Genomic DNA, 57,671 nt, shown 5'->3' with positions numbered 1-57,671 from the left:
AAGATTTCGGCCTGAGTCTCGAGGAACTTTCGCCACTTCGGGTTGACGGTAACGGCGGGCGTGCGTTCCTGACGCTCCTCGCGGCGGATGAGCTGCCCGAGGAGTTCGCGCACGCTGTGGGCGGACGCCCGCACTACTGTTTTCAGGAATTCACGGGCTTCCGTGTCGCCGAATGCGCACCAGGAGCGGCGGGCAATGAGCGGCGAGAGGCCGGTGGACGGGAGCGCATCAATGAGCTCTGTTCCAATATCCGGGAGCGGCTGCGGCATCCAGAAGCGAAGGCGCTGAAGGCGCTCCTCGTCCTCCATCGCGGGAACCTCAAGTTCCGGAATCTGAGCGGCGGCAAAACGGATGATTTCGCCGATGCTCGCGTAAGTGAAGGGCGTCGACGGGGAGAGCGCTTCCTGCTGAAGGGCGTCGCCGCGGCTCACGGAGGCTCCGGACTTATGTTCGCCATCCGCCGGAGCGCTCTCGTCGCCGCCTTCGGGAGCGAGCTGGCCTGCGGGCTTCTCGAGCTTTTCGGCTTCCTCAGCAAAATTGAGATTAATGAAGCGGAACCAGCGTCCGGGCTCCTGCTCGAGCTCTTCGAGGAAGGCGGCAATCAGAAGCGCGCATTCGCTCGACATCATGCCCGGATCAAATTCGATGCTTCCCGGGTTCTTCAGGAAGACGTCTTCGCCCGAAGTCTTGATCGCGTCATTGAGAGCAGGCGGCAGGTCGCCGCTCGCGAGGCACGGAATCAGTCCCGTGATCTTTGCGGCTTCCCCGAGAATCTTTGAGACGGACGGGGTTGAGCCCGGGTAAAAATGCATCGCAAGCGTATAGAGCTGCCCGCGCGAATTCGTGAGCGAAAGCTTCACCGTTCGCGAAGTCCGGTCCCAGGTGAGTTTCCGGGATTTGAGTCCGTGAAGGCGTTCCTGCGCCGCAATCCAGATGCCTGGTGACGTGTAGTTGGGGAACTGCGAGGAGAAGGTCTCAAACCACTCCTTGCACTCCCAGCTGCTTCCGCTCGTAAAGCCCTGCATTTCTCTGAAGCCGATTCTGAAATTTGCTGTTGAAGGGAAAATCTTCAGGCCCGCCTGCCGTCATGCGGTTTTCGCGGGCCAAACGGGGATTTTACCTCTATCGATGTGCTGTAAGAGTTTTGCGGCTCCTTGATGCAATAGAGCGCGGGAAGTCAAGGGGAAGTGACGGCGATATCGGGGCGCTGATCTCAGATCCACGACCGACGAATGGATTTTGATCCTGAACTCCGGACGCCGTGCAGGAGATCGGGTTCAGGGAGCATCAGGATCCGGTCGCTTGCGAGGATGAATTTGTCCGCAGTGCCAAGTGAGATCCTCGGCGCTCGATTGCTCGAAAAGCTGAAAAAGGGAATGGCGCGGGCAGGGCGCAGAGCCTCCCACAGCCTGCCGGGAAGTGACAGACGTCCGTTTTTGGCGGGCAGGCCACCGGCTTAAGGTTTCCCCTATTTATTTCGGCATGCCGGACGAAAATGACTATCGTCATTCGCCTCACGATTCCCGCTGCCGCGCCAGGCGGCGCGCTGCGGCCGAGGCTTTGCAAAATGCATGCCTTTCCTTCGCAAGCCGCGGGTATTCCGAATCTCCGGTGAAATCCCGAAACTTCAGGCACATTCAGGCGGCAAAACAGGCGAAAATAGTCTTATCTTGAAATCGCAATGCCGTCCCTCGGGTATGCAGCGAGGAGGTGTGATCATGAATGCCGTCTTTAAGGTCGTCTACAACGAAGTTCTGAAAGTTTTCCAGGCCGTCAACGAGATGACGCGAAGCCGCGGCAAGCGCGCTTCCTCAAATTTCGGGGGGGCAACCTGTTGATTTTTCAGTAAATAAATTTAGAGTTCGTTTTTCCGGCGTTGCGGCTGCTCTTCTGGTCGCCGGATTTCTGGGGGGCATGCCTGCTTCAGCACTGGCTGAAGATCTGGTGATGAGCGACAACTACACAGTTGATTCGGATAAGACATTGGATTCGATTACTGCATCGAACACCGATAAAACGCTCACGATCAACTCTTCCCATACTTTGACTATAAGTCAACCTGAAAACGGCAAGGGCTCATCAATCGCTTCGGCAATTCAGGGAGCCGGGACTCTGAGTCTTGAGAATGTCACGCTGACAGCCAAGGACAATGCCAAGAGCAGTTTTGACGGCTCAATCATCCTGTCAGGCAATACAACCGTCTATGCTGAACACCTGACGGCATTTTCGGGTGTGAATAACGAGAGCTCTTCAGCAGGGCGGATTGAAGTAGGAGAACACTCAAAGTTTATTGGCAGCAACAACAATGTTAAACAGGTCAATGAGCAAGTTTATGCCCAACTTTCAGGAAGCGGCCGCATAGAGCTCATTGATAAAGCTGGATCTGGATCAACAATCAGGCTGATGAATGCTGGAAACGACTTCCACGGCTTTTTTAGTCTTAAGAACGCCACCCTGGACTGGGTTAAGGGCGCTGCAAACTTCTTCAGCCAAACAGATACAGAATTCGAGAATGCGTACGTATACGCAGCCAGCGATGTGACGTTTAAATCTCTGGTATTGACCGGCTGGAACGATATTGTCTTACGCAACGACAGCACGCTTGCTATTGCCGGTGATAAGAATCTGAAACTCTCCGACCAAACCTATATCCTCGGCATCGGCTCTGTGGATGCGCTTTTGACAGGAGACGGACCTCTGGAGATCGGCGACGGCAAAAACGGTACTGCAGTGACGCTGAGCGCTACAGGCACACATTCCTATGACGGGACAATAACTGTTGATTCCAATTCTTCCCTTGATGTTGTTGGCGGCATTTGCGGCAAAAGAGGCGGTATTGAGATTGCAGGCACCCTCACCATGCAGGGGGCTTACGAAAACCTAAGCGGCACCATCAGCATCAAGGACGGCGGAAAGGCGATGTTTAATGGTTCGCTTGATGTCGGGACGCTTAATGTTGAGCAGGGCGCCGCGCTTGATCTGCAAGGTCAAGGTACAGCTTCAATTATGAGCGTGGGCGGCTCAGGTGCAATCACCATTGGATCCGATAGGGTTCTCACTATCTATCACACGGATCCCGGAGTTCTGGAGATCGGCAACGTATTTACAGGAGCAGGCAATCTTCATATCAACAGAACAGAAGTCGGCAATGTCGTTTTTGATGCGAATAGCAGCACCAGCAGCATAAGTACTTTGAGCTTAACAAAATCGCGCCTTTTGTCTTCGAACGCACGCGCGATTTTGCAGAATGCAGACAACACAATCATCAATGCCGGCAGCGTTCTGACGGTAGATAACAATCAGACCGTCAATAACCTTACGCTCAATGGCGGCCAGCTTTCGTTCACTGGTGGAACGCTTTCGGCCGATACGGTTAATCTCCAATCAGGCAAGCTTACTATTGCATACGACCGCGCCAACTTCAATATCTTCGATTTTCAGGGGCCTCAGGAAAAGCCGCTCATCGTCGCGCAGAAATCCATCACCGGGTTAAATAACGCAACCCTCGAACTATCCGGTTTGGTCGAAGATACCCCGGACGGAGGTGCGCTGCTTGTATGGTCAAAGCCAAAATTCGTCGTCTCAGAGAACGGCAAAATAATCTCCGGTTCGTTCGATCTCCAACACATTGAACTTATCGATCAAAGCGGCATCGGGTATGTGATCAAGTCGGCGCCGAACCATAACAACACATTGAGCGCCAAGATTATCGGGAGCGGGAACATCACGTTCTCCGCCGACTCCAGGAACGGTGCGCACTACATCATCAAGACGTCCAATGCCTCCGATGAGGCCAATATCTACACCGGCGCTACCTACGTCAATTCTGATATCGGCCAGGTTGTTCTGGAGGCGCAGGTCGACAAAGCCTTCGGTAATACAAGGCTTCTCTCCATCGGAATGTACGGCAGCGTTCTCATCGCGGATGGCACAACTCAGACGGTCAGGGGGCTAGAGGTTTCTGGCGGCGGCACGCTGAGCATCAACGGCACGCTCAGCCTCAGCGACGAGCAGGCCGGAGCAGGGGGATCAAACAATCACATTACAGGGGCAGGTGCGCTCACCGGAAGCGGTGTCCTCAATATCATCGACTCCATTCTCGCAGTATCGGGTCAACAGACGACCTTTAAAGGCACTATCAGCCTTGAAGATGCGAACTCGAATCTCGTTCTTCACATCCCGGATGGCAAAATTTGGGATACGGAAATATTTTCTGAGAAGGCCTCCATCATCGCAAAAGAAGGCAGCACGATAACGGTAAACTCGGCCTATCAAGGCCCGTGGACCTTTGATGCTCCTGTGGACGACGATAATTCAGAAAATTGGAATCTTGTGGCGGCAGACAACACGGAGCTGAAACTCGATAGACCTTACGCCAGCCTCGCGAAGATTGGGTTCATAAAGACTGGGAATGCGACGCCGCGGATCACGCTCGACGATCCCGAATTCCTGGGATCGGCTGCTGTCGACACAACGGACGGCGAGCTTTCGATTCATGTCAAGGATGGCGACGAGAAGATTAAGATTGCCAACCCGATCATCGGGAAAGGCACGCTGGAGATCCGAGGCTATGGACACCTCATTTCTTTTGAGGATGCTGAGGATGAACAGTTCGACGGCAAAGTCATCGGCATCCAGACGCGTTTTGAAAGTTCCGGTACCGCTGCGAAATTCCGAAATGCCGATGTCGTGCTTGAGGATAATTCCGTCTACACCGTAGATTCACCGAACATCGGGATCGGCAGCCTCCTTGTCACGAAGAATTCGAAGCTGCAATTCAAGAGCGCAGCGCTCCCCGCATCTAATGATGCCGGCAAGGTGCTTCAGGCTTCAGGCGACATCACCCTGAAGGACGCTTCCGTCACCATTGAGGGCGCCGTCGTGAAGGATCACATCAAGGGAAGCAATCTTCTAGAGCAGGATGAGGGCGGAGAGCGGCTTATTCTCGCTCAGGCTTCAAATGTTGTACTTGAGGGTACGAACAACACTGTCTCCATCGCAGATGGCAAAGGGAACGAACTTAAGAAGCTTCAAATTGAACATAAAGGCGGCGAAATCTACGGCACGTATGGATATTTTTTGGGCGCCGATCAAGGCTCGCTCTATGCTTCCTATGCCCTTCAGGAGATTGAAGTCCGCAACGGCATGCTGACGCTCGGCACTTCTGCTGATGCAACTGATTCCACACTTACTGCAAAGATCAGCGGCCCGGGCGGCGTGACGATCAATACGATCAGGGATGTTGCTCTCACCAATTCGCATAACGCCTATACGGGCGCAACGAACGTTGAGGCGGGCAATCTCCTGGTCGCCGAGGGCGCTCTCGGACAAACCGCTAGCCTCAATGTCAAAGAGAAGAGCGTGGTCACGATTCAGGGCACTCAGACCGGCGTGAAGTCGCTTAATGTACAGGGCGAACTAATAATCAACGATGGGACATTTACCGTAAACGAAAAGGAAGGCATAGCAAATACCGTTTCGAAGCTTAAAACGTCAGTAGCCGACGCCCTTTCGGGCAGCGGCAACCTTACCCTTACTGGAACGGGCTCGGATATCAATGGAACGAACAAAGGGTTTACGGGCGCAGTTACTCTGGGAACGGATTCGTTAACGACCATTTATGATGCGCTCGGGCTCGGCAAGGGAACGATAGAGATCAACGGAACGCTCACAGCAAATTTCTCGGCATCCACGTCGGGAACCAAGCACCTCTTCGAAAACAAGATCTCAGGCTCCGACTCCGGCAGTTTCATACTGCAAGGCGGAGATGTTGAAATCACCAAAGACATTGGCGATTACTTAGGCAGCTTTGACCTCGCGACGACGGATACGATTCTTAAAGTGAAGTCGTCGAAGACCGATATCACCCTCAATGTCGGAGGATCAGGCAACTTTGCTTTCACGGGCTCAGGAGAAGCACCTACTGCAGTCACTTTCTCGAACGATGCGTTCTCGGGAAAGGCGACCTTCGAAAAGGTAACTCTCAAAGGCTCAGAGTACAAAGCATCCGGCTCTACGCTGGTTCTGACGGATGGTTCTACCTATAAGGCGGATGCAACGAAGCTGTCTTTAGGCGGCCTTACGGTCAAAGATTCGACGCTCGACTTCACGACCTCTGCGGTTCCGGGAGCTTCTGAAACGGACAACCTGCTTGCAGTCACGGGCAGTATTGCTTTTGAGGGGAACTCCACCGTTAATGTTGCTAACGGCGTCATTGAGAATCTCACTCAGGAGGAGGGGCAGGGCAATCTCCTTGAACAGGACGACAACCTTAATCACGCTATTACGCTCGCTGAAGCTGCGGGCGTTACCGGCGCCGCCAATGCTCACCTGACGGTGGACGGCAAAAAAGTTGAAGGCGAAGAGAAGACGTTTGCCGTCGGCAGCGATGCTTTCGGCACGTATGGCTACAAACTCTCAGACGCGGATAACAAGCTCTCCGTCACCTATGGGCTCAAGGTTCTGGATGTGATAGAGGGCCATACGGTCACGCTTGGACAGAAGGGCAATGGCGATGCTCAACTCAGCGCTCAGGTCACCGGCAAAGGGGGCCTGACGATCGACACGGCTGAAGGGAAGCCAGTAAGCCTTACCAATAAGCAGAACGACTACTCGGGTGCGACGAACGTTGTCAACGGCAATCTCATCGTCAAGGAAGGAGCTCTCGGCAATACTGAAAGCCTCAATGTCAACGAAAAGCGCGTAGTCACGATTCAGGGCAATCAGAGCGGCGTGAAGTCGCTGAATGTCAAGGGAGAACTCAGCATCGAGTCGGGGACTTTTACCGTCAACGCGGAGAAGGACAAAGCTAATACCGTCGCGACACTCACGACAGGTTCGGCCAATGCCTTAGATGGCGCAGGCAATCTGCACCTGACAGGGGAAGGCTCTGAGATTAAAGGGGCAAATCAAGGTTTCGCCGGCGCCGTCACCTTGGAATCTGGTTCCACGACGACTATTGATCATGCTGACGGGCTCGGCGCCGGTTCCATTGAGATCAACGGCTCTCTTACCGGCACGTTCGACAGCGGTGAAATCGATAATCCCCTCACGGGCACCGGTACGCTCAGTCTGCCTAAAGCCGTAGAGATTACGTTGAAGAACGCGTTATCGAACGGCTGCGGCTTCTCCGGCATTCTGGATCTCAAGCAGGATTCCACCATTACCTTCAACGCCGAATCTGACGCAACCCTCGCCGCGACGATCAAGGGCGCTTCGAAACTGAACGTATCAGGCACCGGGGCCAGCTTTGCGTTCGACTCTGCCGACAAGATTGCTGGCATCAAGGACATCAGCCTGAATAAGGTTGCGTTCACGGTGGATCAAAAGATTTCCGGCAAGAACCTCTCGGTCGTAGATAGCGAGCTTACGATGGCGGAGAAGACCGGGCTGGGCGATCTTGTCCTGAACAACACCAGCCTTTTCTTCAATGACGCCGGTACTCCGGGTACGATCGGCGAGGCTGGTAATCATCTTGCCGTGAATAGTCTCCATCTCACAGGCGAAAACACGATTGTCCTCGATACGGATCAGCTGGTTGCGGCCAATCCCGATGCCGGGAGCAGCAAGGTGGGTCTGACGGCCCAGGATGTCTTTAAGGAGTCGAAGAGTTCTGACCTGACGACAGTTCTCATTACGTCCAAAACGGACGTAACGGGCGACGGCACCTTCAAGCTCGTGGATACGAAGAATGCGGAAATAAAAGCCGGCGACAAAACCTTCAGGATCGCCGATGAGGCTGGCGAACACGTAGCCGACGGCATCTACGGCTACAGCGCAAGCGTTTCCGGGGGCAATGTAGGCATTGCCTGGCAGTTGAAGACCGTATCCATTCTCGAAGGCAAGACGCTTTCTCTTTCCGAGAGGGAGGGGGAGGACAGCACGCTTTCGGCGAAGCTCACCGGCAGCGGCGGGTTCGAAGCGAAGAAGGGCACGATTACGCTCGCTGCCGAGAACGACTACACCGGTGCTACGCATGTCGAAGAGGGCGCCCGGCTGGTTGCGGCCCACGACAAGGCTCTCGGCCAATCGAAGGATGTCCGGAACTCCGGTACGCTCGTCGTCAACGACGGGAAGAATGTCTCGGTTGAGGGTGCCGTAGAGAATGCCGGAACGATTGAAGTCGGTCTCGGCCATTTCCGTGCGGCATCTTATGAGGGCAAGGAAGGAAGCGTCATTGCGCTCGGAGCGCACGTGACCGCAGAAAATGCGGAAACCGGCAAGTTTGTCGTTGAGGGTGCCGCGACGGGCAAGAGCCGCCTCGATCTCTCGGTAACGGATGAATCCGTTGGTCGCGCGGTTACCGGCATTGATGTCGTTGAACTTGGCGACGGTTCGACCCTTGAGCTTGAACTTGGTGAATCGATCAAGAGGGGTGACTATTACTACCGTCTCATGAAGACCAACGACGGCCTGCGCTACTACCTTGTCGGCACGCTCACGGATACCGGATCGACGGTTCTGACGACGAGTGAGCTGAGAACTCCGGAAGCCGGCGCCCGCGCTGCGCTTGCGTTCATGAACCAGCGGGCATTCGACTTTGGGCTGAACCAGCATATCGGCGAGAAGTCCTATACGGATCCCTTCACGGGCGAACGTAAGACGACGAGTCTCTGGCTCATCCAGGGCGGCAGCTGGAGCAAAATGGATGACTCGTCCGGGCAGCTCCGGAACGACGGCCACATGTCCACGACGAACCTCGGCGGCGACCTCTATGCATGGAACGACGCCGGTGGTCGCTTCTCAGTCGGCCTCATGGGCGGCTGGGTCGACGGTTCCTACGATGTGGATTCCAATATCACGGGCCTCAAGGCGGATGCGGACTTCGACGGCTGGTCGCTCGGCGCCTATGCGGCGTGGCAGCATGTGGGCGAGAGCGGGCTATTCGCCAATGCTCAGGTTCGCTGGAACGACTTCACGAACGAAGTGAAGGGCCAGGGGCTCACGAAAGAAAAGTACCACGCAAGAGGCATGTCGCTCGGGCTTGAAGCCGGTTGGAACCAGAGACTCTGGACGGCGGCAGCGACTGACGGAAGCCGGGCTATGTCCTGGGATGCTTCGCCCTTCACGCGAGTCTCTTGGTCGGGCGTTTCGGCGGGCGATCAGACGGACGCCTACGGTCAGCGCTTCAGTGTTGAAGGAGACGGGAACGTCGCCATTGCACTTGGCGCCCGCACTAGCCTTGAGTTCGGGTCGAAGGGGCAGACTCCTCGCTTCAATGATCCGCTCGTTCGCGTCTATGCCGAAGGCGCCTGGGTGCACAACACGAAGACGTTTGAAAGTACGGTCGTGAATGCACAGGGAGCCAGTACCGCTGAATTCGGCATCGAAGATTACGGTCAGTTCCGGGTCGGCCTAGAAGGCGAGTTCACGAAGAACTTCCGCCTCTGGGGCGACGTGACCCATGAAGCCGGAAGGAGCGGCTATTCGAGCACCGGCTTTACGGTCGGCGCGAAGTACGTCTTCTGACGCTGAACTCTTCTCATATTGGACTCTGAACCCGCCGCTCCGGAATGACTGGAGACGGCGGGTTTTCTTCATCGGGAGCCGAGAGGAGCCAGGCCGACCAACCTCCGCGGTTCGCGTCGGCGCAGGAAATGGGGCGCCGTTCCTTGCGAGAGACCGCATGAAGTCTAAGGCTCGCGAACCACCTGCAGTCGCGGAGCACCTCCGGCACCTGCGCTGTCAAAGGGCCTTCAGATACGCGCACTCAGAGGCTGGGTTCAAAGTCCAATTTGAAAGTGAAAAGCGCGTTGATTCTGCCGGAGCCATTCCCGAGTGAGGCGGCGGATCTTCCGGGTCCGCTTCATCGGGCGCGATCAGGAAAACTTCGCGTTTCCTGTCAAGCGCTTTTCCGCGGCTTTCAAAGCGCAGTGCGCATCGTGTTTTGGTCGGTCGTTTTTTGACGCAGCGGGGCTGAGAATCGTTATGTGCTCACGGGAAAGGGAAACGCATTTTTCTCTGCCCGCATTGTGTAATAAGAATAAAACCCCAAGAGAATTAAACACATGTTCAGTCATTCGGAACCGGGAAAGCTCACGCGCTGCGGGAAAAAGTCGGGAAGTCAGGATGTCGAATTTATCGCGAGACTCTGGATGGCGCGTCTTTACGTGGAAGGCGATGCCTGGGAGGTAATCGACATCACCGACGTGATGACGGATGATCCATGGAATAAGGCGTTCCGGGCGGAAGTCAAGGCGTACATGTGGGCGGTCAAGCACCCGCAGGAAGGAACGACTCCTGAGGAGTGTCTGCGCCTCGGCCTCGAGCATTCGTCGGAGATGAACTATGGCGCCTTTAATTCGGCCGATTTCTGCCCCAACAGAGCGTGCGGAATCTGGTTCAAAACCGTAAGAGAAAAATTAGGCTTTGAGAGGCCGGATGTCTGCCCGCAAAGTCTCCGTGACGAGCTGAATGCCCGGGAGGCTGAATATTCGGCCGGAAAAGAGAATGCACTCCCCGAGCCCCTGCGGTCCAACATCCGGGCGTTTAGAGACGCATTCGGTCTCACGGAAGATGAAAGCAATGCGCTCGCATTTCTTCTCCTTGTACGCATTTTTCAGCCTCTCCAGGAGTTTCTCTACAAATTCAACTTTGCTGCAGGCGGCGCCCGCCTTCTGTCGGAAGTGCTCTCTGTTGCCTTCAGAAAAGAGATGAGCGAGCAGCTTTTTTCTTCGGAAGGAACGCTCATGCGTACGGGGCTTCTTTCCCTTCGCGATGCGACGGATGACAGCCTCGACATGCGCTTTGATCTTCTCGGCAATGATCAGGAAAGCACGAGGCTCATGAACGAGAGGATCTCGCCTGAAGCGTTCTTCAGCACGCGCATCTCCCGCACGCCGCCTTCGAACCTTGCGATTGATGACTACAGCCACATTCCTGCCGTCAGGGAGCTTTTGATTCCATATCTGGGGGAGGTTTTGAAAACCAGAAAGCAGGGCGTCAACATTCTCATCTACGGGCCGCCGGGCACCGGGAAAACCGAGCTTGTGCGAGCGGCGGCTGACGCGCTCGGAGCAAGACTCTATGAGATCGAGCCGTTACGCGAACGTGAAAAGGAGGAAAAGGCCCACTCCCGCATATCGCGCTGGAATATCGCCGAAAAGCTCTATAGAACCGCGGAAAATACGCTTCTCGTCATTGATGAATCCGAAGACATCATCAATGAAGGCGCCGTTTTCACGCTCTTCGGCGGTCTGAAGAGAACGAATAAAGCAGAGCTCAATAAGCTCGTCGAAACCGCTCCTGTTCCGACGTTCTGGCTCACGAATTCGCTGATGGGAATGGATCCCGCGCTGATTCGCCGGTTCGACATCCTGCTTGAGGTCCCCGTGCCTCCCGAAAAGGTGCGTCGTCAAATTGCCGGGAAGGCTTTCGGGGAGCTCCTCAGCGCCGGCATGCTTGATCGCCTCGCCATGAGCGACAGAATTTCGCCCGCCGTCATTTCGCGCACGGCTTCCGTGATCAGAGACCTGAAGCTCGTTGAGGAAAAGAATCGCGACGCCGCCTGCGAAACGCTTCTTTCCGCCACGCTCGATGCGCAGTCTCTCGGGAAATTGCCCGGAAAAGTCGACGCGCTCCCCGTGTTCTACGACACCCGCTTCGTCAATACGACTGCAAATCTCAGTCAAATCTGCGAGGGACTGAAGCGCTGCGGAGCAGGGCGCCTCTGTCTCTACGGACCTCCGGGCACCGGCAAAACTGCATACGTGCGCTGGCTCGCCCGCGAGCTCGGCATGCCGCTCATCGCCAAACGCGCGAGCGACCTTCTCAACATGTTCGTGGGCGGTACTGAAGCGCTGATTCGCGAGGCTTTTGAAGAGGCAAAGCGCGCGGGCGCGCTCCTTCTTATCGACGAGGCGGATTCGTTCCTGCGCGACAGGGAACTGAGTCAGCGCTCCTGGGAAGTCACCCAGGTAAACGAGCTCCTCACCCAGATGGAAAGCTTCCCCGGCATCTTCTGCGCCACGACCAACCTTTTTGAGAACATTGACCGGGCGGCGCTTCGCAGGTTCGACCTCAAGGCGAAGTTCGACTTCCTGAGACCCGAACAAAGGCTCGGGCTCTTCGAGCGTCATCTCGCTGCGCTCGGACTTGGGGCGAAGGACGTGAAGGGCCTCGAGGCGCGCCTCTCGGCGCTCGACTGCATCACGCCCGGCGACTTTGCGGCCATTGAACGCGGATCCGCCTTCAGTCCCATCCAAAGCGCTGAGGAATTTCTCAGCCGGCTCGAAAGCGATGCGGCTCTCAAGACGGAAGGTCGCAAGAAGCCCCGGATCGGATTCTGAGTGATTGGGGTCCTTTTGCCGGTTCCCGCCCGGGTACCGGCGTTTTCGAATGGAAGTATGGCGAATGAGAATTATTACTATCTCAAGTTAATCTCTGCAACAGGCGTTTCCGTGAGTCAGTCTCAAAGAAGTAGCGCATTGTGAGTAGAAGTCGGGGATAATAGCGACAAGCCTCAGGCGCGTAAGAGAGAACCGTCAAAGCGTTCCGTTCGCGCCGGAGGAATTTCCCCTAACTCCGTCTCAGGAACCCCAAAATGCTTGAAACAGGAATTTCTCGCAGAGACCTCCTGCGCTCAACGCTCGCGCTCGCCGGCCTCTCCATGACGCCGCTCGCAAGCGCCGTGGCGGCAGCGGCAGAAGACATTGAATCCTTTTCCTGGTGCGCCTGCGTCATCAACTGCGGCCAGCGCTGCCCGGTGCGGTGCTTCACGAAAGCCGGGAAGGTGATCCGCATTGAAACCGACAACACGCTCCCGGACGACGCTGATGCCCCGCGTCAGATCCGCGCCTGCCAGCGCGGCCGCTCGATGCGCGAGCGCATCTATTCGCCCGATCGGCTTAAGTACCCGATGAAGCGCGTCGGGAAGCGCGGCGAAGGTAAGTTCGAACGCATTTCCTGGGAAGAGGCCGTGAAGACCATCGCCTCCGAATGGAAGCGGATCCGCGACGCTTACGGCAATGAAGCCATCTATTGGCAGTATTGCTCCGGCCAGCAGTCGATCGTGAGCTCGCGCCGCGCCTGGCAGCGCCTCATGAACCTCATGGGCGGGTTCCTCAAGTACTACGGCTCCTATTCGAACGCGCAGCTCGCCGCCGCCTTCCCGCTCACCTACGGCGGCCGTCCGGCGTCGCTTCCGAGCGTGATTGCGGACGCCGAACTCTACGTCCTCTTCGGCAACAACCCTTCCGTCACGCGTCCCTCTGGCGGCGGCAAGGGCTACCAGATCGATCTCGCGCTCTCGAAGAAGCGCCCGAAGATCATTGTGATCGACCCCTGCTTCACCGATACGGCGACCACGCGCGCCGACGAATGGGTTCCCATCCGTCCGGGCACCGATGCAGCGCTCGTCGAGGCGCTCGCTTATGAGTGGATCACGAAGAACCAGGTCGATCAGGCTTTCCTCGACAAGTACTGCGTGGGCTACGACGAAAAGACGCTCCCAGCATCTGCGCCTAAGAATGCCGACTACAAGTCCCATATCCTGGGCCGCGGCCCCGACCGGATCGAAAAAACGCCGGAATGGGCGAGCGGCATTACCGGTATTCCTGCCGATGTGATCCGCCGCCTCGCAAAGGAGATGGCAGAAACGAAGCCGCTCTTCGTCTCGCAGGGCTGGGGCCCGCAGCGTCAGGCGAACGGCGAGGATACGTCGCGCGCCATCGCCATGGTGCCGATTCTCCTCGGTCAGATCGGGCTCCCCGGCACGAATTCGGGCGAGCATGAAGGAAACACCTCCTTCCCGGCGGTGTACCTCCCGGTCGGAAAGAACCCCGTCAAAGCGTCGATTCCCTGCTACCTCTGGACGGATGCCATTCTTCGCGGCAGCGAAATGACCCGCCGCACTGATGCCCTTAAGGGCGCTGAGAAGCTCACGCAGAATATCCGCATGATCATCAATTCGGGCGGCAACACGATGATCAACCAGCACGGCGACGCCAACTGGACGCACGACGTGCTTGCGGACGAGAAGAAGCTCGAATTCCTCGTCGTCTGCGACAACATGATGACGCCTTCCTGCCGCTATGCCGACATTCTGCTTCCCGATACGCTCGGGCCCGAAACGAACGACATGGCCTGCCAGGGCGGCAGCCACGGCGACGTCGCGGAAATGCTCGCCATCCAGAAGGCCTGCGAACCCGAATACGAGCAGAAGTCTTCCTATGAAATCTGCCGCCTGATCGCGCGCGAACTCGGGCTCGAGAAGGAATTTACCGAAGGCCGCACGCAGGAGGAATGGGTGCGCTGGTGCTACGAGGAAACGCGGAAGAAGGCGCCCGAACTCCCGACCTTTGAGGAATTCTGGAAGGCCGGGCTTGCCAAGGTCTGGCACTACCGCAAGGACCCGATTGCGCTCGAAGCCTTCAGAAAGGACCCGGCATCGCATCCGCTCAAGACCCCCACGGGCAGGATCGAGATCTATTCCGAGCAGCTCGCGAAGGAAACCGCCGACTGGGTGCTCGCCGAAGGCGACCGCATCAATGCGATTCCGAAATTCTGGCGCACCTGGGATATGCCGGGCGATTCGCTTCAGAAGAAGTATCCCCTCCAGTGCTTCGGTTTCCACGGTCACGGCCGCATTCATTCCACTTTCCATAATCTCCCGAAGCTGAGGAGCCTCCACCCGGATGCGCTCTACATGAATCCGGTCGACGCCGGGAAGCGCGGGATAGAGGACGGCGACACGGTTGAGATCTTCAACGATCGCGGCATTGTCCGGCTCCCCGTGCGCGTTACGCCGCGCATCATGCCGGGCGTCGTCACGATGCCCCAGGGCGCCTGGTACGACCCGCAGATGATCGACGGCCGCCGGGTTGACGTCGGCGGCTGCATCAACACGCTGACGGCGCACCGTCCGAGTCCTTACGGCAAGGGCAACGCCCAGCACAACATTCTTGTCGACGTCCGCAAGGCCTGATGAAGAGAGGAGATTAAGAAAATGACACAGAAAGGCTTCTACATTGACGTCTCCCGCTGCACGGGCTGCCGCACGTGTTCCGTCGCGTGCGCCGACAAGAACGGGACGCCTCCCGGAATCGACTTCCGCCGTGTTCTCGAAGTGGAGGGCGGGAGCTGGAAGGAAGACAGGAACGGCGCCTGGCGTCAGGACGTCTTCGCCTATTACGTTTCCATCGGCTGCAACGAATGCGCTGACCCGGCGTGCGTCAAGGTGTGCCCGACCAAGGCCCATATGAAGCGCGCCGAGGACGGTCTCGTCGTCATCGACGAATCGAAGTGCATCGGCTGCGGACTCTGCGCGAAGGCCTGTCCTTACGGCGTGCCGCAGCTCAACACGAAGAAGCGCAAGATGACAAAGTGCGACGGGTGTCTCGACCGCACGACGAAGGGACTCAATCCCGTCTGCGTCGAAAGCTGCCCCGAACGCGCGATCGAATTCGGCGACATCGAGGAGCTCCGAAAGAAGCACGGAACGCTCGGGAGCATTGCGCCTCTCGCTGATGCGTCGGTCACGAAGCCGAGCCTCGTGATCAAGCCCTGCGCTTCCGCGAAGCCTTCGGGCTTTGAGGGCGCGAGCGTCCACCGTTTCTAAGACGCAATAGCTGACTGAGACGCTCGAGGATCTCAGCACGCAAAAAAATCCCCGGATGCCGGTGAAAAGCATTCGGGGATTCCTTTTTGGCGGATACGGAATTCCGTCAAATAATGTAGATCACGGCCGACATCGAGAGGATCGCCACGAAGACGGAAAGCGTATTCAGGTTGGCGGCCTTTGAGAGATCGCCTTTCAGAAGGTTCGTGTAGATGAGGTTCATCGCGGGAACCGGCGCAAAGCAGACGAGCACCAGAGCTCGCCGGACCTCGAGGTCGAAGGGAAGGAGCTCGAAAAGCGCGAAGGCAAGAAGCGCCTGAAGCACGAAGCGCATCGCGAGAATCTTGAGAAGATCGAGGAACTCCCGGAAGGTGAGCGACAGGTTGAGCGCCTCGCCGATCATCACCATGCAGAGGAAGGTGTTGGCGGCGGCGCCAATCTTGGTGCAGGTAATCACGGCGTCGGGGAGCCTGAGGCTCAGGAGGCAGAGAACGAGCATGAAGACGAAGGCAATGATGGGGCCTGAAGTTGCGAGCTTCTTGAAGACGACGCCGATCATTTTCGCGGGCGACGTCTTCTCCCTCATACCGGAGATGGCCGCATAGGTGCCGCCAGCTGCCATGAAGGCGTTCCCGAGGTCGAAGACGAGGGCGGTCAAGAGGCTCGCGGGCGAGAGGAATGCCTGCACGTAGGGGACTGCAAAGGGGCCTACCGAGAAGCCCGTGAGGTTCAAGCGCCGGAAGTCTCTCTCCTCAATGTTCTTCGTTCCGAGGGTGAGGAAAATGGCGATGATGAGAAAGAGCACGTTGGCGAGAAAGCCGATGGCGGCAATGACGGCGTAGTCGGCGGAAAGCTTGAAGCCGTTCAGTCCCGTCATCGTGACGCAGGGAAGCGTCACGCACATGACGAGCGCGCTGATGGCGTGAAAGGCCTCGGGCTTCAGAATGTTGAAGCGCCTCAGGCCCCAGCCGAGGGCAATGAAGACAACGAAGGCGAGAACCTTGGCGAAATTTTCGTCCATGGGAAAAGCCGCAATGATGAGTTTGGGGAAACGCATTATTTTCCGTCTTCCCAATGTTTTTCACCTCCTCCCGCGGGGGGAGGAGCAATGACGAATATCAGAAGCCGGCGATTCTTTGGCTGTTGAATCCGGTTCATGCGCCGCGGTGCGCGTGCCCGAGCCGGGCATTCAAGGTTCGGTCTGCGATCCCGGATGAAAGTTCGTTCGGAAGGGGCGGAGCGTCAGCTCCGCGCGCAGCAGTAATAGTCGAATTGAGGATCTGTGAAAGGGAGCAATCCTTTTGCGGTTAAACTCAAGAGTAAATTAAATGGATGGATCCGTATTCCGGAAGAGACGCCATGCTGATCAGAACGATAGAACTCAGAAATGAAAAAGAAGCTCCTTACCGTAAATTAAAGCTCTCCGGAGGATTCAACATCATTTCAGGCATGAATGGAGAAGGAAAAACTTATCTTCTTGAGACCATTGCATCCGGGCTACAGGTCCTCGCGGATAACTTTGCGCTATCGGGCGAGCTCTTCATTAAGAAAGATGCAAAAACGGACTCTGCTGAAATTCTGAATAGTACGGATGGAAGTGATCGACCAACTGTTGGCCGTATCATCCGGTGCGTTATGGAAATAGACGGATCGGGTAAATGCTTTCAATTAAAAAGAATTGTCAATGAATCAGGCGAAGAAGATACAGTGATTGAAGATCCGGGTTTAGCGGACATTATTGGTAGAGCATCTGGAAAGGATCTGCCGATATTTTCATTCTACCGGTCATCCGGATTCATGGAGTTCGACTGGGATTCAACTGAACATTCATCGATGATTACAAAGGAAAAGAGAAATTCCGCATATCAAAACTGGAGTGATGCAGGTAATAATGATTCCTGCGAAAGAACCTTATCATGGATCAGAGAAACGGCATCTTTACGGAATGAATTAGAATTGAGGGAAGGGGATTCTTCACGAAATATTCATCAATCTGACGAACGGCGGGTTCTGAATCGGATGCTGAATGCTGCTTTTCCGTAAATCCTGGATGTCTGCTGGGATCCTGAAATAGGTTCTATTATGATTTCCAGAAAAATCATATTGATCGGAGGAGGATCAGGAATTTCTCAGATCCCCATGACGATGCTGAGCGATGGGGAGCGCTCGGTTATTCTGCTTTTTGCAGATATCCTGCGCAGAATGTGCGTTCTCAATCCGCAGCTCCGGCCGGATGAGGCGGTGATGACGGAGGGAATCATTCTGATTGATGAACCGGAGGCACATCTGCATTCTGACTGGCAGCGCAAAATGCTTAAAGGACTAAGAACAGCTTTCCCGAAGATTCAATTTATTGCTGCCTCAAACTCTCCCGTGATGCTTGGAGAAGTGGATCCGGCTAATGTTAATTTGCTCGTGAATGGTAAAGTTCTCCGGCCAGTACAGTCCTATGGACTTAATGTAAGTGAAATTATGGAAAACATTTTAAATGTACCAAGCCAATCGCCAGAAGTCATGGACGCAGTTGATGTAATTAAGGAATATGCTGATTCCGGGAATGCAAATGCTGCAAGAAGGCGATTGAATGTACTGGAGGATCAGCTTAATGGATCTACTCGAGTCACTCTCGATGCTGAGGCAGTCATCGCGCTTCATGCAATTTTCGAATAAGAAAAACAGAATTGTGGTTCATAAGCCAATCAAAAAAATCAATTTGATGTTGCAGAGCAACAGTTATTTTTCAGGGATTGATTTTTATTAACAATTCTCTTCTGAGACGCTGATTCAATCTATAAAAAAGGCATGCTGCCCTGAAAAGAGCGGCATGCCTTCTGAGAAAAACTCAGGATTCAAAACCCTGCATCACGAGAGAAGCAGCGCATTGAGGCGCTTCACGAACCCTGCCGGGTCCTTCAGCGACCCCTGTTCGGAAAGGAGCGCCTGATCAAGAATGACGTCCGCCCATTCGGAGAAGCGGGACGGATCATTTTCAGCGAGCGCCTTCTTCACGAGCGGGCTCTCGAGATTGACTTCGAGCGTGTACTTTTCTTCCGGAACCGTCTGCCCCGCAGCCTCGAGCATGCGGCGCATCTGTTCGGTGAGCATCTGGTCGTGCTGGCCGACCACGCAGGCGGCCGAGTCGACGAGGCGGTCGGACACGCGGACATCCGCAACCTTTTCGCCGAGCGCGGCCTTGAAGCGGGCAACGGCCTTGTCGTCGTCTTCCTTCGAAGTTTCGGAAGGCTTCTCCGCATCATCGGTCTTCGCCTTCACGCCCTCGAGCTCAAGGTCGGCGGCGGTGGCCGGGATGAACTTGTGGCCGTCGAATTCGGTCAGAGCACCCATCATCCACTCGTCGATGCGCTCCCAGAGGAGAAGGACTTCGACGCCCTTCTTTTTGAGACCCTCGAGATAGGGCGAGCCTTCAGCGGCTTCCGGGGTGTTCGAGATGACGTAGTAGATGTTCTTCTGGCCTTCGGGCATGCGGCTCACGTAGTCGGCAAGGGACACCGTGATGTCGGAAGCCCCGGCCTTCGTGGTCGCGAATCTCAGAAGCCCGAGAATGGCCTTCTTGTTGTCCGGATCCTCAACGATGCCTTCCTTCAGCACACGGCCGAACTGCGTCCAGAAGACGCCGTACTTTTCCTTGTCGTCGGCGAGCTTCGCGAACATGTCGAGCGCGCGGCGGGTAAGGGCTTTCTTCAGCTTCGCGGCTACGCGGCTTTCCTGAAGAAGTTCGCGGGAAACGTTGAGCGGAAGATCGTTCGTGTCGACGAGCCCCTTGATGAACCTCAGGTAGTTGGGCAGGAACGCATCCGCGCGGTCCATGATGAAGACGCGTTCGACAAAGAGCTTCAGGCCCTTCTGAAGGTCGCGGTTGTAGAGGTCGTACGGGGCGACCGACGGGCAGTAGAGGAGCGACGTGTATTCGAGGTCGCCTTCAACGCGGTTGTGCGCCCAGCAGAGGGGATCCTCCCAGTCGTGCGTAAGGTGCTTGTAGAACTCCTTGTACTGGTCGTCCGTCACTTCCTTGGGAGGCAGCGTCCAGAGGGCCTTCGCGTCGTTCACCTGCACCCAGTCCTTTTCGGGAGCCTTGCCTTCCTCGGCGGGCTTCTCTTCGAGGAGATAAACCGGCGTCGAGATATGGTCCGAATACTTCGTGATCGTTTCGCGAAGCGTCCAGGGATCGAGGAAATTCTTGTCCTCGTCGCGCAGGTGCAGGATCACGTCGGTGCCGCGGGAGGCGCGGGTGGTGAGCTCAGACGTGAAGGTGCCCGAGCCGTCCGACTCCCAGCGCACGGCTTCGTTTTCGCCGGCGGTCGCGGCGCGGGAAACCACGGTCACGCGGTCGGCAACGATGAAGCTCGAATAAAAGCCCACGCCGAACTGACCGATCTGCTGCGCGTTCTTCGCTTCATCGGCGGAGAGGTGCTCGAGGAAGTCTTCGGTGCCCGACTGCGCGATGGTGCCGAGGTGTTCGTTCGCTTCCTCGAGCGTCATGCCGATGCCGTTGTCGGAAACGGTGAGTGTGCCGGCTTCCTTGTCGGCGCTGATGCGGATCGAGAAGACGGGGTCGCTGCCGAGGAGCTCGGGCTTCGCAATTGCCGCGAAGCGGAGCTTGTCGATGGCGTCGGAGGCGTTCGAGACGAGCTCGCGCAGGAACACTTCCTTATTCGAATAAAGGGAATTGGCGAGGAGCTTGAGGAGCTTGCTCACCTTGGTCTGGAAAACATGAGTTTCAGCAGCCATTTCGACTTTTTCTCCGAAATCTGATAAAGGTCTGACGCATCCTGCCCGAAAGCAGAATGCCGATGAAGCCTATATGGGGGCTGAAGCGCGGTTTTCAAGTGGAGGGGCTGCTGAGCTCTCAGGAGCCGCAAACGGACATAAAGAAAGTCCCGGAAGGAGGTGCATCTCCATCCGGGACTTTGCTCTGAAGAAAAGCTTCGCTCAGAATCTCGTGCGGCGGATCAGCCCGCAGCGACCACGCCCATTTCGAGGGCGATGCGGTCGGAGGCGAGGCTCTTCGAACCCGCGCTGGCCGCTTTTTCAGCGAGGCGCTGATAGGTCTTCGCATCCATCACGACGAGATCGGCGCGGCCGTTTTCAGCAAGAACCTGCGCTTCGCCAGTGCGGGCGCACTGAGCGGCAACAGCGGAATAGTCTTTTTCAAGGCGTGCGGCGGAACAAATCTGCATTTGGAACTCTCCACAAGAAGAACCCATGGTGGCGGTTCATCTTCAATTCGTGCGTATCGGAGCGCTTTATTGCTGCGCTCTCATTGCCGTAAACGTTAGCACGCTCCATTCTCTCTGATATCGCTTTGATTTCTCTAGTTTACGGTTTTCTGCCGAAAGGCACGGGGAGTAGGAGCTTAGCCCTAGCAGAATAGGGGTTAGTACTGCCTCAAGCCAGTGCATGGATTGAAAGAAGCGCACCATCCGGGTACAGAAGAGGCCCAACCTGATGCAAATGAGCAAGCCTCTGATGAAATCGGCGAAGAAAGACGCAAGGGATCAGGAGGAGAATGGCTCCATCGGAAGCTTCCAGCGAGAGGGAAGCTTCGAATTTTCCAGGCACCCCGTATTGAGGCAAACCATCATGACTGAATCCGCAGCATCAACGTCCGTTCCGCCCGAAGGCCTGAGCCTTTTCCCGGCGGGAGACCCGAACACGGCGTATGCAAAGTTCTTTGTGGGAAAGAGCTGGCTCAAGCTCCTCACCAAAGACCGTCTTGTCGTCGCGAACGTCACCTTTGAACCCGGCTGCCGCAACAACTGGCACATTCACCACAAGGGCGGCCAGATTCTTCTCGTCACGGCCGGCCGCGGCTGGTATCAGGAAGAGGGAAAGCCCGCCCGGGCGCTTGAAGCCGGCGACGTGGTCGACATTCCGCCCGAGGTGAAGCACTGGCACGGCGCGGCGAAGGATTCGTGGTTTGCGCACATCGCGATTGAAGTTCCCGCCGAAGGCGCTTCGAATGAATGGTGCGAGCCCGTCGACGAAAAGGCCTATCTCGCGCTCTGACGGCATTTCTCCGGGAAGTCCCGGGATCCATCTTCGTACTTGCGGAGAGCAACATAGAAAGATGCAGTCTGCGGGCAGATTCATTGCCCGCTCCAAACCTCAGGGAGATTTCGCAATATGGCAAAGTCGAAGGTTTATTTCTCGCCCGTGATCGACGCCGAGCACCTCAACAAGCTCTACGACCTCGTGAAGGAAAACATTTCCGGCAAGGTCGCGATCAAGCTTCATACGGGCGAGCGCCACGGTCCCAACATTCTGCCGCGCGAGATGGTTAAGGCCTTCCAGGCGAGGATTCCGAATTCGACGATCGTTGAAACGAATACGCTCTATCACGGCGACCGCTACACGACGGAAGACCACCTGGAGACCCTCAAGGTGAACGGCTGGACCTTCTGCCCGGTGGACATCATGGATTCGGAGGGCACCGTGAACCTCCCCGTCAGGGGCGGCAAGCACTTCAAGGAAGTTTCCATGGGCGGCCACATCGTCAACTACGACTCGATGGTGGTCCTCACGCACTTCAAGGGTCACGCCATGGGCGGCTTCGGCGGCTCCATGAAGAACATCGCCATCGGCTGCGCCGACGGCCGGATCGGCAAGCAGCAGGTCCATGCGGTCTCGGACGTCAATCTCCCCTGGGATCAGTGGCCGGGTAAGGAAATGCTGATGGAAACGATGGCGGAGTCCGCGAAGGCGGTCTGCGACCATTTCGGGAAGAAGATCGTCTTCATCAACGTGATGCGCCGCATGTCGGTTGACTGCGACTGCGCAGGGCTTTCGGCCGCCGAACCCACGATCGGCGACATCGGCATCGTTGCCTCGACCGACATTCTCGCGGTCGACCAGGCGTCGATCGATATGGTCTATGCCCGCCCGGCGGCGGAGCGCCATGACCTCGTCGAGCGCATTGAATCCCGCCACGGGCTCCATCAGCTCACCTACATGAAGGAACTCGGCATGGGCAGCAACGAGTACGAGCTCATCACGGTGGATTGATCTCCTTCCACGTCTCATGAAAAAGCCCGTTCCATAGGTTCGACCTGCGCTGCAGGAGCCTGTGCGATCGGAAGCCCTGAGAGCATTTGCGGCAAACATACCCGCCGGCGATGCCTCAGGGCTTTTTTTCTTGCTTGAAGAAGCTGCGACTGCAGTTTGACGCCGATAGGAAAGAGGCAATCGCGTCGAGACGATAGACTCAATAAATGAGGTGCAGAGGAAGAAATTAAGGGTTTTCCCGCATAAGACCGGTTATTCTTCAGTCCGTCCCTAAACCTCCTTTTTCCCCGGAGTTCCTGTCATGGCGATTTCCCCTGCAGCCGCGATACTGCAATCCGTTGTTTCAAGCGGTGCCGCGCGCACCCATCAGACAATCGTTGCCACGCTCTGCCTCGCGTTTCTCGCGGGCGCCTACATTGGCCTCGGCGGCCTTTTTGCGGTGCGCGTGAGCGGCGCGATGCCGCCTGAAGTCTGGGGGAGCCTGCAGAAGCTCGTCTTCGGCATGGTCTTCCCGACGGGGCTTCTTCTCGTTGTGCTCTGCGGCGCGGATCTCTTTACCGGGAACTGTCTCTCGCTTTCGGCCGCTCGCTTCAACTCCCGCATCAGCTGGTGGCGCGCGACGCGCTCCGGGTGCCTCTCCTATTTCGGGAACTTCCTCGGCGCCGTCTTCATCGCCTGGGCGCTCGTGAAGGAGGGCGGGATCCTCTTTGAAATGACGAACGGCACCATGCCCTGGGGAAGCTTCGTCGTGAAGCTCGCGAACGCGAAGACTTCGCTCGACCCCTGGGAAGCCTTCTGGCGCGGCGTCGGCTGCAACTGGCTCGTCTGCCTCGCAATCTACGCGGCTTCTGCCGCAAAGGACACCTTCGGCAAGATCTGCGCGCTCTGGGGTCCGACCATGGCCTTTGCGGCAATCGGGTTCGAGCACTGCATCGCCAACATGTTCTTCATCCCGGCCGCATGGTTTGTGGGCACGGATCCGCGCTATCTGGCGCTTGCCGATGTTCCGCGCATTCACTTCGGTCTTGAGGACGTCCTTCTCGGAAACCTCCTTCCCGTGACGATCGGCAACTTCGTGGGCGGCTTCGTCTTCGTGGCGGGCTTCTACTGCCTCATCCACTGGCGGGAGCTGAACGCCCTCGGACGCCTAAAGGAGAAGACCGCTCAAAAGGACGAATGAGATAGAAATTGGCAGGAATCTGCTGAAAAGAAGCAATTCCGGGGAGACCGCAACTCTCAAAATTGAGATGAAGGGCGGCGCCGCGCGCTTTAAGCATTCCGCGCGGGCAGAGCCTTCTGAACAGCAATTGGGAGAATCGACATGTCCATGACTCGAAAGGCGTTCCTCCAGCGCGCGGGCGCAGCTGCGCTCGCCGCGGCGGCGGGTCCGGCGGCTTTGGCCGCAGAGGCTTCCGGCGAAGCGAAGCCTGAGGAACGCGCAAAGGTTTATTTTTCGCCCGTAATCGACGCCGAGCACCTCAATAAGCTTTACGACCTCGTGAAGGGTGACATTTCCGGCAAGGTCGCGATCAAGCTTCATACGGGCGAACGGCACGGCCCCAACATTCTTCCGCGCGACATGGTTCAGGCCTTCCAGGCGCGGATCCCGAATTCCACCATTGTCGAAACGAACACGCTCTATCACGGCGACCGCTACACGACGAAGGACCATCTCGAGACGCTCAAGGTGAACGGCTGGACCTTCTGCCCGGTCGACATCATGGATTCGGAAGGCACAGTGAACCTTCCCGTCAAGGGCGGAAAGCACTTCAAGGAAGTCTCCATGGGCGGCCACATCGTCAATTACGACTCGATGGTGGTTCTCACGCACTTCAAGGGCCATACCATGGGCGGCTTCGGCGGCTCCATGAAGAACATCGCCATCGGCTGCGCCGACGGCCGGATCGGCAAGCAGCAGGTCCATGCGGTCTCGGACGTCAATCTCCCCTGGGATCAGTGGCCGGGTAAGGAAATGCTGATGGAAACGATGGCGGAGTCCGCGAAGGCGGTCTGCGACCATTTCGGGAAGAAGATCGTCTTCATCAACGTGATGCGCCGCATGTCGGTTGACTGCGACTGCGCGGGCAGAAGCGCCGCGGAACCCACGATTCCGGATATCGGCATTCTCGCCTCGACCGATATTCTCGCGATCGATCAGGCGTCGGTGGATCTCGTTTATGCGCGCCCCGAGAATCAGCGTCACGACCTCGTTCAGCGCATTGAAACGCGCCATGGCCTGAGGCAGCTTACTTACATGAAGGAGCTCGGCATGGGCAGCGACAAGTACGACCTCATCCAGGTCTCCTGAAAGAGGTCGATTCCGTCAAGCGGCATTATTCCAACCCCGGGATAATGCCGGCGAAAGTCGCTTAGACAGTCTCCAGCGACATCATCTAGTAAAGGCGGATGCATTCCAGGCGCAGCGCGCGGAGCATTCGCCTTAACGTCAAGCCGTCTCTACGGCCTCTCATCACTCGAATCAGCGCCGCTTGCCTTGAAGAGCATGCTGTTCATCGTAGTTTGCGGCATATGGTCGCATATCCCTGAGGTCGCACGACTCAAAGTCATTGGTAGAACAATCTCGCACAAGCAGACCGGCAGCACCCGTATGTCGCTCGGATTTGCTCATCCGGCATGAATGATAGACTGAAGTGTTCGAGAGAACCGAACGATAGAGGATGTGCCGTGCCGAAGAAAACAATTGCCGTTGGAAACTCGTCCTTCATCACGCTTATTGAAGACAACTGCTTTTACGTCGATAAAACCGCTTGCTTCAAGCCGTTGATTGAGTCCGGCAGCTTGGTTGATGTGATCACGCGTCCGCGGCGGTTCGGCAAAACGCTCTTTATGGACTCGCTTCGCCTCTTTCTTGCAATCGATCCGGCAAACCCGGGGAATGCGGCAAAGCAGGAAAGGCTCTTCAAGGGCTTGAAAGTCGCTGAAGACCAGGATTTTTGCCGCGAATACATGGGCCAGGTGCCCGTTCTCTTCCTTTCACTGAAAGCCGTTGAAGGCGCGACATTTGAAGCTGCGTATCGAGTTTTTGCTTCGACAATCGTAGTCTCTGCGAAGCTTCATGCCTACTTGCTCGATAGTCCTCGACTACATGATGACGACAAAGCCTTGCTCCGGAAATACCAGTCGATCGACGTGATGAGGGATCTCGCGAATATCGACATTGCCGCCGACTTTTTGAAAAACATGCTGACCTTTCTTGCGAAGCACTTTGATCGTCCGGCAATGCTCTTTCTGGACGAATACGATGTTCCGCTCGCAAAGGCTGCATCTCGCGGCTACAAGAGCTCCATGCGCGATTTCATCAGCGCCTTTTTCGCTGTTCTGAAGCCCGAGGCCGACTTTGAAATTTATGACCGACCTTTCCTCAAAAAAGCCGTTCTTACAGGGTGCCTTCGCGTCAGCAAGGAAAGCATATTTACGGGCATAAACAACATCTCCATCAACACCATCTGCTCCGAGAATGTCAGCCTCTCCGCCTCAATGGGCTTTACCGAGCCTGAGGTACGCGCTTTCCTCGATTACTACGGGTTGTCCTCTCGAAAGCAGGCTGTCAACCATTGGTATGACGGTTATCGCTTCGGCCCCGATAAGATCTACTGTCCGTGGGATGTGCTCAACTTTTGTCAGTGCGCCCTGAAAAGTACCAATCCCCTGAAATTTGAACCCGACAATTATTGGATTGGTACGAGCAGCAACGACGTCATTGATGAGTTCCTCGGATTCTTCACCGAGAAAGACGCGGAACGGATGCAGACGCTGATTGACGGCGGAAATATTGAACTTGAAATCACGGAAGAGCTCAACTATTCCGACATCAGTCGCCATAAGTCTGAGGATTTCTGGACGCTTTTCCTCTTCACCGGCTACCTCACCATTGCGAAGCCTGTCGGATACAAAAAATATCTGCTCCGAATCCCGAATGAAGAAATTCGGCATGCTTTCCGAAGCCGCGTTCAGGCGCGGTTCTCCGGCGAGAATAGTTCCTTCGCCGCTCACGGCGTGGAGCTTGCTGAAGCTGCAGTCAGTGGAGATGCTCCGGGCATGGCTAAAGTGCTTGAACCGCTCCTGAGGAATTATGTTTCCGTGCGGGATGAGGGGACAAGACCACCTGCAGAGAACTACTGCCATAGCCTTCTCTCCGCGCTTTTCGCCTGCGCCGGCACCCGAATCAACGATTTCCGATCGAACTCTGAATTGGAAGACGGTTATGCCGACATCGTCTTCTCATCCGGCTACGGAACGGAACGCATCGGCATAGTGATCGAAATCAAGCGCGCATCCCGACCGGAAGGCCTTCCTGACGCCGTCGACAATGTCTTGAAGCAGATTGACGAGAAAGACTACGCCGCGTGCCTTCGCTGGCTGCGATGCAGGAAGTACTACGCGTACGGCATCGCCTTCTGCGGGAAGAGGTGTGCTGTAGTCGGCGGGAAGCTCTACGAAATTTAGTCAAAACCAAGCCGTCCTTGTGCTGCATCCAGCGCGCGGATTCCTTGCTTTTGGATGAGACCGGTTTCCTGCAAAGCTATGAAACCAGGGTTTCCGAAGTCAGCTCGAATTTCAAGGCCAGGTTCACGCGGCAGCGACACGCCGTCATCCTGAACTTAAGTCCTGCTGCTCCCGCGCGCAACCGCGAGGACGATGAGCTCAATAAAGCCGAGAACGGGCACGAAGAGGAGAACCGCCCACCAGGCGGACCGCCCGATGTCTCTCAGGCGCGCAGCAGCTGCGCAGATCGTGCACCAGGTGACGCCGAGCGCGGCAATGAGAACGAGGAGGGCTGCCAGCGACCCGCCGTGGTGAAGTCCGTGATCCGGGGCCATTGGACTATTTCCCCAGAACCAGCTCGAAATGAAGTTGAGGATGAGGCTCGCGATGATGAGGAGCACCATGCGGATCAGAAATTCCTTGCGGCCGATGCGGCCCTTGAGCGAAAACATTTGTTAGCCTCCTTCCTCTTTCCGGATGCTCAATCGGGGAACTTTCTATTCTATGCTTTCGGACGAGGCTTTCTAATAGAAAAAGGCAGTTCTTCGAGAGCTTTCTGCTGACAGAGAAGCGCAGAACGTAGAAGAATGAAAGTCTCAGGCAAAATCAATTTCCCAAGCAGTCAGAGCGCGCATTCTCCATGTCTCAAGACGTCATCAGTCTCGTTATCGATTCCTTCTGGAAGATTCTGCTCCCCGGCCTAACGGTGACGATCCCGCTCACGGCCGTGAGCTTTGCGCTTGCGATGGTGATTTCCATTGCGGTGGCGCTCATCCAGTACCGCGGCATTCCGATACTTACGCCCATCACGCGCTTCTACATCTGGGTGATCCGCGGCACGCCTTTGCTTGTACAGCTCTTCGTCGTCTTCTACGGGCTCCCGCACGCCGGGATCCTCATCAACCCATGGACGGCTGCGATCATCGTCTTCTCGATCAACGAAGGCGCGTACTGCGCGGAAACGATCCGTGCGGCTTTGGAGAGCGTCCCGGCGGGGCAGCTCGAGGCCGGCCTCTCGACCGGCATGTCGTGGCTTCAGGTCGTGCGGCGAATTATTCTGCCTCAGGCCATGCGCACGGCCTTCCCGACCCTCGGCAATTCGCTCATTGCCATGGTGAAGGATACGAGCCTTGCCGCGAACATCACCGTGACGGAAATGTTCATGACGACGCAGCGCATTGTGGCGCGCACTTACGAGCCCCTCGTTCTCTACATCGAGGTGGGCCTCATTTATCTGCTTTTCTGCACCGTTCTCACGCGCATTCAGCGTGCGGGCGAAGAGAAGCTCCGCTTCTACGGCCGCCGCTGATTGAGAGGAGGTGAAGGAAAATGGCTGAAACCTTCTATCGGATTGAGAATTTAAGGAAAGCGTTCGGCGACGCGGAAGTATTGAAAAGCGTCACGTTTGAGCTCAAGGAACGCGATGTCTTTGCGCTCATCGGCCCGAGCGGGGCAGGGAAGACGACGCTTCTGCGCTCCATCGACTTCCTCGACCGCCCCGACGGGGGCGTCATGACCTTTAAGGACAAACGGATCGAGCTCGCCCATGCGAAGCCTCACGACATCCGGGAATACCGGAAGCGCACGTCCTTCGTCTTTCAGAACTTCAATCTCTTCCTCAACAAAACGGCGCTCGAGAACGTTACCGAGGGCCTCATCATGGCCCACGGGATGCCGAAGCGCGAGGCTGTGGAGCGCGGCATGGCGCTTCTCGAAAAGGTCGGCATGAAGGACCATGCCGGGAAGTACCCGAGCGAGCTTTCGGGCGGCCAGCAGCAGCGTGTTGCCATTGCCCGGGCGCTCGCGCCTGATCCGGATCTCATTCTTCTTGACGAACCCACCTCAGCGCTCGATCCCGAACGCATCAAGGAAATCGAGGGACTTCTCAAAATCCTCGCGGGCGAAGGCCGAACGATGATCATCGTGACGCACGACCTTGCCTTTGCGAGAAAGGTTTCGACCCGCACGGCCCTCCTCGAGGGCGGCGTCATCGTTGAGGAAGCCCCGACGGAAATCTTCTTTACTGCTCCGAAGGAGCCGAGGACGGAAGAGTTCCTCCGCGGCTTCGGCAGCGACCATTCATAGGACTTTAAGAAATGACGACAACTTTCATCAGCAGAACCTCCCGGCGCGCCGTCATCGCCGCCGCCTTTGCCGCTGGCGCCCTCATGCTTTCGGGGTGCAGTGAAAAGTCGGAGCCGACCCCTTCCGCTCAGACCAATGCCGCTCCGGCTGCTGGCGCTCCTGCCGCGGAGGATGATCTTCTCGCGCGGGTCATGAAGAAGGGCGAAATCACTATTGCCACGGAAGGCACCTGGGCCCCCTGGACCTATCACGATGAAAAGAATGCGCTCACGGGCTTCGACGTTGAGCTAGGCCGCCAGATTGCCGCGAAGTTGGGCGTCAAGGCGGTCTTCATTGAAGGCAAGTGGGACGGGCTTCTCGCCGGCATCAGCGCGGGGCGCTTCGACATCATGATCAACGGCGTCGACGTGACGCCCGAGCGCTCGAAGGCCTTCCTCTTCACCGAACCCTATGCATTCAACCGCACCGTCGTCATGACGAAGACGGATTCCGACAAGGTGAAGACGCTTGACGACCTGAAGGGCCTCACCACGGCCAACACGATTTCGAGCACCTACGCTGAAATCGCAGAGGCGCACGGCGCAAAGGTGACGGGCGTCGACGACCTCAACCAGACTTTCGAGCTTCTGCTCTCGGGCCGCATCGATGCGACGCTCAACGCTGAGGTTACCTACCACGACTACATGCGCGCGCACCCGGATGCGCAGATCAAGATTGCCGCCGTCGACCCGGACGTGATCCCGGTGGCGATCCCGATGAAGCCGGGCGAGGACTCCGCTTCCATGAAGGCGAAGCTCGACGAGATCATTGAAGGGATGAGGAAGTCCGGTGAGCTCGGGAACCTCTCCAAACAATTCTTTGGCGGAGATCTGACGCAGCGCTGATCGCGCTTGAAGCACGCATAATCGCTTCTGAAAACCGCCCGTGAGCTTAATGGCTTCCGGGCGGTTTTAGTTTTGCAGGTACGCGTGGTTTTGAATTCGTATTGGGAATTGTTGCAGAAATGAATGGGCTGCAAGCTCCCGCCAAGGATGCCGAAGTTCATTCACGAGAACTCTTCTTTCATGCGGCAGAGTATCGCGGGACCGACGATGCGCTGAGGAACCTGCTTCTGCAAGTACCGGAAGATGACGGGATGAAGGCGCCGGGGATTTCGGATCACGATTCGCGAATCGCTTGATATCCTTAGTAACGGAGCCGTGCTCGCCGAAGGTTTCCAAGGCCTCCGGCGGTCAAAGACTAAAACACGGACGCCAGGATAAGTATCAGAAGCGCCAGCGCGGAGAGAATTTTGTGCACACATACTTCAACGTAGATCGTTGATTTGTTTGGTGTTTTGTTTTCCTCCTGCGTTGCTTGCTGCGGCGCTTCGGTTTTGCTACTCTAGCGTCACTAGGGTATTTCTTACAGGTCATCCCTAGCCTCCAGAGGGCCTCACTGTTGGAAGCGGTGTGGCCCTCAGTTTTTAGGGTTTCGAAATCAACGGCAACCCAAGATGGAAATGCCGCGATTCGACGAACTCCGAACGCCTAAATCCCTCGCCCGTTCCTGCCTCCATTCAGGACTGCGGATCGTCTGATTTTGCCGACAGCAGCGAGAGTTTCGGCAATCGCGTCATGACGTTATGTTCGATTGCGATTGAATATGCATGCGCGTGCATGCAAGGCGATTTCTCCTAAGCGAATCAGATCTCCGCTGAGATTGACGTTGCAAAGCTGAGAGGAATCAGTTGAAAACGTCAGCGCATGCCTCCTCATGTTCGGGTAGCCGGGCATGATGGCTCCGGAGATGGCTGTCAGATCTTCCAGCATCAGCTCATCCTGATGAGCCGGATCAGACCGGAACGCGGAGACAGAAGCCGAATCAATTGCTGTGAGAAAATATCAGTTTTAGCCATAGAGTCCCCATGCTTTCCCCGATCCGCCTGAGACCTTTCCAGCTTTCCGACCTCGACACCTTCGCAGACGCCTACGACAAAACCTGGGGCTGGGAGCTTTCTCCCGACCCGGAGCGCCCCGAAAGAATGCGGCATGCCTTCGTCTACGTGATAGGGAACCTCCTCAAGTCGGACTTGATCCGTGTGGCGGAACTCCCCGACGGCCGTCCCGCGGCGCTCATGTGCGCCCGGCTTGATCCGAAGGCCGAGCCTGCTGCTCCTGACGCGGATCTCACTGGCCTCCGGGAGCGTCATCAATCGCTCGCAGCGCTCCAGAAGAAAACGGAGCTCGGCCGATCCTGCCTCGGGTTCGAGGAGAAGCTCCATTCAGTCAACCGGAAAATGCTCGCCGACTATGTCGCGAGGGCCGGCGGCTCAATGGAAGACCGGCCGGAACTCGTCTTCCTGATCGCACACCCGATCGCGAGAAGACGGGGCTGCGCCGGAGCGCTCCTCAGGCTCTTTGAGTCGGAAGCGCAGCAAAAGGGCGCACGTGAAGCCGTGCTCTTCACCGACAACGACTGCGTGACCGCGATCTATACGAGAAACGGCTGGAGACGGGAGGGCGAAATCCCCTGGAAGATCGACGAGAACGAGGATTTCAAGAGCTGGCTCTACGTCAAATCCTTCTGAGAAGAGGGAAAGAGGTCCAAAAAAAAGCCGGACCGGAGGCAATATGCGCCTCGCTGGTCCGGTGATGTCCAATAGAAATTGACCTCAAACTTTGCGCCTTTTTCGGGAAAGGAGAGAGAAAAACCGAAGAGAAGGCGAATCAGACTTGGATGGGCCCGGATCTCCGGGGAAACTCAGGCAATGACTGCCGGGTTCCCCGGAATTTGAGGGCCCGAAGCGCTGATCAGGCTTCCTTGTAGCCCGTCACATAACGGCCGGCCATGAAGCCGGAGGTATGCGCGAACCCGCAGGCGTTGCCGCCGCAGTAGAAGGCGCCGTGAACGCCCGCAACCGTTTCGCCGGCAGCGTAGAAGCCTTCGATCGGCTTCATGTCCCAGCCGAGAACCTGGAATTCTTCCGTGACGCGCAAGCCGCCGCAGGAGAGGTTGTTCCACGGGAACATGCGGATCATGCGCCACGGACCCTGTTCGAGCTTCCACTGCTGGTCGGTGCGGCCGAACTGGTTGTCGACCTTGGTTTCAACGGCCTTGTTCCAGACGGCGAGCTGATCCTTGAGGCCCTCAAGATTGACGCCGCTCTTTTCGCAGAGCTCTTCAATCGTGTCGCACTTCCAGAGGTTTTCGCCCTTTTCGAACTCAGCGAGAACGCGCTCTTCGGTCCAGGAGGGCAGACCCACGAGGGCGGAAAGCTTGATCTTCGAGAGCGTGCGCTGCCAGGTCGCCTCGTCGGCGAGGATGTAGTGGCAGCCGTCGGGGTTCGATGCAAGCTTCGGCGTCACGTGGCAGATGCCTTCGCGTTCCGTGATGAAGCGCTTGCCGTTCTTGTTGATGAGGATGCCGCCCTGGCCGGAGATGAACCACCAGCGGCAGTAGGGGCCGTTGCGCCCGTGCGTTACGATGCCGCAGGGGTAGGAGGCGATGTACTGCATGTGCGACAAGGGCGTGCCCACGTCGCGGACCGCGATCATCATCGCTTCGCCCGTGTTGGAGGGCCCGCCGATCACGACGCCTTTGCCGGCAACGGAGGGAACCCAGCGGTCCAAAGACTCGGGCGAGCCCGTGATGCCGCCCGTCGCCATGACGACGCCCATGCGGGCGCGGCAGGTAACTTTCTTGTCGCCCGTTCCGCATTCAACGCCCACGACGCGGTTCGCCTTTTCGTCGAAGAAGAACTTCGTGAGGCCGCATCCGTGATGAATGGCGAGCTTGCGGGCGGCGATTTCCTTTACAAGAACGTCGATGTAGTCGCGGCCCTTGAAGGAATCCTGGCGGTGCGCGCGCAGGTTCGAGTGGCCTGCATAGGGTTCGAGGTGGTGAGCGGCAAGACCGTGATCCTCAAGCCAGTCAAAGGCTTCGCCAGAATGCTTCGTGAAGCCGTAGACGGGTTCCTTGAGGGACTGATGTTCGCCGTAGGCAATGATGTCGTCGGCAAAGGCCTTCCAGTCGTCCTTGCCCTTGGGGTCCGCCTTCTGCATTCTCGAGCCGCAGGCCGTGAAGAGGCCGCCGCAGAGATTCGTGCCCGTATGGTAGGGGGAGAGGCCCTTGTCGAAGATTTCAACCTTGGCGCCGCGGTCGAACGCCTGGCAGGCGGCCATGAGGCCCGCACCGCCGCAGCCGAGAACGACGACGTCGGTTTCAATATCCCACTTGGCGGGAAGTTCATTCTTCTGGCTCGCGGCATGAGCGAGCGGGGCGGCGGCAGCGGCAGCGGAGGCTGCGGCGGCGCCGAGGAAGGAGCGGCGGGAGAAATTCTTAAGCGTCATGGCGAATCTCACTTCATCTTGATGTTGAAGTTGTGGCAGTCGTTGCACTCAAAGCGCGACTCTGCATGGAGGCTGTGGCAGTTCGTGCACTGCTGTTCGCCGCGGTGATTCATGTGCGGATTGGGATTCATCTTCGCGGTGCGTTCGGCAACCTTCGCGTAGGAGCCGTGGCAGCCGAAGCAGGTCTCCTTGGGAGGTGCCTTCATTTCATTCTGGTGGCAGGTCGAGCAGGGGAGCTTCGCATGCGGGCCGTTGATCTTGGAAGGCATCGCAGCGGAGGCTGAGCCGGCAGAGCCGAGCGCAAGAAGCGCTGCGGCCATGACGCCGAGGAGAGCGGGTCGGAGGGTCATTTTTCTTTCTCTCACTGATTGTTGGGCTGTCGGAGCGCCGCTCGCGCGAGCTGCGCTCATCCGGCCCGGGAATCGAGGCATTGCGGACCGTGGCGGGGAAGCGCTTCCGGATCCGTTGAGAGCCATATTAAGAATCAGGAAAGAATTCCAATACCTCCCGCGGGAGGTATTGCTAGGCCGTAGGAATTTCCTTAGATCGGGAGAAGACCGCAAGCCTCCAGGATAAGTCCCGATGCAGAGCGGCGAGGATGTCCGGGGGACTGCCCTCAGGACGACCTATTTTGCGCTCCCGGTCTTCGGGCGTTTGAATATCGAGAAGCGTCCAGCCGCAGCCCATTGCCTTCCCGCGGACATGCGCGTGATCGGCGAGCAGCTCGTGAAGCTTGCGGGGAGCTCCTGACGCACGCGCCTTTCGGCAGATATGCGGGTAATGGCTTCGGATATAGCTTTCGGCAAAGTGAATGGCGTAGAGTGCCGCATTTTCTGGGCCGAGCTCCTTGGCGAGACGGGCCGTTTCCTCAAGCGGAAGCGATGCGCCTTCACAACGAAGCGGCTGGCCGTCTTCGTGAGCGACGAGGGCCGTCTCGCGGAGAACGGGCCGGAGCCTTTCCGCAATCGCCTCGTCGTCTTCCGGCGTGAGGCCGGCAAAGTCGGAGTTTCCGGATCAGATCAATCCCATTTTGAGAAGATCGATCGAAAGGATGCCGGCACCGGCAACTTGGCGATATGTCTCGCAAGCGATGTTTTGCCCGCGTGCGATGCTCCCTGAATGAAAAGAATCATGGAAGCGTTCCGGAACGAAACAAAAATTATTCCGGCTTCCCTGCCGGCCGATGAAGCTCCCGGAACCAGGAGTGTGCGAACTAGACCGGCCCCCGGGCGCCGATGAACCGGGCGGCTTCCCTGCCGGCAATATCTCCGAAAACAAAGGCATCCGTAAGACCGCAGCCGCCCACGCGCGCGGCGCCATGGACGCCTCCCGTCGTTTCGCCGGCGGCATAAAGCCCCGCAATCACCAGGCCGTCGGGGCGGAGCACCTCTGCGCGGGGCGTGATCGCAATCCCGCCGCAGGAATAGTGGAGCGCGAAATGTTCGCGCCCGTAGAAGAAGGGAGGCGTCTCCACCGGGAGCCCCCGCATCGGGATCCCGAAGTCGTCGTCCCAGTGCTTTCTCACCGACCGGTTGTAGCGCGCGATCGTTTCCTCGAGCGCCGTATAGGGCACTCCCATGCCGCGCGCGGCTTCGTGAAGGGTCTCTGCTTCCCGCACCGTCCCGTCCATGAGCTTTAAGCCGAGCGTCGCCCCCTTGGGAGAGCGGGCGTCCGAGATCACCCACATGGACTTCGAAGGCTGGTTTGAGATTGCGCGCTCGATTTCACGGAAGCCCGCGCCCTCGGAAACGAAGCGTTCGCCAGAGTCGTTGAGCCACACCTCGCCCCCGACATAGTCGAGAAGTCGGCCGCCTGCGAGCGGGAGCATCTGGAGCGCATCCATGTCAACCAACTTCGCGCCAGCCTTTTCGGCCATGAGGATGCCGTCGCCCTCGGCCCCGTCGAGGAGCTCGCCGCCCGCGCTCGCCGTGGTTTCGAGCTCCGGCGGAAGATCGGGCGCGAAGCGCCGTCTCAAGGTCTTCGAAGCCGTAAAGCCGCCGGTCGCGAGCACCACCGCTTTTGACCGGATCAGAACGGAATCGCCCGTCTGCGTTCTCGCGTAAAGGCCTTCGACGCTTCTGCCGTCGCCCGAAAGCAGAAGCCCTTCACCGCGCGTGAGAAAGCGCACCGCCGCGCTCGTTTTACGAAGGGCCGCCATCATCACCTGCACGTAGTCGTAGCCCGACTGAGGCGACCCCGAATTCCAGCTTCGGGCCGAGGGCGACCCGACCGCCCGGAAGGGCGTCGTGATCCAGGTGATCCCGAGTGCGGAAAGGCGTTCAATGGCTCCCCAGGAACCTTCGGCAAGCGACCGGGCGAGCTGCGGGTCGGCCCGGCCCTCGCCCGTTTCAAGAATTTCGTTCGTGAGCCCGGCGATGCCCTCAGGGGACTTTTCGGCTGCCACAGAGCCCGACGAAATGATCGTGTGTCCGCCCGCCAGGGGCGCTTTTTCAAGGACCACGACGCGGCGTGCGCCCTCGCTGACGGCTGCGAGCGCTGCCGACAATCCCGCCGCACCGGTGCCGACCACGACGACATCCGCTTCCTCCTCGCGGGGAAGCGGCTCAGCTGCCGGGCTACCGACAATGAGGCCCGAACCCGCGGCGCCGGCAAGGAGGAAGAGCGTGCGCCGCTTCACGGGAGGCTCCCCGGCGCTTTGAGGCCCTCTCCCGTGAGGCCGCATTCGCTCGCGAGCTGCCAGAGCTCGCCCGGTGAATGGACGCCGAGCTTCGCGAAGGCATTGGCGCGGTGCATCTTGACGGTAGAAACCTCGAGCCCCAGCGCCCGGGCGATTTCCTTATTGGCTTCGTTTCTGAGGACGTGCTCGGCAACATCGCGCTCGCGGGGCGTGAGGGACTCAAAGCGCGAGCGCTTTTCGAAGAGCGCCGACTCCTCCGCGGACCTTGCGGCCGAGGCGGTGGCGCACTGGGCGACGCGCGCGACAAGCGTCATCGGATCAACGGGCTTTTCGAGAAAATCCTCCGCTCCCCGGTGAAGCGCCCGGACTGCGAGCGGTATGGAGCCGTGGGCAGTCAGAAAGAGGACCGGAATGCGCGAGCCCCGGCGGACGAGCTCCGCCTGAACCTCAAGCCCGTCCATGCCGGGCATCTGCACGTCGAGGATGATGCAGCCGGGGCGAGCGAGGCTTTCAGCCTCGAGGAAGGAAGCGCCGTCGCTCCAGGTTTCGACTTCCCAGCCCATGGACCGGAGAAGGAGCGCGCTCGAGGCGAGGAGCGCCTCGTCGTCGTCAATGATGCGGATGAGTGGGGGAAGCGTCCTGGGGGTCATGATGTCTGGTCTTCGGGGAAGGAATGTTTTTTCGTATTCTCGTCGGGGAGCGCGCCGGAGGCAATGTCGAAGCGCACTTCGGCGCGGAGCCCCCTGCCGGGGAGGCGCGAGAGCGTGAGGCGGCCGCCGTTCTCCTCGACGAGGTTCCGTACGATCCCGAGGCCAAGCCCGAGGCCGTCGGATTTTCCGGAAGCAGAAACGCGCGAGAGGCGCGAGAAGGCTTCGTCGGAGAGGGGCTTCCCGTTGTCGTCGACCGTGATGGAGACCTCCGAATCCGTGGAAGCGATCCTCACGGAAACCTTTCCCTCAGGATCATCCTTCACGGCCTCAATGGCGTTCTTGATGAGGTTGTGGAGGATGAGCTCCACCTCAAGGGCATCCCCGAGAATGACGGGAGACTCGTCGGGAAGATGGGCCTCCACGGGGAGCGGTGAAGAAAGCTTCACGCCCGCGAGCGCTGACCGGAGGACATCATTGATCCGGAGCCTCACGGGACGAGACTTCTCCGCACGCGCATAGCTGCGGACGCGGTCGACGATCCGCGCGATTCTTCTTGCCTGCATGTCCGCGCCGTCAATGGCAGTGATCAGCACCGGATCGGCCTGCGATTCCGTTCCGGGCGCAGGAAGAGGCGACGCCGCAGAGATGCCGGTTTTAAGCCTCGCGACGGCAAGGTAGTTGATGACTGCCCCCACGGGCTGCTTCAATTCATGGGCGACGATGGCGCAGAGCTGACTGACGGCCCCCATGCGCTCGAGCCTCGAAAGCCTCGAGCGGACGTTTTCTTCAGAAGCCGCGAGGCGGTCGCGTTCGGCTAAAGCGGCCCGGAGATCCGCCGTCCGGCGGCGGACGAGTTCGCGAAGCCGGAGTTCGGAAAGAAGGAGGAGCAAAATGAGGCCGGCAGCGCCCAGGATCCAGATGCGCCAGCGGCGCCAGAGGGCCGAAGGCGTCATCTCCTCGAGATAGGCCCAGGGCCCGATGTGGAGGCGCTCCTCGAGCGCCCGCACCGCATGAAAGTCGCTCGTCGGGTACCAGGAATATTCGCCCGCCCCGAGCCCGAGGAGCGCGAGGGTAGCAGACCGCACCGTTTCCGGGTCGGCAGAGGGGAGCGCTGCGAAAACAAGATCGGGATAAAGCCGCGTCGACGTCCGGCAGAGCGATTCAGCGCCTTCCTTCTGAGCCGCGACGCGCAGAAACCCAGGGTCAATCAGCCCCTCGGCCTCAATGCGCTCGAGCGTGCAGACGGGAACGACGCCGACGTCGTAGGCGCCCGAAAGCACGGCTTCAACGACGTGCGGCATGCCGTAGCCGAAGAAGCGCAGTTTCGAAAAGAAGTTCTCAGAATCCATCCCGGCATCTTCAATCTCGCCCCGGAGTGCGAGCCAGCCGTCGAGCGAGGTCGGAAGCGTCGCCGCAGCTTTAAGCCCCTCAAGGCTCTTGAGCGTCGTGATGTCCGTTCGAGAAGAAAGTGAAATCACCGCCGCCCCCGTCGATTGATGCGGATCGCGGGCCCAGCGGGTTTTCCTCGTTGCAATGGGGTGCGCGCCCACGGCGTCGACGAGCCTCAGGAAGTCGGCAGCCGGGGAAATGATGAAGTCGGGACGAAGTTCCCGGACAGAGCTCTCAAGCGTCGCCGAGTTGACGCGCAGAATGACGATGTCCTCTGCTGGAAAAACCGACGAGAGCGCCTTCCGGATGGGATTCACCGTCGTTGCGGCAAAGCCCGGCTCCGTCATTTCGACAACCGCAAGCCGAAGCGCCTGCGGTTCTGCAGAGGCCGGGAGCGACAGCAAGAAGAGAAGGAGTGCGCAGGGCACCCGAAGGGCTCGGGGAAGCAAGGTCGGGAAGCGTCAGACGTCGGACGGCGTTGTTTGAAGGAAAGAATTCAGAGAAGCCTAGCACAAGCGCGCTCCCCGACCTCACAACAGTCGGATCGTCAGAGGAAGGTCTGCAGGAGCGCGTTGAAGGCGACGCCGAAGAGAATCGTGACGGAAAGGCTCGCCCGGAAGGCAACGAGCACGGTTGCAAAGAGCGTGATGAGTGTTGCGGGGTCCGTCGTCATGAAGGCCGGGGCCACAATCGAAATCATGACGCAGCCCGGCGCCGCGTCGAGCACGCGCTGCATGGCGGGCGAAACCGGGCGGTTTCTGAGAATGAGCCAGCCAATGAGGCGCGTCGAATACGTGGCGACGAGCATCCCGATGATGACGATGAATTCCTTCAGGGACGGCAGAGCAAAAATTTCTTCCATTTTCTCTTCTCCCCGCTTATTTGTTTGAGACCGCCGCCGTCGCAAGGCCGAGGAGCGTCGCAATGAGAATGCTCCAGTGAAGGGGCAGCCAGAGGCTCGCGAGCGCGGCGGCAATGCCCGACACCACCATAGGCGCCGACTTTGAGAGCGCCGGGCGCATGGCAACGACGAGGCCGATGAAGGTCGCGGGAAAGGCCATCATGAAGCCCCAGCGCGAGAGGTCGCCAAGCGACGTCCCGAGCGCGGCGCCCAATCCCGCGAAGAACCACCAGTTGCTCCAGAGCGTAAGGCCGCAGCCCAGATGAAAGGGGAAGGAGAAGATCTTGTCGGCGGGGAATCCGAGCTTTCTTCTGCGGTCGACTTCCTGCATGGAAATCGCCCAGACTTCGTCGCACATGAGAAAGAACGCGGCGAGCTTTGCCGGAACCGGGAGATGCGCCTTTTCGACCCAGGGCGTCAACGCAGCGCCCAGCACAATGTGGCGCGAATTGATGAGCCAGGTCGTCATGAAGATGACGAGAAGCGAGGGCGCGGCGCTCCAGAGCGCGACCGCTGCGAATTCGCTCCCGCCCGCAAAGTTGAGGCCCGCCATCATCGCCATGCCGACGCCCGAAAGCCCGTGCTGGGCGCCCTGCGTGCCGAGAATGAAGGCGAGCGGAATGATGCCCGCGAGAAGCGGAAGCGTTGTCCGGATGCCGCGCAGCAGCCCTTCAGCGAAGGTTTCGTCCGCCGTGCGCTCGATTGTCTGGGTAGTTTCGGTCATGTTCTTTGAGGAAGGAGCTTCAGGTTGCGGCCTGAAGTTCAGATGAATAGCGCCGGACTGGTAAAGCCCGGCGCAGGCAAGTCAATTTGCGGAAAATTTTAGAATTCTACGCCTGGGGCTTTGCCGGTTCAGATGCGGGCCTGGCCGCTTCAGGCGGAAGCGCATCGTCCGTCCACCGCCAGGCGCGGGATGGACTCACGGCCTTCGCCACCGCTCCTGACCGGATGTCGGAACGGATCACGCGGATGAAGGCGATGAAGAGCGCCATCAGCACGAAGAAGACCGGGATGGAGGAGACCGTGATCATCGACTGGATGGTGGAAAGGACGTTCAAGCCCGGAATCGCGCGCTCGAGGAGGAGAATTCCCACGGGCATGACTAGAAAGAGGACGCACCAGAAGATCGTCAGGCGCCGGTCCGGTTCGTCGCGGGGCCCGAGCCCTTTGGCGGTATAGAGCGACAGCGCGAGGCCGCTTCCGGTTGCCGAGGTCGCAAGGTTGAAGAAGACGAGAACGAGGAAGACCAATGCGGCAACCTTCGGGAAGGGAAGCGTCTGGAGCACCATGAGAGTGGCGCCGGCGGAGCCCACCTCATTGATGGCCGACGAGACCTCAAGCCCGTGAAAAAGCTCCTGCCCCATGCCGTAGTTGCCTAAGGTCGAGAAGGAAAGCCAGCAGGCGAGCGGCGCCCAGATGCAGTTTGAAACGGCAATCTCGCGGAAGGTTCTGCCGTAGGACGTGCGGGCAATCCAGTTGGCGCAGAGGAAGGCGATGGCGACGTACCAGGCCCAGTAGAAGATCGTCCAGCTCTGCACGAACCCGCTGTTTCCGATGGCGTCCGAATTAAAGCTCATCCGCACGAATTCGCGGATGTTGGTGCCGATCGCCATCACGGTGTTGTTGAGCATGAAGCCCGTGTCGCCCGCGATCAGAAGGAACGCAAAGAAGGCGAGGCCGAGCTTCACGTTGAAGTCCGAGATCCGTCCCATGCCGCGCGCGATGCTCTTTGACGCCGAGAGCGTGAAGAAGGTGCAGAAGACGATGATGACGCCGAGCTTCAATGCAAAGGAATTCTCAATCCCGAAGACGTCGGAGAGGATTTCGCCCATCACGGGCGTGCCGATGCCGACGGTCGTCATAATGGCGGCAAAGTAGCCGAAGACCACAATGGCGTCGAGAAGAAAGCCGGCCGAACGCGAGGCAAAGGTCTCCCCGCTGCCGATCAGCGGGCGGGCGAGGTCCGACATGCGAAGGCTCGCGGCGCCCTTATTCCAGTAGAGGTACCCGATCGCGAGCCCGGGGATGAGATAGAAGGCCCAGGCCGAGAACCCCCAGTGGAACATGCCGTAGGCGGAAGCGTATTCATAGGCCTCCACCGATCCGGGTTCGAGCCCAAAGGGCGGGGTATTCACGTAGAACATCCACTCCACCGTGCCGAAGATGAGAATGCCTGCCGCGAGCGCGTTGCAGATATTCATGGCAATCCAGGTGAAGGTCGAATATTCGGGCTTCGCGTCGCGTCCGCCCATCCGGATGTCTCCCCAGCGGGTCGTCATTGCCAGAACGGCAAGGATCGCGAAAACGACGCCGAGAAGCAGGAAGAGCCATGCAAGGCTCGTGGTCAGAAATCCGTAGGTTCCGCGCAGAAGCGAAACAACGCTTTCGGGCGCGGCAAGAATCGCAGCGATCGTCGCGGCAAGGAGCGCGAGCGTGAGCGCGATCAGAGGTTTGCTGGCATGGGTAAACATGGTTGAGAGGTCAGTTTCAGGGCCAAAGTGAAAATGACTTCAAAGACTACCCGCGCGCCGGACGGAATCCTAGAGCACCTCAGGGTAATACCTCATCATGACGCCTTTCAGGAAGCGAAAAGGAGCGTCAGAAGCACGCCGGAAAGAAGAAAAAGGAAGAGGATGCCGAGAAAGGCGACGAGGGAAAGGAAAACCACGCGCAGAATCCGGCCCCGGTCAATAGGTTCCTTCGGAAGGACGACGTTCGTGAGGTCAATTGAATCCTTCAGTGGTCTGAAGGAAGTTCTGAGCGCTGCGGTGCTTTCCTCGCCAAAGCGGTTCACGCGCACAACGAGCGCCGGCCGGCCGCGGAACCAGTTTTTCTTCGGAGAGGTGCAGTCCGTGAGCGCATTGGCGCCCTGAGCGTCAAGCGCCATTTCGAGCCGCCGCGTCCATTCTTCTTTCCCAAGGTGCCCGGCATGGACATCAATGCAGAAATCACTTTCCGCGATCAGCTCGAGCCCGTCCGGGGGAAGAGCTTCGCCCTCGAGCAGATAAGGTCCGCGGACGCGGTAGCAGCGCTTCTCTTCGGGTCCCCCCGGAGGAAAGACCGTCATCTTGCGCTTCTCTTCAGAACCCGGGCAATCAGAACCGGGATCAGATAGCCCGCGAGGGCCGCAGCGAAAAAGGCCGCGAGGAGAAGGAGAAGCCAGAGGGCCGCAATGAGAAGCGACTCCGGAAATTTGAGAACCGAAGCGATGGAGAGAACCGAAAAGGTGGAGAGGCCGCCCAGGAACCCTGTATGGACGAGCGCCCGCCACCAGCTCGCGGCCGCCGGACTCATCCAGCCTTCCATCAGAATGCCGCTCGAGAGCCCCATCAGGAAGCAGGCGAGAAAGTTGGCGGGCATCCAGGGGCCGAGCTCCGGGAAGTCAAGGAGCACGCGGAGCACTGCGCCGGCGCCACCGCCCGCGAAGATCAGGAGAAGGTCGCGGAAATTCTTCTCAGCCATGGAAGCTCGCTCCCGCAGCATTGCCTGTTAGCGTTGCTGCAATGCCGGTGACGAGCGTCAGCACGACAAAAAGGACGATGGAGCCGTATTTCCCGAGGCGCTCCATGGCAATGATTTCGGAACAGAGGGATGAGAGGGTTCCAAGGCTCCCGACAAAGCCTCCGCCGATAATCAGAAGGAGTTCATCCGGAACGCGCGCGGCGACGAGTGCGGAGCCGATGAAGGCGGCAAGCGCGTTGACGACGAGAATGCCGGCAGGAAAAGGCCCGGCAGCGTGCGCCGAGACGACGAGAACGGCGTATCGGGCGAGAGCGCCGATGCCGCCCAGGAGAAAGACAAGCGCCAGTGATTCCGGAGAAGAAAGTTGAAGCATGAATGAGCTCGCGAACCAGGGAAATAAGGCCGCAGGTGACGGAAGTGTACTCGTCTTTCTCCAGAGGTCCGAAGGAAACAGACTGCTCTCCATGGCTTCCGGCTGACCGGGAGCCTCAGGTGGAATGCCGCCGGGCGGCTGGAGGACAGGGCATCGGGATGAGCGTCAGAACATCGAAAGAACGCCATATTTATCAATCGGTAATGACGAAAATGGAAACCGCTTCAGGGTAAATATTGAAACCGTTATTCGAAAAAGACGAATTCCGCCGTGCAATCATGGAGGTATCGATCCCGGCTCATCCGCCGGGAGAAGGCTCAAAAGGAGAAGGCCATGACTCAAAACATTTCTCGACGCAGCCTCATTGCCGGTTCAGCGCTCTCTGCGCTCGCTCTCGGCGCTGCCGGCACGGCTCAGGCACGAACCCAGCCCCTGCCGCAGAAGTGGGATTTCGAAGCCGACGTCGTCGTGATCGGCGCGGGTGCGGTAGGTCTTCCCGCCGCTATTCTTGCGCGCGAGGCGGGCTTCTCGGTACTTGTGGTTGAAGCCAATTACGATATCGGCGGACATGCCATTACCTCGGGCGGCAATGTGCCCCTCGGAGGCGGGACGTCGTTTCAGAAGAAGTACGGCATCAAGGATGATCCGGAAACGCTCTTCAAGGACCTCACCGACTGGACCGTCTGCGAAACAAGCGGAATGCCCGACTACCGCTACAACGACCGCGCCGTGCAGTACGCGCTCGCGCAGAATGAAGCGCCGACATTTGAGTTTCTGCTTGCCAACGGCGTCAAGTTCATCGACCAGGCGCCCGACAACAACGGTGCGCACGCCGTCGGCATTTCCGCAAAGCGCGAACTCCACTGCCGCTGGTCGCAGGGCCAGTCCGCCGAATCGCCGGCGGGCGCTGGCGGCACGGACCTGATGCGCGGCCTCGAGCAGTCGGCGCGCGCAAAGGGCGTGAAGTTCCTTCTCAATCACCATATGGACGAGCTCTATCGCGAGGAAGAGGGAGATGCCCGCGTCGTCGGCCTCCGTGCGAGCTATTCGCCCACCATCCTGCCGGGAACGGATAAGCCTCTCGCGAGCTTCCGTTCGGAAGGGAATATTGAATCGGATTCAAAGGAAGTCACCGTCCGCGCGAAGCATGCCGTTGTGATCGCCACGGGCGGCAATGCCGGAAATGTCGAATTCCGCCGGATCTTTGATCCGCGCCTCACGGCTGAATACGCCAATGCGGCAGCCGAATACTCTCCGCAGGACGGCTCGGGCGAGCTCGCGGCAATAGCGGTCGGCGCGTCGCTCTGGGGGACGGCCAATCAATCGATGGACAGAAACGGGTCCCTCAGAAAACGCCCGGTCATCGGCGTGCGCACGAATTACATCCGCTGGACGCCGCAGTCGCCGATTTTTCCGAAGATCCGCTACACGGGCCTTTATCTGAAGAACTGGCAGAACGCCATCATTGTGAACCAGGTGGGAAAACGCTTCTACAACGAAATGGAAAACGGCTACCCGAACGGCACGCATGAAGGCTTCTACAAGGACGGAAAGCCCTACGTGCACGGCGACTGGCGGAACACCACTCGTGCGCCCTTCAGGCCCAGAAACTACATCGACGCCGCCTGCGCCATGAACGAAGGCTCCCAGGCTCCGGACTTTGCTTCCGGACCGCAGTGGGCGATTTTCGATGCTGCCGCTTTGAAGCGCGAACGCATAACGCTCAATGACCATTCCGGCGACCCGGAAATCTTCTTCAGCGCCGACACGATTGAGGAGCTCGCCCGGAAGATCAGCACGTCGCCCTGGTCGACCTGGAAGATGGATCCCAAAGTCCTTGCCGCGACGGTCGCCCGCTACAACGAACTCGTTGAAAAAGGCGCGGATGAGGATTTCGACAAGCCCAAACCCCGCTACAAGATTGCCGAAGGTCCGTTCTATGCAGCGTGGGCAACCTTTGCCGTTCACGACTCCTATGCGGGACTGCGTATTGACGGCGACTGCCGGGTCCGCGACTGGAAGGGAGAAGTGATCAAAGGCCTCTGGTGCGGCGGCGAATCTGCGGGCGGCTGCTCCCAGCACGGGCTCGGGCGCTGCCTGACGCAGGGCTACATCATCGGGCGCAAGATTGCCGAACTCAAGGCTTGATGGATGATTTGAGCCGTCAGGCAATCTGACTTTCAAAAAATGAGAGCCCCGGCACGATGAGTGCTGAGGCTCTCTTGATCTATATGGCGTCGTTCCGGGAATTACTGATTGGCTTCCTCGAGGCTCCTGATCGGCGTAAAGCTGCCGTCGGGGTTGACGCGGAAGACATAGTGTTCCTTGAGATAGATGATGTCCTTGCGGTTCACTGCGCCGAGTTCGGCAAGGATGGCCGCACGGGCAACGACGTTGGCGCCCGCGGTTTGGGCGAGGCTTTCGATAGCGGCGAGGGATTCGCCAGTGGCAATGACGTCGTCGATCAGCGCAACGCGCTTGCCGCGGATCTTGTCGGCGTCGCAGCCGTCAAGCCAGAGCGTCTGGTCCTTCTGCGTCGTGACGGAAAAGACATGGTGCGAAACCGGATTCACCATGTAGGGCTTGCGGCTCTTTCTGGCGACGATGAATTCCTTCATGCCCATGATGCGGCTCATCTCGTACGTGAGGCAGATGCCCTTGGCTTCGGCCGTCATGAGATAGTCGACCTCCGGCAGGCGCTTTACAAGCTCAGGGGCAACCGTCTGAACCAGCTCTGTGTCGGAGAGGCAGACAAAGCTCGCAAGCCCGAGCTTGTCGGAGATTTGGACGTAGGGGAGCTTGCGGGTAAGGCCGCAGATTTCAAAGTCAAAGTACTTCATGGCTGGAGGAGAAGCTGGTTGGAACTTGCGAGAGCTGTCGGAGGGCTCCGGGATCGCGCCGCATTTTATAACTCTGGTGACCTGAACGGCATGCTGACGACTGAGCGTTTTCGAGAGGCATGAGAATGGAAATGACGCGTTGCATATTGAAGCGCCGCATTGATGTTTACATGCATAGACTAGTGACCAACCGCACGCTGTGCGCTCCTTAAGCCAACGCAAATGCTTTGATTGCCGTGGAAATGATTCAGAGAGAATCCTGCGTGTTTGATTAATTTGCTCAGGAAGATGGCTGTTCCATGTTTTCGACCTCGAAAATCCTCGTACCTGTATGCGCCGCACTCATCGGCGTTTTCACCGCAGCCTCGGCTTCGGCTGAGGCATATGACGGCAAAATCCAGGTTTGGTTTTCACCGAACGGCGGCGTGAAGCAGGCGGTGATTGACGCTGCTCGGCAGGCGCAGAAACGGGTTCGCGTTTCCATCTACAAGATTGAAAGCCCAGAGATCGCTGAGGCGCTCATTGACACCGCTCGTCGGGGCGTCTCCGTCGAAGTGGTGCTTGATGCAAAGAAGATGCATTCGAAGGCCTCGCGGAAAAAGGAATTGTCTGAGGCGGGCATTCCGGTCTATGCCGACAGCATGCATAAGACCTTTCACGACAAATTCATGGTGGTCGACGGCCTGCGGGTAGCGACCGGCAGCTTCAACTACAAGGACTCATCGGACACTTCGAATGCTGAGAACCTCGTCCTCATTGATTCTCCCGCCCTTGCAGCCCGATATGAAGCCGACTGGGAGAAGCACCGCAATGAGAGCGTTCGATATGAACTCAAGTGAGTTCATGCGGCAGAAATATTTATGTTGAGTTATTATTTCGTTGCCAGGGTTGAGAACGCATGTTCTTCATGATTGTCGCAGACTGGATGGCGCCTGTGCTATAGGCGATGAGGTGGTGTCGGCATGGCGGGACGTCCGTTTCGCATAGGCTCTTGGCGCGCAGGTCGAACCTATGGAACGGCGTCTCTCAACCTGGCATACAGCCCATTCGAGCTGGCGGCACGAACATCTCGAATCACTCTCTTCATGCGGCAAGTGAGGTTCGATGCGTTTCTTTCCAGCAGCCGCCCAAAGAGAAAATTCTCAACCCTGAAGCTAGCCCGCAGTCTGCAAAGCTGCGGGCTTAAGGCTTAACTGAAGGTTGAGTTCAAGTCGGCAGGAAAGAAGGCCGTTCTTTCCGGGCAGCCGATGTAGTCGATCATCAGATATGCGCCCGGGACAGCTGAAAGCGTGCAGCCTTCTGACCAACAGGAGCTTTCGAGCCCGGAGGCGTCAACGAATGAGAGTTCGAATTCTTGTATTTGCGTAAGGCGTTGTATGCGCAGTATCGGACAACAGGGCTTCTGGTACTCGATGACATCCCGATCCTCGTTGAATCCGTAGGCGAGGAGCAGCGTGACGAGCATGCCGGCGGCCTGCCTGAGATTCCTGGGCTGCCATCCCGAATCTCTCAAAAGTTCGAGAAATTTCGGAATCAGGACGATGTCGTCCACCAAGGAAAACTCGCGTTCTTCAGCGGTCGTCGGAATGCCGTAATCCGCAGGCTTGATGCCGTTGAGAAGCACGCGACTGAGCTCCCGGGCCATTGAGACCCGTGCTTCGGTGTTCGGGTAGTCGACTGTGATCTTTAAGCAGTCCTTCTGTCTCAAGGACAGATACCCCATCTCGGTCAGGATGCGCAGAGCGGGCTCTGGCGAGATGTAATCGACGTAGTCGATGTACCAGAGATTCCCGGCGCAGACGGCGCCCGCCGTCTCGCGGAAGGCTCGCTGAATAAGAGAGGCGACAAGCCGCGGTCTGGGTTCCGCGCGCACCCAGTGATTCTCAAAGCCGTACTCGGGATTTGCAAGAAAACTCAGTATCGAGAAGGGGTTGTAGAGCCTCTCCCGCCTGCATCCGTTGTTGAATTGATAACCGCCGTAGCGCCGCCAGAGGCCTTCCAGCATCTGATCCATCCCGAACCACATGCCGTGCTCCATCGCTCGCTCAAGCCACTCTCCGAAATTTTCCCTGAGTTCCTTTTCGGTGAAGCCGCAGACAAGAGCAGCGTCGCTCATCGTGGTCAGATGGTGCAGGAACTCGAACATGTCCCAAAGAGGAATTTGCGTGATGGCAGTGAAGCAGGCGAAGCGGAACACTTTTTCTGCAGCACCGATCATGCGGCAGAATTCGAAATACTTTGATCGGACGCGGCTCAACCGTGCCTTGTCCTCAAGGCTTTCGAGCCAGGGAGAATCGTAGTTGTCTACGAGTAGCACGAACTCATGAGTCCTGAAGTCGCTGAGCCAATCCGATATCTGCAGGAGCGGCGGTCTTCGGTCGCCGTCTGAAAGCTGAAAGCCTTGCCGCGAAAAAGCATCGACGATGCAGCTGTCGAAGCGCTCTTCAAAGCCCTCCGCATCCGGAGAGCCGCAGAACGCTTCAAAGTCGAGACGGACGATTCGATGAACGCGTCTCAGCTTCCATATGCCGACGCCCTCGAGCGCCCGCAGATCTCCCGAGCCGCGGCTGAAAAGAGACTCATAGGTTGAGAGGAGGAGCGTTTTGCCGAACCCCCGGGGCCGCGCGATGTAGATCATTTCGCCGGGGTTGCGGGCATTGGAGCAGATGACATCGGTTTTGTCGACGTAGATTGCCCCGGATTCACGCAGTTGGGAGAATTCAGAAATTCCGAGAGGAAGTTGCTGAAGTTTGGAGGTCATAAGAAGAGTTCTGAAGGAAAATAAATCGCACTAAGCCGTTTATACTGATTTAAGGACGAAGCGTCAAGAATTATGTTGAGTTCATTAGTAAATAAGGAAGTTTTCTATCTCGGCGCAGAACGCTATCTGTTTAGCGTCAGAAGAAGAATTTCCCTTCTTGCGTAGAATTCACAATGTCGCTGTCGCCGGGCTCCTGCGTTGACCTGACTTCCCGGCAGCTCAAGCTCGACGCGCTCATTCGATTCACCGGGAAGAAATGCCTCAATCTGCCGCATCATCCACCAGCAAAGCTGCGTTTTCGCTTGCCGACGTCTTCGAGTTCAAATTTGATTCCACCGCCGGCGGGAGTGCGAAGCGGTTCGTGTTCCCAGACTTCCAGCGGCCCTATGTCTGGACAAAAGCCGACGTGCAGAAACTCCTTGATGACGTGGACGAACTGCGTGCGGATCCTGACGGTGCGCCCGGGTCCAGGTATCCCTCTGATGATTCCGCGGGTTCCGGCGTGCATGCGCCGGAATACTTTTTCGGCTCCATCTGCCTGCGTAGAAGCGAGACGAACGATGACTGCTGGGAAATTCTGGACGGTCAGCAGCGCCTTACGAGCTTCCTTCTCATCGCTGCCGTCATTGATCATCAGCTTGAAGAAAACGCAAAGCAGGCCTCCAAAGCGAATGCCGCGCTCTTGGATGTCATCCGGGATCACTGGCAAGCCGCAAAGTCCATCCCTGAAAAGCAAATTTTGTTCTCATCCAATCCGAGGACGCATGTCCAGGTGCGCAAAGTATTCGAGGAATTCAATCTCGACTATGAGTTGCTGCACATAGACGGACCGGACCTTTACCATGCAACGCTATGCAGGGACGTTGAGCGCTTCGAGTACATCCTCCGCAAAGGCATGGTTGCCGTAAGGCTTCTCATCTCGCAGGCAGCGGCCGAACAATTCTTTCAGGGGGAAAACAATCGCGGGCTGCCGCTTTCGCTCCTCGATCTTCTGAAGGCCTATCACATGCGTGTGGCCAAAGCCTGTTTTCATCAGGAAATGGGGCGCATTTGGCATCTTTTCAATGAGGGAGAGGAAGAAGTTCCGGATGAGGACGGTGCTGCGAAGAAGAGTTCGGCAGAAGACAAATCGCCGGATCGCGAACGCCGGGCAAAACTCGTATCCAGCTTCGTCATACCCGCGATGCTGATGAGATTCGGCATCGCGCCCTGGGAATCTTCCCGCCCGGCTTTTCGCGATCGATGCCTGGCGCTCCTGAAAGGCAAAACTGGCACTCATCTCAGAGGCCGCTTTATTGATTGGAAGCTGAGCTCGGAGGGCGGGGTCGCCGGTCATGAACGTTTTGCTTTTGGTTTGCTCGATGATCCCGGGACCGGCATAGAACTTTTCTGCGTGAATGAGCTCCACCTTGCTATTGCAGAGGCCATAACCGCCGGTCATAAACGTTTCAATTTCGATTTGCTCGATGATCCCGGAGCAGGCATAGGATTTTTCCGCGCGATTGAGCTCTACCTTGCTATTGCAGAAGCCATAACCGCCATGACGCAGCCTCAGGATGGGGGATCCCGCGTCTATTCCTCACTCATTCATTTGAATGCCGAGGAACATCAGCTTCTCGTTCTTGCCGGCATAGCCTGGGCGGACCGCTTCCTGAAGGTAGGCGACGACGGATTCAATCCCTACCTGGAAGATGACAAAGGAATCAAGCGGCTTTCGGCTGAAAAAATCGGCGCAGCGCTTCGCGATGATCCTGATTTGCGAGCCTGGCTCTGTTCTTTTGCCCGACTGCTGGATATTTTCAGCAATCGCGGTGGAAAGAAGTACGGCCTCTACGACAGATTGGAAGCAGACACCATGCTTAAGTGGCTCAAATATCGCAATCCAGAGGAAAGCTTCTTCTTCCTTCCTCATCGATCCGGAAGCCCCGCGGCCTGTCTGCGGGAATTGAAGGCTCTAACGCATCCTGACCGCTTTCAGGCCTTCCGCTATGCAGAAAACTACCTGCGCCAGCAAAAATATTTTATGGATGCCAGCCAGTCGGGGAACGCAAATGAAGACTGATGAAGCACGCGTTGAAAACGACGCCAAAGCGCAGGCAGATCAGCCTTTTGAAGCCTCTCTGGAAAGCATCGGGTCCCTCCGAGAGCAGATTGAAGAGAAGAAATTGTCTCTTGTGATCCCGGCTTTTCAACGCGGCTACAGCTGGCGGGAAGAGCAGGTGGCGCAGCTCATGGAGGACCTGATTGACGCGTGGCGATCTTCGCATTCGGAGCCTTACTCGCTCGGCACGATTGTCTGTACCCGATCGACCGATAAGAACTCTAATGAACTCCAGGTCCTCGACGGACAGCAGCGTCTGACGACGATTGACATCCTCCTCAATGAGTTGTCGCCGAAGGAAAAGAAAGACAAAAACCGCTGCGGAGAACTCATTGCCGCCTATCGATACCTCACCGCCAAGGAAAATGCTGATAAAACGCGTCTCCCGCGGCATGACCTGCAAATGAAGGCTATCCGGGACCGTCTTGAAGTTGTCGACAGAGCTCTATTTTTGGAATGGCTCAAGGAGAACATTCAGGTCATGCTCGTCGTGCTGCCGCTCAAGGCCGGCGCCCAGAACGAAGCATCGAAGATGTTCGAAATCATCAATGTCCGAGGCCAGCAGCTCTCGCTGCTCGACCAGCTGAAATCTCGATTCCTGCAGATTTTCGGCGACGCCCACCCGCTTGACCGAAGCTTCTTCAACCAGATCTGGAATGACTGCGAGCGGCGGCTAAGCTCCTATGAGGAATGCGTCAAAGGGCCTTCCTTTGAAGAGATGAAGAAGGCAATGAAAGCCGTGGAAGGGAGCATTGAGGAGCAGAGGAAGGAATGGAGCCTCGGCGAGATGTTCAAGAAGGTCAAGAAGGCTGCGCCCAACACGAACATTCCGGCGGAACAAACGGAAGCGCCGGTTGTGCCCGCATCGCTTCAGCTTTCCCCCATTGACATGCTCAACCTCCTCGTTATGGCAAACGAGATTCTGAAGCTGCGGATGGGAAGAGGTGATCCGTACGCATTGTCGCGGACAGAGGAGGCGGGTGCGGTTAAGGACATACGCTCACGCTTCGACTGGTTGGTTAAGAACAACGATAAAGAAGTCCCGGCAGCGGGGCCTGAAAACCTGATGCGTCTTATGTTCGTGATGTCGGTGCTTGTCCGCGTCGTCGGGAAATGGGCGCCTTTCAGAGACTCTAAAATTTACGACGTGGTTGGAGGTTCGAAAACGCCTCTTCGCCAGCTGGCCGTGTCCTTCATGGCGGCCAACAGCTACCAGGCTTCAGGCCAATATTGGCTGCTGGTTCTCGGAGCCTTCGCTCTTGAGAGCGGGCTAAAGGGAGAGCAGGTGCCTAAAGAAGCGGCCCAATTCAAGCAAACCCTTCTGCCGGTTTTTGACGCCAAGGCAGGCCGGGATCTCGAAGCTGAAGCGCTCGCCCGTCTCGTCACCTGGGGCTTCACCTATGCGCGCAGCAGGCTCGACGGCTCTGCAACAAAAATTGCTTACGAGCTCGCGGTTTCGTGCACTTCCGGAAAAGAACTTCTGGCGGAAGCCGCGAAGGAGGTTGCTGAGGAAGTTGATCGATGGCGCTATGGCGATGGCATCCGCCAGTGGCTTCTTTTCTTCATAGATTGGATGCTTTGGTTTGATTTTGCAGGGAGCAGGAACAGAAAGAACCGACTCCGGGAGCTCATGGGGGAAGCAACCGGCGGCATCCCAGAAGAGAAGAATCTCTTGCCGTTTAAAGATGCGCTCATCGCACCGCAGTTTTTGAATTTGTTTGAAAACTTCCTCCGGAACGAATTCAGAATCGTGAGCCGTGGTCAGATTGACCACTGGTTTGCTCAGAAAACCGCGCAGAATACGAAGGAGAAAAACGGAGGCGACGAAGCTAACCTCGACGACAGAGTTCACGAGCTCGGCAACCTCGCTCTGATCGATCCGAGCACCAATACTAAATGGACCGATAAGGCGCCTGAGCAGCGGGTGAAAGAAATGCCCGGCAATCCATCTCCGAAACTTTGGTGGACGGCAGAGCTGACTAAGTCAGCTAAAAGCTCGGGGAGCGCGTTCAGTCTTGAAATCATTCCTGCCATCACGAAGATTTGGTCGCGCTATATGGCGGAGTTCAGGCTCCCGTAAGCTCTCGCGCTCCTGCGCGGAAGTTCTTCCAGTCCAGGAACGATACCGCCTCCGATTTCGCCGCTCTTTAGAACCGGCTGCCGGATTAAAGATTGTTGATGAAAGGAACTCCCTGAAATTAGTGTCCCCCAGCTTCAGAGAAAAGCAAAAAGAATTATGTTGAGTTATAGTTGGGTGGCTGGAGATGAGAATCTTCGGTTTGAGAACGCTATGTTCTTCATGATTCTCGCAGGATAGATGGCACCTGTGCTATAGGCGAGGAGGTGGTGTCGGCATGGCGGGACGCCCGTTAATCGCATAGGCTCTTGGCGCGCAGGTCGAACCTATGGAACGGGCGTCTCTCAACTCAGTGTCTTCTTTTAAACAGCTTTCTCTTTCCGATTTGGCCACGTACCCGTGCCTGCAGGATGGGGTCTCAGGGGTTGGAGGAAACTGGATGCCCGCAACAATCAAGGCGTTCGACACGCAGGTTCGGCGCTTTGAGGACGGGCATCAATTTTTACCCTGAATGAATGTCATCGGGCGCAGATCTTTCTTAAAAATCCGTGCGGTCCCACTCGCATACCCCGGGAACATCTTGCGAAAACGAATCAGAACGGCACGTCTTCCACAAGCTGGTCCTGCGCGGCATCACCACCCGATTTCGTTGCAGCGGCTGTGTTGTCTGATGCAGTCGTCTGCGGAGCCTCGTCTGCAAAGACGGCCGTCATCAGTTCTCCTGCAAATGCATTATCGTTCGATGGCATCAAAACGGATTGAGAGCGTGCACGTTTGGCCGTGAGGAACATCTGAAGCTTTTCGTCGAATGTTTCCAAACCGTCGCCGGGGAAAGCGGCAATCGGGATATGGACGACAACGTCCTTCGTTTGTCCAATGCGCCAGCAGCGGTCTGAACACTGGTCCTCAACTGCCGGGTTCCACCATCTCTCGAGATGAACGACATGATTTGCGGCCGTCAGCGTGAGCCCCGTTCCGGCAGCCCTGCTGGTGAGAATCACCACGTCGAACTGCCCGGTCTTTTCCGGCCGCTGGAAGTCCCGCACGACCCTCTGGCGGGCAGCGGCAAGCATGGTGCCGTTGATGATGCCGGGCTCCTTTTCGAGCTTGTAGTGCTGCTGAATTTTCCTGGCTAAGACTCGCTGAAGCGCTACATGGAGCACAAACACCACCGCTTTTTCGTTCTTCTCCTTAACTTCATCAAGAATCTTGAAGAGCGCCGTGAAGCGGGCAGAGTTCGCAATGTCCTCGTCAGTGAGGACAAAAGTTGAGTTTTCGCCGGCCAGGCCTTTGGCGGAAGCCCCGCCGCTGCTGACTCGTGCAGAGCCGGCGGCACCGATTTTCTTCGGCGACAAGCATGCTGCAGAAAGCATCTGCAGAAGCTGAAGTCCGGGAATGCTCGCCTTGCCGTTCATGGAGGAATTGCGAAGATTCAGCACCTCCTGATAGGCAGCCGCCTGTTCCGGAGGCATCGGAACCCGGTAGAGCTTCTCGATCTTAGCTTTGAGGTCCTTGAGGCGGTCAGTTTTGAGGCGACGGAGCATGAGCTGAATGCCTTTCGCGTCCTCAGGGGAAGCTGCGTCGCTAGAAAGATCTGTACCTGCCTGGCCGCCCGCGATCTCCATTGATTTGTTGCCAAGGAGAAGGGCATTAAGTTCGCGGCCGGCCGTCTCTGCTGAGGCGACGTCGTCTCCCCGGCAGAACCTGTTCGAGAAGGTTTTCGCCGACCCCATTACCCCCGGCACAGCAGCGTCGAGGATGGACCAGAGATCCATAAAGGTATTCTCAACCGGCGTACCCGTCATGGCGAGAAGGAATTCAGATTTAAGTCCTTTGATGCACTCGGTGAGAAGCGCCGTTGGATTCTTGATGCGCTGGGCTTCATCGAGAACGATGAGTCCCCAGTTCTGCTGAAAAAAGAACTCCTGCTGATTGCGGACAGACTCGTAGGTTGTGACGGCCCAGGTGCATCCTTCGAGCTGCTCCGTACGTTCCGTCAGGGAGAGCTTCATCATGCGGCGCACGCTCGCAGCCGAGAGGTCAAGTCCTCGTCCGTAGGCTTCACCAAGCCACTTTCGACCTTCAGTCAACCAATTCTCGAGGAGCCCGGCAGGGGCGATGATAAGGGTAGGGAGGCCCGAGTCGGCAGCTTTCATGCCTTCAGCAAGCCAGGCAGCAAAGGAAAGGCATTCGATGGTTTTGCCGAGCCCCATATCGTCCGCGAGGAGCGCCCCGGGAATTCCCCTGTTCCAAAGGTCCTTCAGCCAGGAGAGCGCCTCTTCCTGATGCGGCAGCAGGGAGAGACCGGATGAGAGCGTTGATAGCGGGTGCTGCCAGGGCGTGCGGTTGACAAGCTCGGCTTGATATTCAAGCGCTTCCAGATTCCGCTTGATGTCAGGGCCGAACTGAACTCGCTCTTCAGCGTCGTTCTTTGCCTTATCCGCTTCCCCCTTGTTGTCGCGATGCAGGTCGTCCGGTTTCCCATCTTTATCGGTTGTCTGGGGAAATACCTTGCGGCAGCATTCCAGAAGAGATGCGGCATTGATGCTCTCCACCGGAATCATCGCATCCTTAACCTTCACGAGGGCATCTCCCTTGACGCTCGCCTCATGAAGGTCGCTGATGAGTTTTTCGAGCTCCGCCTGCGTAAGGCAGAAGAATTGTCCGTGAAGAACCAGCCCCGCTCTGTCGGCACCGTCGGCATACCAGTCGGTCTTGATCGGCTGCATGAATGAGAGCGTCTGGCGCTGCCAGGGTCCCAGAGCCTTAACTCGGTCGCTGATGAACTCTGGCGTTTCCACAAACGTGAAGTTCACGAGGTCGTCGAGACTGTCATCCTTAACGCCAGCCTTGGCGAGGGCCTTCATGATGGCCTGTCGAGGGTTCTCCAGGAATCGCATGCGCTCATCCGGACTCGCGTGGTTGATGTCCCGAATGGCCTCGACGACATGCTGCGTATCGGGCGGCATGAAGAGATACGTCCCGCCGCCGAGCGGCACGTGACCTTTGATCGGGAGGCCGCTGTCGAGAAAATGTGCGAAGTCCTTCTTTTCTCCCTTGAGAAGAAGCGGCAGGAAATCATCAGATTGTCCGGAGATGCCTTTGGGTCGAAGAATTACGGGACGAAGCTTCCCGTGGTCATCGACCTCAGCCGTTACGCGCACAGCAGTGAGAAGCTTGGCGCGGGAAATGCCGGCGACCGCCTTTTCGACGGCACGCGACATGGAGAGCACCGACATGGCTTCGGCCCATGCGAAATTCCGGTCAACATTGGGATCCGATAGAGCGTTCTTATAGGCTTCGATCGTTTCTGCAACGATGAAGACTTCGGGCGGAAGCAAATGAGGAGAACGGCCGCCGTAAGTGATCTGGAGTCCGATGCGGGTTGGGCGGATCAGTCGGCGCTTATCGGAAATGAAGGCAACATTGATTGAAAAGTCGTCGGAATAGGGCGTTCCCTCTGAATCAACAGCAATCGATTCGGCGCCAAGAGGAGGGAGACCCATCAGGGGCCAGAGCCGGGGCTCAATGCCTGCGATTACGGCATCGGGAACAATCAATGCCTGTCGTGATTCATCCCATTCAGCTTCCCCGCTGTCTCGGAGAGACATGAGCGTTTGAATGCCCTCAAGGGCTTCCGGAGAGGCAATAGCGTCCCATTCCTCAATAGCAGCATCATTCAGGGAAATCAGAAAGGCACTGCAGCACTGGGTCTTAAGCAGATACTGCCGGTAAAGCTTTTCGCGCTCTGAGAGCTCGGGAGAATGAGCTGCATCAACGGCTTCTTGATCCTTATCGTTCTCTGCAAGGACGCGGAGCATATTTGCTGTCATCCTGTGCAGTTCATCAAGGGATACGATGGTCTTTACTGCTTTAGGTACTGCAAGGCTCTTTGAATCAACGTAGGAACGACTCCCCATCCGGGCTGATCCTTCACTCTTCTTATTCTTTTTAAAGAAATCAAAAAACATGGGGGTTCCTTTGCCTTTCTTTATGTGAGACTTATTTTCCGTATTTGACTTGCTTAAAGTCGATAGTTTGAAAGATTTTGTATGGCTTCTTTTGTTTTCGCAGTCCAATAGCGATCATGGCGGATTGCATAGGATTTGCCATCTTGAATTTTCAGACTTTTTACATACCCATAATCGAGTGTGTTCTTATTTCTGAAGTCAAGTCCAGGGAACGCCCGCATATTGAAGAGACGTAATGATCCATTGCCGCTCATTTCGATAACTTGAATGGGATCGCTGCCCTGAAACACGAGCGTAATGACAAGCGCAGATGCTCCATTAGAGACTCCGGTAAGCATTTTGATGTCTGGATGCTGATATCGATACTCATTCAGATAATTTTTCATCATAAAAACCTGAATGTCATCGATAAAACCCTTACTCCAGAATTCATGCCAGTAACTGCGACGATCCCTCCATTGTTGAGCCTTGACGTGGTCGAACTGACGGCCCGTCGCAGAATCAATTACGTCAAAAGCCCAGTTAAGCTTGCGGCCGTTCATCCAGCGTTTGAGCAGCTTCTGTAGATCGTCGTTCAGGGTGCTGAAGCGTCGATCATGCAGCTGAGCAGATGGACCAATTATCCTTTCGAAGAATTCGACGATGAGTGCCTCCTCTTTATCGGTTGGAAGTATGGCTGCTCCGCGAATGTCGAGAAAAGGCTCGAGTATGGCAAAGCCGAACTTGTCAATGAGGGTCTCATCAATGAGCTGATTGTTGATCCGACTGTCCTGGTTGATGAAGTCGAGCAGCTGCTTCAATTGGACATACCGCTGAACATCTCCTTTAGCTTCGGCAACGCTGAAAACTTTCACCATCATCTCAGTGTATTGTGAGAAGCGGGCGCGCCAAATCCGGCGGAACATATTCATGGAGGGCCGACGAAAAAGCTGGGTACACTCTTCAGCATAGGGCTCAAGCAAAACGTTCTCTTGAACCGATTCGCCGATTGATTTGCAAAAGTCGTA

The 57,671-nt window shown here is 57.4% G+C and carries 43 protein-coding genes (1 of these 43 running past the window's edge); 21 read left to right on the top strand and 22 right to left on the bottom strand.

Going from position 1 to position 57,671, the window contains the following annotated elements:
• Nucleotides 1-1,025, bottom strand: the start of a protein-coding gene (locus Q0106_RS04485) for a DEAD/DEAH box helicase (protein ID WP_297609434.1). The gene continues 2,905 nt to the left of window position 1, outside the view; the window shows 1,025 of its 3,930 coding nt (coding positions 1-1,025); it begins with the start codon at nt 1,023-1,025; the stop codon falls past the left edge of the window.
• A gap of 546 nt (nt 1,026-1,571) precedes the next feature.
• Between Q0106_RS04485 and Q0106_RS11870 the strand changes: the two genes are divergently transcribed.
• The 5 genes from Q0106_RS11870 to Q0106_RS04465 all read left to right on the top strand — a co-directional run bounded on the left by Q0106_RS11870 (nt 1,572) and on the right by Q0106_RS04465 (nt 15,556).
• Nucleotides 1,572-1,838, top strand: a complete 267-nt coding sequence (locus Q0106_RS11870) for an ESPR-type extended signal peptide-containing protein (RefSeq protein ID WP_366139478.1) — start codon at nt 1,572-1,574, stop codon at nt 1,836-1,838.
• A gap of 76 nt (nt 1,839-1,914) precedes the next feature.
• Nucleotides 1,915-9,468, top strand: a complete 7,554-nt coding sequence (locus Q0106_RS04480; protein WP_297609432.1) for an autotransporter outer membrane beta-barrel domain-containing protein — start codon at nt 1,915-1,917, stop codon at nt 9,466-9,468.
• A 539-nt stretch (nt 9,469-10,007) separates the two neighbouring features.
• Nucleotides 10,008-12,287 (top strand): AAA family ATPase, encoded by a 2,280-nt coding sequence (locus Q0106_RS04475; RefSeq protein ID WP_297609429.1) that lies wholly within the window; start codon nt 10,008-10,010, stop codon nt 12,285-12,287.
• Nucleotides 12,288-12,541: 254 nt separating this feature from the next.
• Nucleotides 12,542-14,923 carry a DMSO/selenate family reductase complex A subunit gene (locus tag Q0106_RS04470; RefSeq protein WP_297609426.1) on the top strand — a complete coding sequence of 794 codons (2,382 nt, stop codon included), beginning with the start codon at nt 12,542-12,544 and terminating at the stop codon, nt 14,921-14,923.
• Between the two features lie 21 nt (nt 14,924-14,944).
• A complete protein-coding gene (locus Q0106_RS04465) occupies nt 14,945-15,556 on the top strand; it encodes a DMSO/selenate family reductase complex B subunit (protein ID WP_297609424.1) in 612 nt (203 codons plus the stop codon).
• 106 nt (nt 15,557-15,662) lie between these two features.
• Here the strand turns inward: Q0106_RS04465 and Q0106_RS04460 are convergent, their stop codons facing one another.
• The gene (locus tag Q0106_RS04460) at nt 15,663-16,613 is read right to left on the bottom strand and encodes a transporter (protein ID WP_297609421.1); all 951 of its coding nucleotides are present in this window, start codon (nt 16,611-16,613) and stop codon (nt 15,663-15,665) included.
• Between the two features lie 302 nt (nt 16,614-16,915).
• On the opposite strand from Q0106_RS04460, the gene Q0106_RS04455 reads away from it, so the two are divergent.
• Together Q0106_RS04455 and Q0106_RS04450 are read left to right on the top strand one after the other, a co-directional pair.
• Entirely contained in the window at nt 16,916-17,599 is a 684-nt protein-coding gene (locus tag Q0106_RS04455; RefSeq protein ID WP_297609418.1) for a hypothetical protein, read from the top strand.
• Between the two features lie 96 nt (nt 17,600-17,695).
• Nucleotides 17,696-18,226, top strand: coding sequence for an AAA family ATPase (locus tag Q0106_RS04450; RefSeq protein ID WP_297609416.1), 531 nt, complete (start codon nt 17,696-17,698; stop codon nt 18,224-18,226).
• A 192-nt stretch (nt 18,227-18,418) separates the two neighbouring features.
• On the opposite strand, the gene htpG is transcribed toward Q0106_RS04450, so the two are convergent.
• Together htpG and Q0106_RS04440 are read right to left on the bottom strand one after the other, a co-directional pair.
• Nucleotides 18,419-20,305: a molecular chaperone HtpG gene (gene htpG, locus Q0106_RS04445; protein ID WP_297609413.1), complete on the bottom strand. Its 1,887-nt coding sequence runs from the start codon at nt 20,303-20,305 to the stop codon at nt 18,419-18,421.
• 221 nt (nt 20,306-20,526) lie between these two features.
• Nucleotides 20,527-20,754, bottom strand: a complete 228-nt coding sequence (locus tag Q0106_RS04440) for a type II toxin-antitoxin system Phd/YefM family antitoxin (RefSeq protein ID WP_297609410.1) — start codon at nt 20,752-20,754, stop codon at nt 20,527-20,529.
• Nucleotides 20,755-21,157: 403 nt separating this feature from the next.
• Between Q0106_RS04440 and Q0106_RS04435 the strand changes: the two genes are divergently transcribed.
• The 5 genes from Q0106_RS04435 to Q0106_RS04415 all read left to right on the top strand — a co-directional run bounded on the left by Q0106_RS04435 (nt 21,158) and on the right by Q0106_RS04415 (nt 27,046).
• Entirely contained in the window at nt 21,158-21,583 is a 426-nt protein-coding gene (locus Q0106_RS04435; protein WP_297609408.1) for a cupin domain-containing protein, read from the top strand.
• A 117-nt stretch (nt 21,584-21,700) separates the two neighbouring features.
• On the top strand, nt 21,701-22,579 hold the full coding sequence (locus Q0106_RS04430) for a DUF362 domain-containing protein (RefSeq protein WP_297609406.1): 879 nt from the start codon (nt 21,701-21,703) through the stop codon (nt 22,577-22,579).
• 301 nt (nt 22,580-22,880) lie between these two features.
• Nucleotides 22,881-23,759: a formate/nitrite transporter family protein gene (locus Q0106_RS04425; RefSeq protein WP_297609403.1), complete on the top strand. Its 879-nt coding sequence runs from the start codon at nt 22,881-22,883 to the stop codon at nt 23,757-23,759.
• Between the two features lie 141 nt (nt 23,760-23,900).
• On the top strand, nt 23,901-24,887 hold the full coding sequence (locus tag Q0106_RS04420) for a DUF362 domain-containing protein (protein ID WP_297609400.1): 987 nt from the start codon (nt 23,901-23,903) through the stop codon (nt 24,885-24,887).
• A 377-nt stretch (nt 24,888-25,264) separates the two neighbouring features.
• Entirely contained in the window at nt 25,265-27,046 is a 1,782-nt protein-coding gene (locus tag Q0106_RS04415; protein WP_297609398.1) for an AAA family ATPase, read from the top strand.
• Here the strand turns inward: Q0106_RS04415 and Q0106_RS04410 are convergent.
• Together Q0106_RS04410 and Q0106_RS04405 are read right to left on the bottom strand one after the other, a co-directional pair.
• The gene (locus Q0106_RS04410; RefSeq protein WP_297609395.1) at nt 27,043-27,186 is read right to left on the bottom strand and encodes a hypothetical protein; all 144 of its coding nucleotides are present in this window, start codon (nt 27,184-27,186) and stop codon (nt 27,043-27,045) included. The genes Q0106_RS04415 and Q0106_RS04410 overlap by 4 nt on opposite strands.
• Nucleotides 27,187-27,201: 15 nt before the next feature.
• On the bottom strand, nt 27,202-27,537 hold the full coding sequence (locus tag Q0106_RS04405) for a DUF805 domain-containing protein (protein WP_297609392.1): 336 nt from the start codon (nt 27,535-27,537) through the stop codon (nt 27,202-27,204).
• Nucleotides 27,538-27,725: 188 nt separating this feature from the next.
• Between Q0106_RS04405 and Q0106_RS04400 the strand changes: the two genes are divergently transcribed.
• The 3 genes from Q0106_RS04400 to Q0106_RS04390 are packed head-to-tail and all read left to right on the top strand — an operon-like array spanning nt 27,726 to nt 30,054.
• Nucleotides 27,726-28,394, top strand: coding sequence for an amino acid ABC transporter permease (locus tag Q0106_RS04400; RefSeq protein WP_297609388.1), 669 nt, complete (start codon nt 27,726-27,728; stop codon nt 28,392-28,394).
• A 20-nt stretch (nt 28,395-28,414) separates the two neighbouring features.
• The gene (locus tag Q0106_RS04395; protein WP_297609383.1) at nt 28,415-29,170 is read left to right on the top strand and encodes an amino acid ABC transporter ATP-binding protein; all 756 of its coding nucleotides are present in this window, start codon (nt 28,415-28,417) and stop codon (nt 29,168-29,170) included.
• 11 nt (nt 29,171-29,181) lie between these two features.
• Nucleotides 29,182-30,054, top strand: a complete 873-nt coding sequence (locus Q0106_RS04390; RefSeq protein WP_297609380.1) for a transporter substrate-binding domain-containing protein — start codon at nt 29,182-29,184, stop codon at nt 30,052-30,054.
• 738 nt (nt 30,055-30,792) lie between these two features.
• Here the strand turns inward: Q0106_RS04390 and Q0106_RS04385 are convergent.
• A complete protein-coding gene (locus Q0106_RS04385) occupies nt 30,793-30,981 on the bottom strand; it encodes a hypothetical protein (protein ID WP_297609377.1) in 189 nt (62 codons plus the stop codon).
• 95 nt (nt 30,982-31,076) lie between these two features.
• Between Q0106_RS04385 and Q0106_RS04380 the strand changes: the two genes are divergently transcribed.
• Entirely contained in the window at nt 31,077-31,739 is a 663-nt protein-coding gene (locus Q0106_RS04380; protein WP_297609374.1) for a hypothetical protein, read from the top strand.
• 223 nt (nt 31,740-31,962) lie between these two features.
• Here Q0106_RS04380 and Q0106_RS04375 read toward each other — a convergent pair whose 3' ends face one another.
• Complete coding sequence (locus tag Q0106_RS04375; RefSeq protein WP_152158173.1) at nt 31,963-33,501, bottom strand: FAD-dependent oxidoreductase; 1,539 nt, start codon at nt 33,499-33,501, stop codon at nt 31,963-31,965.
• A gap of 8 nt (nt 33,502-33,509) precedes the next feature.
• Nucleotides 33,510-33,851, bottom strand: coding sequence for a cytochrome c3 family protein (locus Q0106_RS04370; RefSeq protein ID WP_297609370.1), 342 nt, complete (start codon nt 33,849-33,851; stop codon nt 33,510-33,512).
• 232 nt (nt 33,852-34,083) lie between these two features.
• Between Q0106_RS04370 and Q0106_RS04365 the strand changes: the two genes are divergently transcribed.
• Nucleotides 34,084-34,251, top strand: coding sequence for a hypothetical protein (locus Q0106_RS04365; RefSeq protein ID WP_297609367.1), 168 nt, complete (start codon nt 34,084-34,086; stop codon nt 34,249-34,251).
• 463 nt (nt 34,252-34,714) lie between these two features.
• Here the strand turns inward: Q0106_RS04365 and Q0106_RS04360 are convergent, their stop codons facing one another.
• The 9 genes from Q0106_RS04360 to Q0106_RS04320 form a co-directional block, all read right to left on the bottom strand.
• A complete protein-coding gene (locus Q0106_RS04360) occupies nt 34,715-36,139 on the bottom strand; it encodes an FAD-dependent oxidoreductase (RefSeq protein WP_297609365.1) in 1,425 nt (474 codons plus the stop codon).
• Nucleotides 36,136-36,789 carry a response regulator gene (locus Q0106_RS04355; RefSeq protein WP_297609363.1) on the bottom strand — a complete coding sequence of 218 codons (654 nt, stop codon included), beginning with the start codon at nt 36,787-36,789 and terminating at the stop codon, nt 36,136-36,138. Before Q0106_RS04355 ends, Q0106_RS04360 begins: the two co-directional genes overlap by 4 nt.
• Complete coding sequence (locus Q0106_RS04350) at nt 36,786-38,606, bottom strand: PhnD/SsuA/transferrin family substrate-binding protein (protein ID WP_297609361.1); 1,821 nt, start codon at nt 38,604-38,606, stop codon at nt 36,786-36,788. Before Q0106_RS04350 ends, Q0106_RS04355 begins: the two co-directional genes overlap by 4 nt.
• A gap of 119 nt (nt 38,607-38,725) precedes the next feature.
• Nucleotides 38,726-39,040 (bottom strand): AzlD domain-containing protein, encoded by a 315-nt coding sequence (locus tag Q0106_RS04345; RefSeq protein WP_297609358.1) that lies wholly within the window; start codon nt 39,038-39,040, stop codon nt 38,726-38,728.
• 16 nt (nt 39,041-39,056) lie between these two features.
• Nucleotides 39,057-39,803 (bottom strand): AzlC family ABC transporter permease, encoded by a 747-nt coding sequence (locus Q0106_RS04340; protein ID WP_297609355.1) that lies wholly within the window; start codon nt 39,801-39,803, stop codon nt 39,057-39,059.
• A 106-nt stretch (nt 39,804-39,909) separates the two neighbouring features.
• Nucleotides 39,910-41,550, bottom strand: a complete 1,641-nt coding sequence (locus Q0106_RS04335; RefSeq protein ID WP_297609352.1) for a BCCT family transporter — start codon at nt 41,548-41,550, stop codon at nt 39,910-39,912.
• A gap of 107 nt (nt 41,551-41,657) precedes the next feature.
• A complete protein-coding gene (locus Q0106_RS04330) occupies nt 41,658-42,146 on the bottom strand; it encodes a hypothetical protein (protein WP_297609349.1) in 489 nt (162 codons plus the stop codon).
• Nucleotides 42,143-42,541, bottom strand: a complete 399-nt coding sequence (locus tag Q0106_RS04325; protein WP_297609346.1) for a CrcB family protein — start codon at nt 42,539-42,541, stop codon at nt 42,143-42,145. Before Q0106_RS04325 ends, Q0106_RS04330 begins: the two co-directional genes overlap by 4 nt.
• Complete coding sequence (locus Q0106_RS04320) at nt 42,534-42,914, bottom strand: CrcB family protein (protein ID WP_297609343.1); 381 nt, start codon at nt 42,912-42,914, stop codon at nt 42,534-42,536. Before Q0106_RS04320 ends, Q0106_RS04325 begins: the two co-directional genes overlap by 8 nt.
• 333 nt (nt 42,915-43,247) lie before the next feature.
• On the opposite strand from Q0106_RS04320, the gene Q0106_RS04315 reads away from it, so the two are divergent.
• A complete protein-coding gene (locus tag Q0106_RS04315; RefSeq protein ID WP_297609340.1) occupies nt 43,248-45,062 on the top strand; it encodes an FAD-dependent oxidoreductase in 1,815 nt (604 codons plus the stop codon).
• A 101-nt stretch (nt 45,063-45,163) separates the two neighbouring features.
• Here the strand turns inward: Q0106_RS04315 and Q0106_RS04310 are convergent, their stop codons facing one another.
• Complete coding sequence (locus tag Q0106_RS04310) at nt 45,164-45,754, bottom strand: phosphoribosyltransferase family protein (protein ID WP_152158183.1); 591 nt, start codon at nt 45,752-45,754, stop codon at nt 45,164-45,166.
• A 299-nt stretch (nt 45,755-46,053) separates the two neighbouring features.
• Here Q0106_RS04310 and Q0106_RS04305 point away from each other — a divergent pair, with 299 nt between their 5' ends.
• Entirely contained in the window at nt 46,054-46,593 is a 540-nt protein-coding gene (locus tag Q0106_RS04305) for a phospholipase D family protein (RefSeq protein WP_297609335.1), read from the top strand.
• A gap of 350 nt (nt 46,594-46,943) precedes the next feature.
• On the opposite strand, the gene Q0106_RS04300 is transcribed toward Q0106_RS04305, so the two are convergent.
• Entirely contained in the window at nt 46,944-48,515 is a 1,572-nt protein-coding gene (locus Q0106_RS04300; protein ID WP_297609332.1) for an AAA family ATPase, read from the bottom strand.
• A gap of 256 nt (nt 48,516-48,771) precedes the next feature.
• On the opposite strand from Q0106_RS04300, the gene Q0106_RS04295 reads away from it, so the two are divergent.
• Both Q0106_RS04295 and Q0106_RS04290 read left to right on the top strand, forming a co-directional pair.
• On the top strand, nt 48,772-50,577 hold the full coding sequence (locus Q0106_RS04295) for a DUF262 domain-containing protein (protein WP_297609329.1): 1,806 nt from the start codon (nt 48,772-48,774) through the stop codon (nt 50,575-50,577).
• Nucleotides 50,504-52,696 (top strand): DUF262 domain-containing protein, encoded by a 2,193-nt coding sequence (locus Q0106_RS04290; RefSeq protein ID WP_297609326.1) that lies wholly within the window; start codon nt 50,504-50,506, stop codon nt 52,694-52,696. The genes Q0106_RS04295 and Q0106_RS04290 overlap by 74 nt, the downstream gene beginning before the upstream one ends.
• Before the next feature lie 590 nt (nt 52,697-53,286).
• Here Q0106_RS04290 and Q0106_RS04285 read toward each other — a convergent pair.
• Complete coding sequence (locus tag Q0106_RS04285) at nt 53,287-56,514, bottom strand: DEAD/DEAH box helicase (protein WP_297609323.1); 3,228 nt, start codon at nt 56,512-56,514, stop codon at nt 53,287-53,289.
• Between the two features lie 203 nt (nt 56,515-56,717).
• The coding region (locus tag Q0106_RS04280) for a hypothetical protein (protein WP_297609320.1) at nt 56,718-57,671 on the bottom strand (954 nt) is incomplete at its 5' end.

Source organism: uncultured Sutterella sp., assembly GCF_937923675.1.
Taxonomy (GTDB): Bacteria; Pseudomonadota; Gammaproteobacteria; order Burkholderiales; family Burkholderiaceae_F; genus Sutterella.
Note: the sequence above shows the minus strand (reverse complement) of the source record. Positions and strands in the feature narration are given on the sequence as shown.

Coding starts and splice junctions, on each gene's coding strand:
- Q0106_RS11870 (WP_366139478.1), top strand. CDS start 1,572: ATGCCTTTCCTTCGCAAGCCGCGGGTATTCCGAATCTCCGGTGAAATC.
- Q0106_RS04480 (WP_297609432.1), top strand. CDS start 1,915: ATGCCTGCTTCAGCACTGGCTGAAGATCTGGTGATGAGCGACAACTAC.
- Q0106_RS04475 (WP_297609429.1), top strand. CDS start 10,008: ATGTTCAGTCATTCGGAACCGGGAAAGCTCACGCGCTGCGGGAAAAAG.
- Q0106_RS04470 (WP_297609426.1), top strand. CDS start 12,542: ATGCTTGAAACAGGAATTTCTCGCAGAGACCTCCTGCGCTCAACGCTC.
- Q0106_RS04465 (WP_297609424.1), top strand. CDS start 14,945: ATGACACAGAAAGGCTTCTACATTGACGTCTCCCGCTGCACGGGCTGC.
- Q0106_RS04460 (WP_297609421.1), bottom strand. CDS start 16,613: ATGCGTTTCCCCAAACTCATCATTGCGGCTTTTCCCATGGACGAAAAT.
- Q0106_RS04455 (WP_297609418.1), top strand. CDS start 16,916: ATGCTGATCAGAACGATAGAACTCAGAAATGAAAAAGAAGCTCCTTAC.
- Q0106_RS04450 (WP_297609416.1), top strand. CDS start 17,696: ATGACGATGCTGAGCGATGGGGAGCGCTCGGTTATTCTGCTTTTTGCA.
- htpG (WP_297609413.1), bottom strand. CDS start 20,305: ATGGCTGCTGAAACTCATGTTTTCCAGACCAAGGTGAGCAAGCTCCTC.
- Q0106_RS04440 (WP_297609410.1), bottom strand. CDS start 20,754: ATGCAGATTTGTTCCGCCGCACGCCTTGAAAAAGACTATTCCGCTGTT.
- Q0106_RS04435 (WP_297609408.1), top strand. CDS start 21,158: ATGACTGAATCCGCAGCATCAACGTCCGTTCCGCCCGAAGGCCTGAGC.
- Q0106_RS04430 (WP_297609406.1), top strand. CDS start 21,701: ATGGCAAAGTCGAAGGTTTATTTCTCGCCCGTGATCGACGCCGAGCAC.
- Q0106_RS04425 (WP_297609403.1), top strand. CDS start 22,881: ATGGCGATTTCCCCTGCAGCCGCGATACTGCAATCCGTTGTTTCAAGC.
- Q0106_RS04420 (WP_297609400.1), top strand. CDS start 23,901: ATGTCCATGACTCGAAAGGCGTTCCTCCAGCGCGCGGGCGCAGCTGCG.
- Q0106_RS04405 (WP_297609392.1), bottom strand. CDS start 27,537: ATGTTTTCGCTCAAGGGCCGCATCGGCCGCAAGGAATTTCTGATCCGC.
- Q0106_RS04400 (WP_297609388.1), top strand. CDS start 27,726: ATGTCTCAAGACGTCATCAGTCTCGTTATCGATTCCTTCTGGAAGATT.
- Q0106_RS04395 (WP_297609383.1), top strand. CDS start 28,415: ATGGCTGAAACCTTCTATCGGATTGAGAATTTAAGGAAAGCGTTCGGC.
- Q0106_RS04390 (WP_297609380.1), top strand. CDS start 29,182: ATGACGACAACTTTCATCAGCAGAACCTCCCGGCGCGCCGTCATCGCC.
- Q0106_RS04385 (WP_297609377.1), bottom strand. CDS start 30,981: ATGCTGGAAGATCTGACAGCCATCTCCGGAGCCATCATGCCCGGCTAC.
- Q0106_RS04380 (WP_297609374.1), top strand. CDS start 31,077: ATGCTTTCCCCGATCCGCCTGAGACCTTTCCAGCTTTCCGACCTCGAC.
- Q0106_RS04375 (WP_152158173.1), bottom strand. CDS start 33,501: ATGACGCTTAAGAATTTCTCCCGCCGCTCCTTCCTCGGCGCCGCCGCA.
- Q0106_RS04370 (WP_297609370.1), bottom strand. CDS start 33,851: ATGACCCTCCGACCCGCTCTCCTCGGCGTCATGGCCGCAGCGCTTCTT.
- Q0106_RS04365 (WP_297609367.1), top strand. CDS start 34,084: ATGCAGAGCGGCGAGGATGTCCGGGGGACTGCCCTCAGGACGACCTAT.
- Q0106_RS04355 (WP_297609363.1), bottom strand. CDS start 36,789: ATGACCCCCAGGACGCTTCCCCCACTCATCCGCATCATTGACGACGAC.
- Q0106_RS04345 (WP_297609358.1), bottom strand. CDS start 39,040: ATGGAAGAAATTTTTGCTCTGCCGTCCCTGAAGGAATTCATCGTCATC.
- Q0106_RS04340 (WP_297609355.1), bottom strand. CDS start 39,803: ATGACCGAAACTACCCAGACAATCGAGCGCACGGCGGACGAAACCTTC.
- Q0106_RS04335 (WP_297609352.1), bottom strand. CDS start 41,550: ATGTTTACCCATGCCAGCAAACCTCTGATCGCGCTCACGCTCGCGCTC.
- Q0106_RS04330 (WP_297609349.1), bottom strand. CDS start 42,146: ATGACGGTCTTTCCTCCGGGGGGACCCGAAGAGAAGCGCTGCTACCGC.
- Q0106_RS04325 (WP_297609346.1), bottom strand. CDS start 42,541: ATGGCTGAGAAGAATTTCCGCGACCTTCTCCTGATCTTCGCGGGCGGT.
- Q0106_RS04320 (WP_297609343.1), bottom strand. CDS start 42,914: ATGCTTCAACTTTCTTCTCCGGAATCACTGGCGCTTGTCTTTCTCCTG.
- Q0106_RS04315 (WP_297609340.1), top strand. CDS start 43,248: ATGACTCAAAACATTTCTCGACGCAGCCTCATTGCCGGTTCAGCGCTC.
- Q0106_RS04310 (WP_152158183.1), bottom strand. CDS start 45,754: ATGAAGTACTTTGACTTTGAAATCTGCGGCCTTACCCGCAAGCTCCCC.
- Q0106_RS04305 (WP_297609335.1), top strand. CDS start 46,054: ATGTTTTCGACCTCGAAAATCCTCGTACCTGTATGCGCCGCACTCATC.
- Q0106_RS04300 (WP_297609332.1), bottom strand. CDS start 48,515: ATGACCTCCAAACTTCAGCAACTTCCTCTCGGAATTTCTGAATTCTCC.
- Q0106_RS04295 (WP_297609329.1), top strand. CDS start 48,772: ATGCCTCAATCTGCCGCATCATCCACCAGCAAAGCTGCGTTTTCGCTT.
- Q0106_RS04290 (WP_297609326.1), top strand. CDS start 50,504: ATGCAGAAAACTACCTGCGCCAGCAAAAATATTTTATGGATGCCAGCC.
- Q0106_RS04285 (WP_297609323.1), bottom strand. CDS start 56,514: ATGCTCCGCGTCCTTGCAGAGAACGATAAGGATCAAGAAGCCGTTGAT.